The following is a 52,874-nucleotide window of genomic DNA, read 5'->3' as shown; positions in this document are numbered from 1 at the left end:
ACAACCTCAATGGGCGTGACGCTCGTGATTGTGATGCCGCAGCGCGCTCTGCCGGCGGCCGACGACCTCACTTCAGCGTTCGATCAGATCAGTTCGAACGCAGCGAGTAGAGGCACTCGTCAACATATGTTGACATAAGATAAATTATCGGCAATTTCTGACGGTGCCGGTGAGCGCTCTTTGTCCACATGTCAGACATTCAAGGGTTTCCGCCATGCGATCAGCCGTTGCTAATTTCGGTCGTCGACGCGCCGGATCTGGCTGGCGGAGCCGACATGTCCGGATACGGGGCCGACCTCCGAAAGCTTGTTGTGTTCCAGGCGAGCGATGTTGCTGCGAGCACTCCGCCGATCATTACCAGACCGAAGGATCCGAGGCCGATCATCAGGATGATCATGATGTGTAGTGCAGCGGCGAGAATAAATGCGAGGCGTTGCCATGATCGGGAGCAGAGGATCAGCACTGCGATTGCTAGCTCCGTAATCATCGTGCCCCAGGTGGCGGCGACCGCGAGCAGGGGAATCGCGGTTACCTCACGCATCAGGCTGGCAAGCGGCCCCGTCACACCGAAGTACTCCATGCGCGTTACGTAGTAGACCGCCGAGCCGTCCTGCCACGCTTCTACGGACATTTTAGAGATGCTGCTGTTGAGGTAGATGTATGCCATTTGGACGCGGAGAAGCCAATGTGCAGCCCAACTCAACCCATAAAGGCGTCCTCCAAAGCTGTCTGGTTCACGGGACCGCGACCATGCCCAGTACCTGGTGTCCGACAGGGAGATCAGCGCGATGCAAACGGTGATTGCAACCGCAGCCTGATCCCCTCCTTCCGGTAGGTCGATGGCCAGTACGATCGACAGAGCGACGTATAGGTGCACCCAGCTCGTGATGCGGGGGGCGAATCCCAGCACGATGAGGACTAACGCGCCAACGAACAGCCACCTCACCAAGTCCGGTGGAGCCCAACAGAAAGCCGACAGTGACCAAGAGGTAGCGCACCTGGCCAGTGCTGGCTGTTCTCCAACTGGTACGAACATGTTCGAAGTAGGAGTCGTGAGAAGTAGCGATAGCTGAGCAAGAGCCACCAACACTCGCCCTATATCAAAAGCTCTATTGGCTATGTCTGTACTTGTCCCCAAAGATTTGCTGACTGCAGACGTTACGGCACCGATGCGGTCGGCTAGCATGTGACTTCCAAGTGGGATACCCTCTCATCGATTCTCCATCCCGTGTATTCCGCCCGATACGTCCAAGGAACTGGCGCGGTCTCAACGAGGAGAACCTCGCCGCAGATAGTTGGGTCGGGAGAGGAATTAGCGACGGGCGTTACGGGAAGGCTTTCAAAAGCTTCTACTAGACAATCATCTGTTGCCACCAGGTCGGCGCATTCCAGCCATTCCGCATCGGAGAAACTTAGAAGAGCCATTTCCGGACCCTGGGAGCGATGGTCACGAGCGAATCCGAATAGATTCTCCGGGCGTGAGTTGGGGAACTCCGAAGCATTAGCGAGGGTTTGGTCGGCCGACTGGACTACGTAAGCAGTCAGTTCAGGAGAGTCCGGAGGCTTCGTAAAGAATGACCAACTCTGAGGCATAAGCGTTCCGAAAAAAGTACGAACCGGTCCCCCATCCCTAACGGACAGGACATTACTTGGCATCGTGAAGAAGAGCGACAACCCAAAGAGGATTCCCATCACCACTAGTGACACTAGGCCTAGTGCGGTTTGCTTCGAGCCCACGACGGACGAATATCTATCTGCCCCTTTATCGTTCTCTACTAATTTCGTTTCAATATCAGTCACTGAGGCCGGAAGCAATCGTGCTGACCATCGTGTCCTTCTCGATGGTGCTCGGGGCAGATCCCTGCATCTCGGGCAAGTACACGAGATAGATGACCGTCACAGCAACACCGGCGTGGAAACCTGCAACCGCACCGTAGACAACAGCCGCGGCTCCGGCGGCTACGACTGCGGCCGCAGCCAACCACGTGGCTGTCCAGGCCCAGTTGCTCCCGTTCGTGCTGTACACGTCCTTCGACTTCGCTGGCTTCGCGTTGTACACCTTCTGTGCATACGCATTCAGGCTTGTCGCGAACTCTTGGAGTGCCCGATCGACGTGCACGGGTGAGCCACTTTGCAGGTTAGCTGAGATTCGCGCCACGACCTGAGGATGCGCTGCATGGTAATCAGCGATTAGGGCGTTGGCAGCACTTCGATCCGCACCCTCCTCGGCCTGCTTAAAGCCTAGAGAGTCAGCAAGACCCGGGTTGTCCTCGGACACCCGTCCATCGCCGAAGACGAGGAACTGCAGTACTTCATCATCAGAATATTTCGCTACAGGCAGTTCTGTTTCCGCTGCTGTCGCCCGCGATTCGCCGCCCACGACCTGAGTTGCGCTTGCCTGCTGAGTGGCGCCGGTAGCGACGCCGCCGCCACTGATAACCAACGACGTTGTCAGTGCAGCTCCGACAAGCAACTCACGACGAGTCTCCATGTTTCCCCCATGTTCGATACTGACTAATTAATTGTGCTGATTGTAATTAATTGTGCTGATTTTTAGCAGCTTTAGAGGCTGCGATTCCTGAAGTGATGAGCATCGCAATGACCAGGGCGAAGCCCGGCAAGATGATGGTTGCATTGACGACTTGGCTGGGTTCGAAGCCGGTGATGAGTAAGGCGGTTAAGCCGGCGATGGTAGCAACAACTGCTGCAATTGACCCTGCCAACACCCAAGGGGCGCCTGCTTTCTGTCCCCGGCTCCAAGCCTCGTCAGATGACATCGTCGCTTTCGTGCGAATACCGATTGCCCCATTGCGTGAGATTCGATCCTTCCGCAACATCGACGAGAATCCGGCGAAAAGAATTCCGATTAAAATGAAGAAGACCATCGCTACGATGAGCGGAGTAGTAGCCTCGTCCATGCGTCCCCCTGCGTGGTGTTGAGTGATTCCAACGGTCTCATACGTACTCCGGAGATTGCAAGCAAGTAGTCGAAGGTTGAAACTTGCACAATCAGGGACGCACTGTTCATGCAATTGCATGTATTACTTTCCGGCGTGTCAGCAATATGCAGTACTCACCTCGTTGTATGAGTTCGTTTGTCAACGAGACGCTGACCCAGTCCGAGGTATGGGTCCAGAGTTGGCTTGCATCACCCGTATCTGAGAACGCCCAGCCTTTTGTCCTGTCGAACACGCCCTCTGGGTACCTGTCATCCACCAGGGCATCACCCAGTACATCGCGCGTGTCGCCTCCCTGCTAGTCGAAGAGCACGACCGATTCAGGAGGCTGGACAACACCAGGTCGGCCCGGCCCGCTTCGCATGGATACTGATGTCGATCCCGCCCAGGGGGAAAAAGTGGGTAGAGCTACTTGCACGGACTTACAGTCACCGAGCGAACCGGTGCACCTGAGCAACTCGACACGATCGAGATACCTGCCCGAACGTGGGCGGTGATTACTCGCGTCCAAAGTCACGAGACCTGGAGAGCCCCACCTGAGCTGGTTTGCCTCTTTGCCTCTGGGAAAGTTGCGTCTTCACTGCGGCTGAGGGTGGTGTGCCGTTGCTGAGGTCGGTGGCGAGGGCAGCGGCGACGGCTTCCCGTCCGATGGGTGTATCACCGGCCCGTTCCATGAGAGTGTCAGCAAGCTTCGCGCGGCGGTCGCCGGAGTCCCACAATTCCTGCGCATTGGCGGGTGCGTTCTGGGCGTCGACGTCGTTCTGCAAATCGCCGCTGACGACGGCCGCGGCCTGCTGTTCTGCTTCGGTGTGATCGCGCTGTGCTGCTCGATCAACTTGCTCGCCGGCCTGCTCGCCCCCCGGTGAGCCGCTCGCCTGAAGGTACTCCTCGGGTGTCAGCTTGTACTTGGTGCGGATCTCGTCGTGGATGTGTTCGCGGGACAGCCGCGCCATGTCATCGAACGGCTCCCACTGCTGCGCCAGGGCGTACTGCGCGGCGATGTCTTCGGGCTTCGCCCCTTCCCAGAACTGGGGTTGGTGAACCGCGCCGAGCTGGGTACGCATGACTGCCCGTTCGGCCTCGAAACGTTCCTCGAGCTGCTGACGTCTGGCACCCTCGGCCCTGAGCATTTCCTCGTTTCGCTCGGCCCTCTGGCGGGCGAGTATCTCGCTCAATCGTCCCGCCAAAGCCATGGCCGACTGCAGTTGCGGACGGAACATCCCGTCGGCACCGTCTGGTGAGTTGTCGTGCATGATCTATCTCCCCATTTCTCGATCGTGCTTGCCGGCCTTCAGTGCGTTTTTGTGTGCGTCGTGCGGTCATGCGTGAACGCTGGGCTTCGGTCAGTTCTGGGACCGCCTTCTGCGGTACACCGAGACCCGGCTCCGGTGCCACCTGTGGCGCTGCCAGACGCGGCTGGACAATCTCCGGCAGCGGCTCTGCCACAAGGCTCAGGTGCTTGCTTACGGTCTCGTTCAGCAGCTGCACCTCGCGCAGCTCCTTATTGCTCTGCTGCATGTTGTGAAGGGCTCTTATGGTGCGCAGCATCTGGTGCATGATCATCGCCTGGGCGACCGGTGACGGTGCGGTCGATGCGGCGAGCAGGAACGCGGCGGTGCCTGCCATCCGCAGCGGTGGGTTCACCGGTTCGCTGATGGTTACACCGGACCGGTGTGCGGATCGCGCCAGGACGCGCGAGGCGTGCGCGAGCGGTCCCGGCTCGAGCTCGGTGGCCTTCGACCAGGCTCCGAACACTCCGGATGCTTCACGCGCGACGTGCGCCCACGTTTGATGATCCCCGGGGGCAACGGACGACATTGTCTGACGGGCTTTGGCCAGGTCCAGTGCAAGCTTGCGCGCAGCGACTTCATCGACGGCCTGACCACCGATCATCGATACTCGGGCACCTCGTGTCATGTCCGGTGCGTCCCGGTGCACAATCCTCTGCTGACGCTTCGCTGCCCACCATTCCTCGGCTGCTTCCTGCGCTGTCTCCGGGGTATCAGCCCACGCAGTGCGCAATGCTGGCAGGGTCAGATCCTTCGCGAGCTTCCCGCCGCCGAACCATACCGGGTCCATGCCGGCCGGTGGCCGTTCAGCCACCGAGTAACCGGTGACAACGGAACGGCCGCCGTCAGCGAAACGAGCGCTGACGAGTAGTTCCTGGCGGCGTAGCCGGCGCACGAACTCAGCCTCGGAGACGGAAGCGACGGCACTGGGGCGAACAGTCCGCTCGAGGCGATGGCGAGCTGGTTCCTTCGCTCCTCCAACCTGGCGGCCTGCCAGCTGCTCGGCGGGCTTCAGTCCGCGTTCGGAGTGCTGCCCCAGCTCCATGAGGCCGAACTGCTTCTCGAGGTTCCGGGCCGCGCTCTGCGCCTTCGGGAAGTCCGACCAGTCGCTCCACTTCGTGCCGTCCTCGCGCACGCGGGAGGCAACGATGTGAATGTGGTCGTTGCCGGCGGTGCTCCTGCCGTGGTGTACGGCGACCCACTGGCATGCTGCCTTCCCGCTTGCCTCGGTGAACCCCATGTCGTCCATGAACTTCTCCGCCATGTCCGCCCACTCGCGGTCACTGACAGGCCGTTCATCGGCGCGCAGTGACAGGGAGCAGTGCCAGACGTGCTGGTCCATCTCGACGTCATTGATCCGCTTGTTGAGGTCAATTTCCTGTGCCGCGAGAACCGCCGACTGATCGTTGAGCTGTGCGTCCCCAAACCACGCCATGATCGTCGGGCTACCGGCCACAAGGTGCGGATCGGTGTGCTCGTTGCTCTTCCCTGGACCGACCAGGTACTTCATCAGCCCTACGGTGCGAGAGCCCTTCGTGATGTTCGGAATCACGGCTTCAGCTCGTACATCTTCGCTTCGATCTGACGCATCAGCTGGCGCGTCTCCTGCATCGCTGCAGCGGCGTAGTCCTTGACCTCGCCGGTTGCGTTCGCAAGGGACGATCGCGGTCCCTGAGCCCGGAGCGGGCTATCGAACTGTGTGAGAAGGCCGCCGCCGGCGTACCCAAGGCGGTACTGGCCCGCGAGTACGGCATCAGCCGCGAAACCGTGTACGCCTACCTCCGCGCCGGATCCGGTCAGAAGCCCGAGGCTGATCCTGACGGGGAGAACACGTTGCGTGCCCTCATTGAGAGCATGCCCGCCGATACCAGGGAACTTCCTACAGTCACCCCCTACGATAGCTTGCTCTCGGCACCGGCTACGACCCAGAACCCTCCAACTAGATAAGCCTGGCATCTTCCCCTAAATCACACTGCGGGCTGGTGCAGGCGAGTACGAGAACTCGATTCTCACACTCGCCTGCACGGAAGCCGGAATCCCGCGGCTTGCAGTGCAGAGGACTTCGAGAAACGACAGGTGCAAAAAAACTGGCTCTTAAACGGTCGGGGCTGGTCTATAGGGGTGAAGTAGTTGGCGCGCCTCCTGCCCACATGTGCACAGCACAAGCCCCCACGCTTCGCTGCTTGTCCCGCACACACCTGGACAGCAGGAACCAGCCGCCCGCCTGCACATATCCACCATCCTCACCGACACGGTTCGCTTACTTCGAGTGAACGGTGGATGTGCACAGCCTCCTACCAGCACGGTCCTGCATTGGACGAACTAACCCTGCTGGGAGTCAACAGAACCAGCGAGGGCAATGGGCACTTGGGAACGAGGACAGCTGTAGAACTGGTGTTGGTCATCCACCTGGGGGCGGGTGGAGCCCGAAGGGTGAAGCTCAAAGCCGTCCACCTGTGGGTGAGCTGCTACACCTCCTCCTACGCGAAGCCGTACCGCTGACGAAGGAGCGAGTAACCGCCCCTTCGCGATATGCGAACTTCCCGTCCTGCACAACTAGAAAACAGACACCCTGTGCCCCGCTGCCGCTTCTACGCTGGAACCAGACCAGAAAATCGAGGTACTAACAGGCAGGGATTGATGGTGGAGGGCGAGCCTCGCTTCGAGGGTCACAGCAAGAGCATTCTGCAGACACTCCAGAATCAAGGCATCGATCCGTGGGACGTGTGGGTGCGGTACATCGGTCTAACCGGTCGGCTCGACGAGATCGACGTGGAAGCCTTCTTGTATGGGCTGATGCCATTACCGAACCTGGAGCGCATGCTGCTCATGGAAGGCGTGTGCGAACTCCTCGCTGACCTTCAGTAGCGGTCTTCTCTGTCGCTGACTCACCCACAGAGGGCCCGCCCGAGACGCGCCCAAGCTCTTCCGTGTCCCGTGAGGTTCTGTGTTGCAGGACATTTCAGTGCCTATGGCAGTGCGAGGGCGATGGCGGTGATGGTACGGCGCGCGGCGGTTCGGTCGAGTTCTCTGGGCTCGAGCGGGCGGTGGATGAGGCGTCCTTCCACGAATGCGTCTATTGCTTGGGATGCTTCGGCTGAGAAATGGCGCGATAGGGTGACCCGGCTGAGGTCGAGCCACGCTGCCATTAGTTGGCGGGCCCGATCGTTGTGGTTCGAAAATACGTACAGCTCGTAGATCGCTACCAACTCGCCTTCCGATGCGAATGAGTCTCCGCACAGGAGCTCGGTCACGGCATCACAGGCGGCGGATTGATCGTCTGCCGCATCTAGCGCTGCTGCATACCGTGCCGACATTGTGGTCATCAGGGCCTCGAACGCCGAACAGACCACGTCTTCCAGGTCCGTGAAGTAGTAGGTCACCGATCCGAGGGGAACGGCTGCGGCCTCGGCGATTTTGCGGTGGGTGGTGCGGTGGACGCCGTGCGCGGTGATCACGCCGAGTGCGGCCTCCACGATCCGCTCTCGCCGGCCCGTGTCCTTCGGCACACGTTCGCTTCCCATTCGCACTCCTCAGTCGAGAAACCATGATCGCCGACTGTTGTACGTTTGTACACGTGGATCGGGAAGACGTGGTTGAGGACGCATTGCGACGTCGGTGGGCCCTGTGCGCCCTTTTCTTCGTGCCAAGGGTGAGTATCTCGTCGTGGGTGACGAGGACGCCCGACATCCGGGATCTTCTCGGAGCCTCGACGGCGGAGATCGGGCTGGTCCTGTTGGGGCTGGCGGTGGGTTCCATGGTCGGGATCCTGAGCTCAGGTCCTCTTGTCACCCGTTTCAGCACGCGCCCGGTCATGGTGGCTGGTACCGCTTTGATCTTGCTGAGCATGCCCACCATTGGCTTCGGCGCATCACTGGGCCAGAGCGGTGTCGTGACCGCGGGCCTGCTCCTGTTCGGTCTCGGCATGGGAGGCGTCGAAGTCGCCCTCAACGTCGAAGGCGCCGATGTCGAACAAGCGTTGGACAGGCCTGTTCTTCCTGCGTTGCATGGTTCGTTCAGCCTCGGCACGTTCGTTGGCGCCGTCGCCGGGATCGTCTTCACTGCCACCGCTTACCCTGTCCTGAACCATCTCCTCTTCGTTAGCGGCATCGACCTTTTGATCCTTGTCGTCGCCATCCGCCAGATCTCCCTCGGCGTTGGTAGGACAGACCGCGTGGTCGGGGCCTCAGGCGTGGCGCCCGATGGTGGACTGGGTGCGCTGTTGCGCGATGGGCGCCTTCTGATCATCGGTGCGGTGGTGCTGGCCATGGCTTTGGCCGAAGGGACCGCGAACGATTGGCTGCCCCTGGTCATGGTCGACGGACACGGCTTCGACGCTGCCCTTGGGTCGGCGATCTACGCGGTGTTCGCCGCGTCCATGACCGTCGGACGATTCAGCGGCGGCTGGTTCATCGCACGCTACGGCCGCGCCGCGGTGCTCTGCGTGAGCGCTATCGCGGGCGCCGCGGGGCTCGCAGTGGTGATCTTCGTCGACAACCAGGTCGCCGCCGGCGCCGCCGCCGTCCTGTGGGGACTCGGCGCTTCGCTCGGATTCCCGGTTGCGCTCAGCGCAGCCGGCGCCTCTGGTCCGCACAGCGCCGCGCGTGTCTCCTTCGTTGCAACACTCGGATACGTCGCGTTCCTCGTCGGACCTCCCGTCCTCGGGTTCCTCGGCGAGCACTACGGTCTGCGCAACGCGCTCATCGTGCCCCTTGCACTGGTCGTGACCGCAGCATTTTTCGCACCCCACATCGCTTCGCGTCGCAAACAACTCCAGGACTCGAGCACTCGATGAGGAGGCGCCGCATGAACCACGCGTGGGCACGGCATCACGTTAGCCTGATCACATGACGGTAAATATCCCCAGCATTCAGACCCCGTTCCGGCCGTTCCCAGAGGACCGCTGGTCGGTGGATACGGGCTCAGGCAGTATCAGTGTGTCCAGCATTCCGGGTACCGACATCTTCACCGACCCGGGCGGCGACGACGGCGGCCAGGTCACGTCGTCGACGCTGCACAACGCTGCAACCCTGCTGACCGATGCCCCAGCCGGTGACTTCCAGCTCAGCGCGCGCGTCCGCGTCCGCTTCTCAGGCACGTTCGATGCCGGCGTGCTGTTCCTGCGCCACGACCGCGAGACGTGGGCGAAGCTTTGCTTCGAGTTTTCGCCCCGTGGGGAGGGCATGATCGTCAGTGTCGTCAACAATCGTGTGTCCGACGACGCCAACGCCTTCACCGTTGACGGCGACCACGTGCACCTGCGTGTATCCCGGAAGGGGAAGGTCTTTGCCTTCCACGCGTCCGTGGACGGCGAACGGTGGCTGCTGATCCGTGCGTTCTCGCTCCCCAACGGCCACAAACCCTTGGAGATCGGATTCGAGGCCCAGTCGCCCCAGAGTGAGGGCTGCGACGTCGTCTTCGACGAACCACGCCTCGTCGAGCACACGATCTCCGACTTCCGCGACGAGTCCTAAACCACCGTTATTCCCTCTAGGTGTAGCCCGAAGGAGATCGAACTCCTCGACGACAACACCTATCGGACGACCACGGATGGAACCGACACCACCGGCCGCCACCACTAGTACACGGCCGGCCGGTGAGCTGATCGCCAAGTCGGCAATCAACGAATATAGCTAGCAAGAGGAAGGGGCGCTACATCAGCAGCGCCCCTTCCTCTTGCTGTACCGCGTGTAGGTGCACGAATCGGTATCGAACTCAGGACGGCTCGTCACAGGTCTTGGTCTATGCCAGGCCGATACTGCAGTGGAGGAAGTGTGCCTGCAGCAACGGGAGTCTTACCGAACGACGATGACGTTGCCCTTGGTGTGATGCAGGACGGCGTGGACTGTCGATCCGAGTCGGGCGCCGAGCGTGTTGCGGCCTTTTGCTCCAAGCACGACGCAGGACGCGGTGCGGGCCCGTTCGATGATTGCTCCCGGCGTCGAGGTGGCCGTCGTCGCTTCCTCGGCAACAACGAGGTTCGTGTCGGTCGGCAGCAGGTTCAAGGCTTGCTGGATGATGGGGTCGCGTTCAGCGTCGGCGGCGACGTCCGCCACGTGCCGGCGGTGGGGCAGTACGTGAAGGAGGTGAAGGGACTGATCCGAGGTCTCCGCTAACGCCGCAGCCTGAAGCACTGCGCGGTCACTTTCCGGTGATCCATCTACGGCAACCAGAACACTGTCCTGGGCGGGCTGGTCCTCGCGCACGACCACGATCGGACAGGATGCACTAGCTGCCAGGTGGAGGCTGACGGACCCCACGAGCAATCCCACGAAACCACCCAGGCCGCGAGTACCCGTGACGAGCAACGATGCCTCCGCTGAAAGTTTGGACAGTACCTCAGACGGAATTCCAGCGAGAAGGCGTTGCATGACCTCGAGGTCGGGCGCTGTCTGTGCGGCGAGCTCAACGCCTTCAGCAAGGGTCTTCTCCGCTTCGTGCTGCAGACCGCTGTCCTTGATGCCCTCTACCGGGCCGAGATTCTGGGTGAAGAGCGACCATGCCGAGCAGTGGGCGACGAGCAGAGGAAACCCGATCGCTGAGGCATGCCGGGCCGCCCAACGTACCGCCCGCTGGGATCCGTCGGACCCGTCGTAACCGACGATGACCGGCTTGGATGTGCTGTTGCTGGTGTTCATGGTGATACTCCTATGTCGGGTTGCTGCAGTGCCTTGAGTGAGCTTTCACGTGCCGCGTCCGATAACAGCCAGGTACCCCAGTGTGCGCCCTGTCCCTTCGATGCCCTAGGGCGCAGGTAGCGCGGCAAGTGGTACGACGAGTAGCGCGGTAGGAGGCGCAGCGGAAGGATGATGGCCCTTTGAACGCGCAAAAGACGCACCTAAAGCACGCAGCGAGACGGGGCAAGAATGGGCCTTCTGGTCATCAGCCGTCAACGGGTGCTCCCTCAAATCAGGAGTGCTTACCGGCGGGGTCGCCTCCATCGCTGTCGCCGGCCTGGCTCGTGACTGTCGTCAGCAGAAACACAGAATCCTCTAGTGCCTCCACGCCGTGGCGCACATGAGTCAGAGCGACGATCTCCCCGGCGCCTACCTCAGACTGGTCCTGCCCGGTGACACGCACCCGTCCCTGAAGAAGGTACATGCTCGCAGCAGGTGGTGAGTTGTGCTCGGCCAGAACCTGGCCCGCCTTGAGCCCAAGAATCGTCTGACGAAGCGGCCCGTCGTGAATGAGGATCGCAGCCGACCGGCCCTTCTCGGTGGTCATAGCTTCCTGTAAGACCTTCGCCGCAGCCCTCTCAACATTGGGCATAATGCCTCCTACACGTCGTTGTGTTCTCTCGATGCCCCTGGCAAGCGCAACATTACGGGCACGCCCATCAAGAAAAGGCACTCCGCCACCTGCCCCGTCCCGGCGTCTCAAAAACCTAAAGCTTCATGAGACATTCGTACCGAATCAGGCACGGTGCCACCGCTCCCTGATACTGCGCGCTTTTCCTTGTCTCATAAACCTGCCTCGCCGTGTCTTGCCTCAGTAATGGCTGCCTTCGGGGTTTATGAGTCAAACCGGCTGAATGAGGCGACTCCAGGCACACCAGGGCTGGCACGTCGAGCTTGGACGCCCAGCGGTGACTCAACGCCTTCGTGCCGGAACTCGATGGGGTAAGGCTGTGCCGCAACGACATCTTTTCCGGGCTAGCCTTCCGGCAGGCCCGATCAGATGTCACAAATCCGTGCAGCAGGCTCTACAGCCTCAGCATGCAGGAACGGGTCCTAGGATCACCGAATGGACGCCTTTGACGTGACGGTCGAGAATGAAGTGTTCCGGGTCCGCGAGCGACGCCAACCAGGCGGCGGCCTGTCCTACGATTTCCTGTGGGTCAACGGGCCAGCCGGCGGGACCTACGGCTTCACCATCGGACGGTCCACTACCGGCACAGCAGGAGATACTTCGGACGACGCGGCCCGCATGACGCGGGAAGAGTTGGTGGCGCAGGTACAGGGCTTCGTTGAGCACGTGTATGAACCTGGAGGACTGGGTGAGACCTGGCCGGATCATGTCCCTGCCCGCAACCGCTTCTGACCATGAGTCCGTCTCTGATCAGGAGTAGATGTTTCTGTGCTGCTACGGCAGTCTTGCGGCTTCTTCGTCGGTGAGTTCGATCGTGTCGCCGTTGTCGCCGAGCCAGTAATGCGCTCGTTCACCGGCATCTGGCCGTGGCCGCATGATGAGGGTGTAGGTCGCACCACCGTGGACTTTTGCCGCGGGGAGGCGGTCGGAGTCGCGGGCGGCGTGGCGGTCGATTGAAAAGGCTTTCGTGAGACTGCCTGCTGCTGCGCCGAGGAAGATATAACCGGCGATGATCAGCCCTCGATAGACCGGGTCTCCCACCACGTCAGCGAGAACCGTTCGTCCAGCGAAGATCAAGACTGCGACCACGACACACAGTGCGGCGACGATGAACCACGAGGAACGCCCTGTCGTCACGGAGATACCCCTACTACTTGACGTGTTGATGATCCTGGCCACAGCGGGGAGTCGCCCCCATGCTGCATACGAGCCCCAGAAGGGTGCCTTGGTGCATGGGTTCGTCCGCCATGCCACGCGTGCGGAGAAGGGCCCACTTCGTGAACGAAGAAGACCCTTCTCATGCTCTCGTCCGACTAGGGATGTCAACAAGAACACCCAACAGCGTAAGTGAAAGCACCGCGTGCGTGGTGTACGACGCGCGTCCTGTCATCGACGTCTTGAACGCTCACCTCCGAGGCGCGCCGTCTCCTCAAGGATGCCTTTGACTCATGCTCGTTCCGTAGGTCTCCGAGTTGGTGTGGGCTCGCATGTGAGGATGACGTATGGATTCCGTTGAGGTTCGCGCAGAACGTCTGTCCTTCACCCGGTACGTGATGAAGGACAGGGCCCCTATCTCAGTCCTGTTCCCTTCCGGATCCTCAGTGAGCACGTGTGGCATCTACATCCTCGAGTTTGCCACCGGGGAGAGATATGTAGGTCAGACGAAGAATCTGGTGTCGAGGTATGTCGAGCATGCACGTCATCACGGCGACATCGTCGCCCTCCAGTTCGCCGTGTGCCCTCAGGCTCATCTCGACCAGTACGAGCGTGCGATCATCCACCGTGAACAAAGCGCTCATAGTCTCCGTAACCTCATGCTCACCAATAGGCCCGGTGGTAACGGGGACTTGGAAGTAACGGTCGCGGAAGCGCTCAGTGTGAATCTCCCCTGGCTCAGAGCGGATCGAGTCACCACCCGATCCGAACCCGATGCATCGAAAAATGGACGATTTTGGTCCTTGAGCAGACACCCGCACTACCCGCAGATACGAGAACATCTCGCTCGGTACGTCCACGAGACAATTCCTGACCCCACCAGAACTGCAGGGCTTCTCTGGTCGCTGACTGCTCTTCCTTCAACTTCGAAGGCCACGGGACGCCGGCGACTCCTGACCTTAAACTGCGGATCGGTCGAGACCCTCTTCCTCACCGAGTACTCCAATCCTCAGGGTGACCAGGACGTGGTGTGGAGCATCAACCTCGGACCTGACGCTCCAGCGAAAACCCTTCGCGTCCTTCACCAGCGGTGGCCGCGCCACTTTACGCACGAAAGCAGCCAGCACTACAGAAGTGTTGGTCCGTTGACGTCGGTTGATTGTCGAGGTCAGTCAGCCGTAGGAGGGGTCCTCGCACAAGCGGATCTGCTGGATGCCGCGTACCAACTGAACCTCACGCTGATGCGGCGAGCTAGAACCATCTATACCAAACATCACAATGAAGCTTTCTCCGCTGATGTCATCCGGGAAGCTGCAGAATTAGCACGAGGCGAGTGAGCCTTGCTACCTGCTCCTCCACCAAGCCCCGGGAGGGTGCACCTAGGCCGGGGCCTTCGTAGTTCTAAGATGCTGACCTACGCGCGCATTATCTGGTGACACCAGGTGAACGCTGTCCTTGGGCCGCCTGCCAGTGGAAGCGACCTCATCGTTCAGGGCGGTTTTCGATTCCAGCTGACTCAGATTTAGATCCACCGCGGGAGCCACGCTTCCCGTCTAAGCACTTCCGATCGTCAAATACCTATACACCGTCGCCCGGCTGGCCCCGATGATCTTCCCAATATCCGCCGGTGCTACCCCTTGAGATTTCAGATCATAGGCCCGTTTGACCTTCGCATGGTCCGCGGTGACTTCCCGTCGACCAGCTTTCCTCCCATGCTCCGCAGCTGCAGCCATACCTGCCCGTGTCCGCTCAGCCAGTTGATCACGCTCTAGCTGCGCAAAAGCAGACATCACCGTCAGCATCGCCCTACCCATCGAACCGGTCGTACTGATGCCCTCAGTAACACTCCGGAAGCGCACTCCCCTGTGCTCCAAATCATCGATGAGGGCCAGCAGGTTCCGGGTGTTGCGTCCCAACCGGTCCAACTTCCACACCACCACCTCATCTCCCTCCCTCAAGTGGTCCAGCAGCTTATCCAGCTCCGGCCGGCTCGCCCTCGTCCCACTCACCCCGTGATCGGTAAAAACCCGCCCACACCCAGCCGCTTTCAAAGCCGCATGCTGCAGATCCGCGTTCTGCTCCAACGTGCTGACCCTCGCATACCCAATACTTCCCACGCTCACGCCTCCCATACTCAACAAACGCCACTTTCCCCGTTGATGAGAATATGCCTAGTGAGACACATTGCTGGGACGCCACGCCACTTCCAACTCCCCCGCGGACACTGAACACCACCGACCGACCGCCGACCCCAGCCGTAAGTCCAGTCAAACGATCCTTCGCAAGAACGGTCGTTTGTGGTGCTCGGGCGTTAAGACCGCGTAGAGATTTTGGGCTTCGCTGTGAGGAAAGCGTAAGGATCGGCTTTTCGGTCTGGTTCGGGGTGTGTACTCAAGCTCGTGCCTTCCAGGGCACCCGTTCGGCAGGAAGCCGGCGGCCCGAAGTGCACTATCCCGTCTAATGGAGTTCCTCGTGCTTGACGTCGTTTATCTCGTGGGTGTCGTTGCCCTGTTCAGTGTGGTTGCCCTGATCGCTCGGGCGGTGGAGAAGCTGTGATCGTCTTCAACCTGATTGCGCTGGTCCTAGGCATCGCGGCCCTGGGTTATCTGGTCTACGCGCTCGTGCGCCCGGAGCGTTTCTGATGACCCTCGCCGCGGCTCTTCTGCCGCTGTTGACTGTTATCGTCGTCCTCGCCCTGCTGTACCGCCCGTTGGGTGATTACATGGCGCGGACCTTCACCAGCACGAAGGATCTCTGCGTGGAGCGGGGGTTCTACCGCGTGCTAGGCGTTGAACCGGCGTCGCACCAGTCGTGGCGCTCCTACCTGACCGGGGTGCTGGCTTTCTCGGCCGTGAGCGTCCTCCTCGTGTACCTGCTGCAGCGCACGCAGGCCCTGCTGCCCTACTCGCTCGGACTGCCGGCCGTCCCGGAGGGCCTGGCGTTCAACACGGCCGTCTCGTTCGTGACCAACACCAACTGGCAGTCCTACTCGCCGGAGGTCACCATGGGCTACGCCGTGCAGATGGCGGGCCTGGCGGCGCAGAACTTCGTCTCGGCCGCCGTCGGACTCGCGGTCGCCGTCGCGTTCGTGCGCGGCTTCGTGGCTCGTCGCAGTGCGACGCTCGGGAACTTCTGGGTGGATCTCACTCGCGCTCTCCTCCGCGTCCTCCTGCCGGGCGCGGTCATTGCGGCCCTGATCCTCCTCGCCGGCGGCGTGATCCAGAACGTCAACGGCTTCACGACCGTCACCACTATCACCGGCGGCGAACAGGTCATCCCGGGCGGCCCGGTGGCCTCGCAGGAGGCCATCAAGATGCTGGGGACCAACGGTGGAGGGTTCTTCAACGCCAACTCGGCGCATCCCTTCGAGAACCCCTCACCGTGGACCAGCGTGTTCCAGGTCATCCTCATGCTGGCCATCCCGTTCAGCCTGCCGCGCACTTTCGGCACAATGATCGGACAGCGCCGGCAGGGCTACGCCATCCTCAGTGCGATGTCCGTGATCTTCCTGCTGTCACTGACCGCGGTGACCCTGGCCGAACTGGCGGGGAACGGCACCGCCCCGCAGGCCGCGGGAGCCGCCATGGAGGGCAAGGAGCAGCGCTTCGGGATCGTCGGATCCGTCCTGTTCGGTTCTGCCAGTACGCTCACCTCCACCGGCGCCGTGAACTCGATGCATGACAGCTACACCGCGATCGGCGGGATGCTCCCGATGATCAACATGATGCTCGGCGAAGTCGCACCGGGTGGGGTGGGCTCGGGCCTGTACGGCATGCTGATCCTCGCGGTCGTCACCGTGTTCATCTCCGGACTCCTCGTCGGAAGGACGCCCGAATACCTGGGCAAGAAGATCGGCGCCCGCGAGATCAAGCTCGCGAGCCTCTACATCCTCACCATGCCCACCCTGGTCCTCGCCGGGACGGCCCTGAGTTTCGCCGTCCCTGCCCTCCGCGAGGACATCGACGGCACCTCGATCCTTAACCCCGGGCTTCACGGCCTGTCCGAGGTGCTGTACGCGTTCACGTCGGCCGCCAACAATAACGGCTCGGCGTTCGCGGGCCTGACGGCGAACACACCGTGGCTGAATACCGCGCTCGGTGTGGCGATGCTGCTGGGTCGCTTCGTGCCCATGGTCTTCGTCCTCGCCCTCGCAGGCGCGTTCGCCGCCCAAGACCGGGTTCCCGCCACCGCCGGCACCCTGCCCACGGACCGCATCCAGTCCACCACCCTCCTCGTCGGCGTCACCGTCGTCGTCACCGCCCTCACCTTCTTCCCCGTGCTCGCACTGGGTCCCCTTGCCGAAGGACTGCTCTAGACCATGTCCACCACCACCAAAACACCCGCCGTCAGCGACAGCGCCACCCGTCCGCCCACATCCCCACAAAAGGCCTCTGCGTTCTCCGCCGGACAGCTTGTTCAAGCCCTGCCGGGCGCGTTCCGCAAGCTCGATCCACGGGAGATGTTCCGCACGCCAGTCATGTTCATCGTCGAGGTGGGCGCGGTCCTCATCACCGCCATCGCCATCGCCGAACCGTTCATCGGCGGACCCGAGGCCTCGGGCGGCAGCGACGTCCCGGCGTCGTTCTCCTGGCTCATCGCCATCTGGCTATGGCTGACAGTTGTGTTCGCGAACCTCGCCGAGTCCGTCGCGGAGGGCCGCGGCAAGGCTCAGGCCTCCAGCCTCCGCCAGGCACAGACGGGCACGACGGCACGCGTGGTCCGAGATTATGCGCCCGACACCGATCCCGGTGCCCACCGCGCCCTGATCGCCGACGTCCCGTCCTCGGGCCTGGTGCTCGGGGACATCGTGGTGATCGAGGCAAACGGCCTCGTGCCGGGCGACGGCGAGATCATCTGGGGCATCGCCTCGGTAGACGAGTCCGCCATCACCGGCGAATCCGCTCCCGTCGTGCGCGAGTCCGGCGGTGACCGCTCCGCGGTGACCGGCGGGACGCGTGTCCTGTCGGACCGGATCGTCGTGCGCATCACAAGCCGGCCCGGTGACACCTTCGTGGACCGTATGATCCGCCTGGTGGAGGGCGCCGAACGCCAGAAGACCCCCAACGAGGTGGCGCTGAACATCCTGCTCGCCACCCTCTCCATCGTCTTCACCGTCGTGGTACTCACCGTCAATCCGATCGCCAGCTCCTCCAACGTCGCGGTCAGCGTGCCCGTCCTCGTGGCGCTGCTCGTCTGCCTGATCCCCACGACCATCGGCGCACTGCTCTCCGCGATTGGCATCGCCGGCATGGACCGGCTAGTGCAGCGCAACGTCCTGGCCATGTCCGGCCGCGCGGTCGAAGCAGCGGGCGATGTCACCACCCTGCTGCTCGACAAGACCGGCACCATCACCTACGGGAACCGGCGGGCGAGTGAGTTCATTACCGTCGCCGGGTCCGACCGCCACGAGTTGATCGCGGCTGCCGCGCAGTCCTCGCTCAGTGACCCGACACCAGAGGGCACCTCGATCGTGGACCTCGCGGTCACCGAGGGCTTCATCCGCGAGGAAGTGGACGGAGGGGTCGTTCCGTTCTCCGCGCAGACGAAGATGAGCGGCGTCGACTTCGTGAACGGTTCGAGTGTCCGGAAGGGCGCTGGTAGCGCCGTCCGTAAGTGGGTCACCGCCGCCTCGGGAGTCGTCGCTGCGGAGCTCGACGAGGCGGTGGACCGCATCTCCCAGCTGGGAGGGACTCCGCTCGTGGTCGCCGTCCGGGATACCACCGGTAAGGCCCGCGTCCTCGGCGTTGTGTACCTCAAGGACGTCGTGAAGGAAGGACTTCCCGAGAGGTTCGCGGAGCTCCGCACCATGGGCATCCGCACCGTCATGATCACCGGCGACAACCCGCTCACCGCCAAGGCCATCGCGGAGGAGGCCGGCCTGGACGACTACCTCGCCGAGGCCACACCCGAGGACAAGATGCGCCTCATCCGCAAGGAACAGGAGGGCGGGGCGCTCGTCGCCATGACCGGCGACGGCACAAACGACGCCCCGGCCCTCGCACTCGCGGATGTCGGGGTCGCAATGAACACCGGCACCTCCGCGGCCAAGGAGGCCGGGAACATGGTGGACCTCGACTCCGACCCCACGAAGCTCATCGACATCGTCCGCATCGGCAAGCAGCTGCTCATCACGCGCGGGGCCCTGACCACCTTCTCCATCGCGAACGACGTCGCGAAGTACTTCGCGATCATCCCAGCCATGTTCATCGGGGCGTTCCCGGCCCTCGCGGCACTCAACGTCATGCAGCTGCATTCGCCGTCCTCGGCGATCCTCTCCGCCGTGATCTTCAACGCGCTGATCATCATCGCGCTGATCCCGCTCTCGCTGAAGGGTGTGAAGTACCGGGCGGCCCCGGCGTCGAGCACCCTGAACCGGAATCTGCTCATCTACGGTCTCGGTGGGATCATCGCCCCGTTCATCGGCATCAAGGCCATCGACCTCCTGTTGTCCTTCATCCCCGGTTTCTGATCGTCCACCCCTGCCCTATCACCGCAAAGGCCCGTCATGAGTTCTTCTCGTAGTACCGCCCGCCAGCTCGGCACCGCCGTCCGGGCCCTCATCGTCCTGACCCTCGTCCTCGGCATCGGCTACCCGCTCGCCATCACAGGCATCGGCCAGCTGGCACTGAACGACCGCGCCAACGGGCAGCCGCTCATCCTCGACGGCGCCGCCGTCGGGTCCGCCCTGATCGGCCAGGGGTTCACCGACGCCGACGGCGCGGCCCTTCCTGAGTGGTTCCAGTCCCGTCCGTCCGCGGCCGGGGATGGGTACGACGGCGGCGGGTCCAGCGGCAGTAACCTCGGCCCCGAGAACCCCGACCTTGTCACGGCCGTCGAGGAGCGGCGGGCCGCCGTCGCCGAGCTCGAAGGCGTGAATCCGGCCACGGTTCCCGCAGATGCGCTCACAGCATCGGCGTCGGGGCTCGACCCGCACATCAGCCCCGCGTACGCGCAGCTGCAGGTGGCGCGCGTGGCCGCTGAACGTGGACTTGACGAGGCCGACGTCGAAGCCCTCGTGGGGGAGAACACGCAGGGCCCCGACCTCGGCTATCTCGGAGAGGCCTCGGTCAACGTGGTCGAGTTGAACATGGCCCTCGCGCAGCTGGACACTTAGGCCCATGACACGAGGCCGATTGAGGGTGTTCCTGGGAGCGGCACCCGGGGTGGGCAAGACCTACACGATGCTCGAGGAAGGCCGCCGGCTCCGTGGTGAGGGACGCGACGTCGTCGTCGCCGTCGTCGAGACGCACGGGCGTCGCGCCACTGAGGCCATGGCCGACGGGCTCGAGGTGCTGCCGCGCCGGACCGTGAATCACCGCGGCGTGCACCTCACCGACCTCGACCTCGAGGGTGTCCTGGCACGTCGCCCCGAGATCGCGCTCGTCGACGAACTCGCCCATACCAACGCGCCGGGAACCGGGCATGAGAAGAGATGGCAGGACGTCGAGGCGCTGCTCGACGCCGGGATTGACGTCATGAGCACCATCAACGTCCAGCACATCGAGTCCCTCAACGACGTCGTGGAACGCATTACCGGCGTGCCCCACCGGGAGACCATTCCCGATGAGGTGCTCCGGAGGGCCGACCAAGTGGAGGTGGTGGACCTGGCACCGGAGGCTCTGCGCGGGCGGCTCTCCAGTGGCTGCATCTATCCGTCGGGGCGAATCGACGCCGCGCTGTCCAACTATTTTCGGGTCGGCAATCTCACTGCGTTACGCGAACTCGCGCTCCTGTGGCTCGCCGACGAGGTCGACAGCGCACTGCAGCGGTACCGCGCCGAACAGGGCATTGACGACAAGTGGGAGGCACGCGAGCGGGTCGTCGTCGCGCTCACCGGCGGGCCGGAGGGCCGCACGCTGCTCCGCCGCGGGGCGCGGATCGCCTCGCGGTCCGCGGGAGGCCAGCTCCTGGCCGTGCATGTGACGAACCAGGACGGCCTGCGCGACGCCGATCCGGCAGAGCTCGCCGCCCAGCGGGCCCTCGTGCAAAAGCTCGGTGGTACCTACCACGAAGTGGTGGGCGATCAGACGTCAAAGGCCCTCGTGGACTTTGCCAAGGGCGCCAACGCCAGCCAGCTCGTCATCGGCGTCAGCCGACGCTCACGTCTTGCGGCGCTGTTCACCGGGCCTGGGATCGGCGCCACGGTGATCCGGGAGTCGGGCGAGATCGACGTGCACATGGTCACTCATGCGGCGGCCGGCCGCAGGTTCGCGCTGCCGCACGCCGGCGGGGCACTGTCGTGGCGGCGTCGGGCGCTCGGTGCCCTGGTGGCTCTGGTCGGCGGTCCGCTGCTGACACTGCTGCTGACACTTCTCCAGTCTGAGGAGTCCATCACCGGGGACGTCCTCAGCTACCAGCTGCTGGTGATCGTGGTCGCCCTGATCGGCGGCATCTGGCCCGCGCTGTTCGCCGCCGTCCTATCCGGGCTGACACTGGATTTCTTCTTCATCGACCCGGTCCGAACTCTCACCATCGGCGAGCCGGCGCACTTCACTGCGCTCATTCTCTACATCGTCAACGCCGTCCTGGTCAGCTACGTCGTCGATCAGGCTGCGCGTCGCACCCGGGCAGCGTCGCGCGCCGCCGCTGAATCCGAGCTACTCGCGACCATAGCGGGAGGGGTGCTCCGCGGGCAGGACACGCTGCAGGCACTGGTCACCCGGACCCGGGAGGCCTTCGGGCTCGACACCGTACAGCTGCGGCTGGCCGACGGGACCCTGCTGAGCAAGGCCACCTCCCTGCCCCCATCGCCCGGGCAGGCCGATCCAGTAACTGTCCCCGTGGGCGAACGTGCAGTCCTGGAACTCGTTGGCCGGCCTCTGGCAGCTGCGGACAGGAGACTCCTCGCCGTCATCACAACCCAATTGGACACAGCCCTCGAGTACCGGGATCTGTCCCGGGCCGCGAGTAAAATAGGCCCCCTCGCCGAGGCCGACCGGGTACGCACGGCCCTGCTGGCCGCCGTCGGGCACGATCTCCGCCGCCCCCTCACCGCCGCAACCACTGCCGTCACAAGTCTCCGATCAGCCAACATCACCTTTTCCCCGCACGAGCAGGGCGCACTCCTGGAGACCGCCGAACAGAGCCTCGGAACCCTGTCGAACCTCGTGACCGACCTGCTCGACGCCAGCCGTATCCAGGCCGGAGTGCTCGGCATCGTGCTGGAGTCCATGCGGCCCGAAGACGTCATCCTCCCCGCACTTGAGGAGCTCGACCTCGGCCCGGGTGAAATCGAACTCGACTTACCTGCCGAGCCGCAGCTACTCCTTGCCGATGCCGTCCTGTTGCAGCGCGTGCTCGTGAACCTGCTGTCCAACGCCATCCGATACGCCAGCCACGGGGAACCACCGGTACTGTCGGTGAGCGATTTCGGCGGGCGAACAGAACTACGCATCATCGACAGCGGACCCGGCATCCCGGACAACCGGAAAGACCAGGTACTCATGCCCTTTCAACGGCTGGGAGACACCGACAATGACACCGGCCTCGGGCTTGGTATGGCCCTTTCTAAGGGCTTCGTCGAAGGCATGGGCGGTCGGCTGAGCCTCGAAGACACCCCCGGGGGCGGACTTACCTCCGTGGTATCACTGCGGCGCGCACCACAACCGGACGAGGCACTACACGCTGGGAACAGTGTCGGAGCGGCATGAAAGTCCTCATCGCCGACGACGACCCGCAGATCCTGCGGGCACTCAACATCACGTTCACGGCGTCGGACTACGACGTCGTCCCAGCCGCCGATGGGGCTGCAGCCCTGCGGCGCGCGGCCGAGCACCACCCCGACATCGTGGTGCTGGACCTCGGCATGCCCCATCTCAGCGGCATCGACGTCATTCATGGGCTGCGCGGCTGGAGCACGGTACCGATCCTCGTGATCTCCGGGCGGACGGACTCGATCGATAAGGTGCAGGCACTCGACGCCGGGGCGGATGACTACGTCACCAAACCGTTTCTCACGGACGAGCTGCTCGCCCGGGTGCGGGCCCTCACCCGGCGGCGCCTACCCGCACAGGATGAAGCAGTCATGAGCTTCGGAGACGTGCGCGTGGACCTTGCCGCCAAATCCGTGACCAGGACCACCGACGGCACCTCCATCCACCTCACGCGCACCGAATGGCGGCTGTTCGAAGCGTTGCTGCTGAATGCCGGGCGGCTTGTAGCCCAGGAGAACCTGCTGACCGAGGTATGGGGTCCGGAGCATGTCCGCGACTCCGGGTACCTCCGCCTCTACATCCGTCAACTGCGTAAAAAACTCGAGCCGGACCCGAGCACACCCCGATACCTACTGACAGAAGCGGGAATGGGATACCGGTTCATCGGGAACGGCCCCTAATCGCATGGCAACTGAGACAGTGGAGCTGCTCTTCAACAGGTAAGGACGGGATGACTCCACCAATCTCCTGCCCGAACAGCGCGAAAGCCCCCTGAATGGTGAACAGACCGCAGCGGAAGCCACTGACGGGAGTATCAAGAACGTGTGGGACGCGAGAGGGGTGCTACCCATCGGGCAGCACCCCTCTCGCCTTTCCCTGATGCGTCCGGCCCGGCACTACCTGTGAGCCTCAGAGGGTGCCGGTCAGGACGGGAGGGAGCTAGATGCGGTGTGCACCATCGGCGCCACCGCTGGTGCGGCGAGTGGTCTGAGCCTTGGCCTGCTGTGCCTTGCCCTTGAGCTGCTGACCAGCCGACGGTGCAGCGTCAGCGTGAGCCTTGATCTTGGGGGCTTCCTCCTCGGCCTTGTTCAAGTAGCCTTCCCACCGCTTGGACATGGGGCCGATGAGCCCACCTCCGACACCGACGACGATGACTCCGACGACGGCCGAAAGGACCGCGATCAGGATCGGGGTGGTGACTGTCGTTGCGATCTCGACCTGGTTCAGGGCTGCGATGATGCCGATGCCGAGGATGAAGATGCTGGCGATGTTCGCGAGGACCTTGCCGTAGGACAGGCCGCCGAGGGCGTTCTGGATCAGTGACTTCACGGCTGCGGCGATAGCGGCGGCGATGACGACGATGACGATCGCGACGATGATCTTGGGCAGGAACGCGATGATGCCGGCCAGCAGGTCACTGACGGGGTTCGGCCCGAAGACACCGAAGGCGAACTGCAGGACGAACAGGACCAGGAAGTAGTACACGATCTTGGAGACGATGTCGCTGGCGTCCAGTGAGGACTGGGCGAGGGCTTTCTTCACGCCACCGCGTTCCACGACACGGTCGAAGCCGACCTTCTCCAGGAGTTTGTCCAGGGCCTTGGAAATCACTTTCGCGATGATCAGGCCCACGATGAGGATGACGAGGAACAGGACGAGCTTGGGTACGAATTCGATCACGGTCGCCAGACCGGATCGCAGTGTTTCTTCCATGGGTGCTCCTTGAAGCGAGTGGGGAGCCGGGTTCAGGGCGCCCCCACGCGCCACCAGCAGCTATCGAGATCACAGTAGGGGGCCGATCCTTGCAAAGCAAGCAGGCTTACTATAAGACTGCTTATGGAGTTGGTAGCGTCGGCGACAGACCACTACGCGCGTTACGCAGATTCTCGCTTCCCATCGTGACCGGGCATTTGGCCCGGCTCAACCCAGAAGGAATTCCATGCTTAAGCAAAACGATATCGACAGCATCCTCTCCGGCAACGGCCACGTCCTGGACAGCAACGGCGCCAAGGTCGGCTCCGTCGTCCAGGTCTACCTGGACGACCAGACCGGCGACCCGAGTTGGGTGACGATCAAGACCGGGCTGTTCGGCACCTCGGAGTCCTTTGCACCCCTGCAGGGCGCGAACGTCAACGGCGACGACGTGACCATCGCCTACACCAAGGAGCAGGTCAAGGACGCACCCCGAGTCGAGTCCGACGGCCAGATCAGCCCCGAGGAAGAGGACCGCCTCTACCGCCACTACGAGATCTCCGGACACGTGGACCACACCGAAAACTCGGACCGCTCGGACCGGACGGATGCTGCCACCACGGGTAGAACTGACGGTGATTTCCTTGACAACGACAGGGACACCACCAACACCTCGACGACCACCACGACCGGCGATAGGACTGGCACGACTGCTGGTACGAACGGATTTGAGCCTGGCTTCCAGGACGGCGACGAGCGTCATGATCGTAAGGACACCGTTGGTCACGACACCTCCGGCCCGACCACTGATGACGCGATGACCCGCTCGGAGGAGCAGCTTCACGTCGGCACCGAGCGCCGCGAAACCGGTAAGGCTCGCCTGCGCAAGTATGTCGTTACCGAGACGGTCACCCAGACCGTCCCGGTCACCCACGAAGAGGTCCGTGTCGAGCGCGAGCCCATCACCGACGCCAACCGTGGCGACGCCTACGACGGTCCCGCGATCAGCGAGGAGGAGCACGAAGTCGTGCTCCACGCTGAGCGTCCCGTCGTGGAAAAGGAAGCCGTCGCTGTTGAGCGTGTCCGCCTCGACAAAGAGACCGTCACCGACCAGGAGACTGTCACCGATGAGGTGCGCAAGGAACAGATCGACTTCATCGACGACACAACCGATGGAACGACCACCGATGGTAACGACACCACGGGTCGCCGCCACTAATACCTCGGGGTCGATTACCTGATTGGCCGTCTGCACTGTTTGTGGAGGGATGCTGCGCATGCAGTGTCCCTCCACTTGCGTGTGAGGCCCGGTCGGAGCGTGGCATCGGCATGCCCGAGCAACGCGGATGCGACCCTTCGAAGCGCCGCCAACGCGCCCGTGGTCGTTGTCGTCGTCTGGGAGGACAATGCTAGACCCCGTAGCCGGCTGAACCTTGCCAGTCGTCATGTAATGCTGCGGGTCGAGCAGTTCCTACCGGATTCCGCTGATCGGCTGACTGGTGGGGTGTGGGCGGGGGGGTTCCCTCGATGGAGAGGATAGTGATGTCGATCGTCCCGACGAGTAGGCCGCTACGTTCGATGGTGTCGGCGGTGAGTTCCTGAAGCTTTTCGGAGAGGGCCAGTGCCGGGTGGGCGATGTCGGTCGCGATGTCGATGTGAGCGTTGACCACGGTGCCGGCGAGAGTGAGGGTTAGTCCGTCGGTGACGGAGACGGACGGATCATCAAGGTTCTTCGCGAAGGTTTGTTGGACCACTGCGACAGAGGCGAGTTTCAGTCGCTGAATGGTGCTGCGCACGGTAGGTTCCAGGCGTAGCAGGCCCGGCTGGGCGAGCAGGGCTGTTCGCAGGTTCTCTGCGATGAGGTCGAGGTCGACGATCCGGGCGTCCAGGGCCTGATCAGAGGCCTGATCAGAGGCTCGAGGGGATATGTAAGGGGAAGGCTGGGTCGAGGGCTGGTCAGACATCGTAAAGGTCCTCCACTACGAAATCGATCTGCTTCATGGTGATCGCGGTCTGGCTTCGCACGATGGCGCCGACACGTTCCCTCAGGGCCACCATCGCCTCCGGGATCTTCATCGTGGATCTGATCGCGACCTGCAGGGTGATGCGGACGTCGGTGACGTCGACGGGGTCGCTTGAGGGAGGGCGTTTCCCGTCGGGTCCGGTGGTGCTGATGGTGCAGCGGCGTGCGTGGATCCCGGGGACGGTCGAGGCCGCGAAGCGGATCAGAGCGGTCAGTGCTTGTTCGCTGATGTCGATGGCACCGTATTTGGTGGTGCGCAGCGGGGCTCTGCGGCCACGGCGTATCTCTGAACGGGCGACCATCATGATCGCTTCCCTAACACGGTTGCCTGGTTGCAGATCGGGGTCGGTGCGGTCACGCTCCAGCATGGTTTCGGTGACGGATGCGAGGTGGTGCAGGGAGGCGCGGGCGCTGCGGCAGTCCTCGCAGTGCTGTTCGTGGGCTGAGGGTGGCTCGTCGATATGCGCCCACAGGTCATCGAGGTCCCTACCGCAGCCGAGGCGTGGGCGGTCCTCCTGGGCACGATCGTCGCGGTTCTGGTCGTCGTTCATCGCCATGGTTCCATCCCTTCTGCCAACAAGCGTTTCGCGCGGGCGATCCGGCCGCGAACGGTACTTTCGGGGACCTGCACGATGGCAGCTATCTCCGCGTATGAAAACTCGTGGACTTCGCGCAGCAGCCAGCAGGCGCGCGGCCCGGGCGGCAGCGTCTGTAGGACTTCAGCCAGCGCACGCATCTGTGACTGGGTCTCATAGTCCTGGGCCGGATCCAGTGGAGCGCCTGCTCCGATGGTATTCCTTCCCCCGGACGGGCCCGCCTGGCCCTCGTCCTGATCGGAGCCGAGGTCTGCTGTCGGATCTGCGGAGCGTCGTTGTCGTCGCCGGAGTTCATCGAGACACTTGTTCGTCGCTGTGCGGTACAGCCACGGGATGAAGGCCTGCGGCACCGTCAGCTTCGGCAGGCTCCGCCAAGCGGTGATGAACGTTTCCTGCACAATGTCTTCAGCTTCGGAGCGATCATTGAGCATCCGCAGACACAACCGGAAAATTCCGCCCTGGTAGGCGGAGATCAACCAGTCGAAAGCCTCCAGATCCCCATCCTGCGCCCGGGACAAGATCGTCAGTTCGTCGAGTTCCTCGACACCCGGCACCGACCATCGCTCAGGTGAGTCGAATTCAGGTTCACCGGGTGTATCGGTGGGAGAACCTGTGACGCGAGCTCCAGCAGGCTCCACCGCAGTGACGGGCTCGCTACCTTCCGGGATGGGGCGCTCACCCGTGCCGGATGAACCGATCTGAATGTCAGAGGCCGGTTTGTCAGCGGTGTCAGATGCTGTGCTGTTCTCCACGGGACCAGGTGGTTGGTGTTCATGTCCAAAGCGTTCAGGCAGAACCGCGGGGGTCGGGTCTTTGGTTGCAGGACTGGACGCGATGAGAGCACCGGTATCCGTCGCGTCGGCAAGAACGAGGTCCTCAAGAGCAGGAACATCATCGGCCGTCACCTGATCAGAAGCCGCGTCGGTAGGGCGCTGCACCATCACGTCAGGCCCACCTCCGGGATCCGGTTGTATGTGCTCATCGGTCTCGGCGTATTTGTCGTGCTCGTCGTGCTCGTCGTGGCGCACGCAGCCCCTTTCCTTCGTCAATGAGGTCCGTGATCAGTGCGCCCCGCCCCCGACTTCTTCGCCCGATTCCTTGGATGAACTTTTCATATCAGGCTCTGTGCGAGGGACGTGGGCTACGTATAGGGAAATTGCCGTGGAGACCGTGCCCAGACTAAGCCACGTCCGACCTGCGATGGATCCACCTCGCAGAACGTCCCAGAGAGCCGGTTCGATGCTTGATCAGCACACGGTCGGTACGCAATCACTTGTCTGTATAAGTGGTGGAGTGCGGGCTCCACCCGGTCAGGGCGCTTGTCGCCCTCACGGCTGTCAACGTGTGGTCGGGGAAAGGTCCTCGACGTGGGCTTCACAACCATTCCGAAAATACTTCGCGGCTGGGCGTGACGAATCGCCGGGACGGGCGTCTTTACCTACGTACGCATCAGCTTCCCCATACTTTTCGAGGAGATTTCCCCCATGGCTAACACCACCGCGTCCGTCGTTCCCGCTACCGGCGAGGAGCAGAAGCGTCAGGCCGAGCAGCAGGCGAAGAACACCGAGCAGTCACGCAATGTCGGCCCGCTGCAGACCGACCAGGGCAACACCACCGTCGCAGACACCGTCGTACAGAAGATCGCCGGCCTCGCCGCCCGCGAAGTTCCCGGCGTCTACGCCATGGGCAGCGCCGGCCGTCGCGCCTTCAGCAGCCTCTCCGAGCGCATCCCCGGATCCCAGACCAACGTCAGCGGCGGCGTCAGCGTCGAAAAGGGAGAGCGCCAGGCAGCCATCGACCTCAGCATCGTCGTCGAGCACGGCGCATCCATCGTCGACGTCAGCGAGATGATCCGCCGCAACGTCATCGATTCCGTCGAGGGAACCACCGGCCTCGAGGTCCTTGAAGTGAACATCAACGTCACCGACGTCCACCTCCCCGAGGACGACCAGAAGGACGACAACGACTCCGCACGCACCGAACTCCAGTAGTACCCAGTAACGCCCAGCATTTCCCAGCAACTCCGGGCAGTAACTCCGCTCGTCTCATACCGCTGGGCACTGCTGGACACCGTCAGGTAAGACCGGATAAGGCCAGACAACGCTGGTCGTCCCGGGCTGCTGATGGATAGCACTGAGCAGTGCCGGCGATGTCGGGTAGCAGGGCACCGCAGGCCGTGAGCTCGACGAACAGTCCCGGAACGGGATCGTTTCGGACAGCTCACGGCCGCGGTCCCCCTGCTTTTCCCTTGCTCCACCACAGCACCCCTTTTGTACTGCAGCTTTTCACTGCAGCACCCCCCTTTTGTACTGCACCTTTTCACTGCAGCACCCACATTCTTGAGAGGCACGATTATGAGTACGACAGCTATGGGCCTGGTGGCCGGTCTTGTCCTGGGTTGGGCCGCCGCGTTCGGTGGTTTCGGCGAGTTCCTCACCGTCGCCGTGTTCGGCGCCCTGGGGCTCCTCGTTGCCCGTGTCATCGACGGCAAGATCGATCTGGGCGCCCTGACCGGACGTTCCTCCACCCGCCGATGACCGGCAACCCCGAAGCGCATACCCCTGTCCGGCAGGGTCTCTACACCGTCAGCGGCGACACCCCCCTCCGGGGCAACACACCCGGCAGTGTGAACGACAGTCGGAACGACACTGGGAACGACACTGACAGCACTGATGCCTCTGGTGGCCGGGCTGCCGCCGAGGACCGTGGGACGCTGACGATCGCCGAGAAGGTCATCGAGAAGATCGCTGGCCAGATCGCGGCAGACACCGCCGGGGTGCATGGCTCCAGCGGAGGGTTCCTCGGCATCGGATCCCATGACGACGAAGATGCCCGACCCAAAGTCACAGCTGAACTCCACGGCCGCATCGTCTCCCTTCATGTCCGCGCGGGAGTGCGGTATCCGACCCCGTTACGCTCGACCACCGAGCACCTGCGCGAACGAATCCGCTCCCAGGTCAGCGAGCAGTGCGGCGTCGACGTGCGCCAGGTCGACATCGACATCACCTCACTGGTCACCAGAACTGACCGATCCGGTCGAAGGGAACTTCAATGAGCACCCGCTCCCAATCACTGCGACGCCGCTCAGGCCGGTCGCTGCCAGCCACCCTCACCGCCGTCGTCCTTCTCGCCTTGGCCGGAGTGGGCGCATGGGTCGGCATCAGCCGGCTCCTCAGCGGCACATGGCCGAGTTTCCTGGCACTTATCCGCCAGAGCCTCTCCAGCCTCACCTGGGCCAGTCCTGCCCTCTGGGCCGCGGCGATCATCCTCGCCATCCTTGGGCTGATCCTGCTGCTCGCTGCGATCCTGCCGGGACAGCACACCACTTTGACCCTGACGAATCCCGACGGAACCGACCCGCACACCGCCGAGACCGTGATCAGCCGCCGGGGAGTCGCGAAACTCGCCAGCGAACACCTCGACCAGGCCGACGGCGTGGACTCAGCGTCCGTCACGGCGACCGCGAAAAAGATCACCGCGCTGGTGCGCACTCCCCTCCACGACGCGCCCGAACTGTCGGACAAACTCACCCGGTCCCTCAAGCGCCGTCTCGAGCAGGTCGGCGTGGACCCCTCGCCCCGGGTCGTCGTCCGCGTCAGGACCACCCCGTGACACCTCCAGCGCTCCCCCGTCACCCCGTTACCTGCTCAGCGACACCCGGAAGGACAACACCATGAGGCACACCGCGGGCGGCCTGAACCGCACCTGGCTGCTGATCATCGGACTGGTGGCACTACTGCTCGGTCTCGCCGGGATCCTGCTGGCCTCCGGCACCGCGGCGCCCCTGACCTCGGCCGTCAATCCCGGGCTGCAACCCGCTGACCCCCAGGAGCGGATCCTTCCCGAGGGATTCCAGGACATGTTCGCCTCGAACGGGGCAGCCCTCCTGGTCACCATCGCCGCAGTCATCATCGGGCTGCTGGCCCTGGCATGGTTGCTGGCACAGATCCCGAAGCGACAGCAGGCACGAACCTTCCGCCTCCACGCCGAGGACGCCACTGACGGCCGCACCCGGTGCGAACCACGTGTCATCGCTGACGCGGTCGAGACCGACGTCGAAAAAATCTACGGTGTGACCGGAGCATCCGCACTACTCCGGGGAAGCGCAACGCAGCCCGAACTGAACCTCGACGTCAAAGTCGACCCCCGCTCCGACATCCGCGACGTCATAAACCAGATCCACAGCCTCATCGCGCCGAACCTCGAGACCGCACTGGAAACCCCCTTGCGCAAAACCGCGGTACTGATCAACGTCTCCGCACCCAAGACCAACAACAAGACCGTCGTGCTCTAACCCCGCATCCGCCGGGCCCAGGTATCCACCGGGCCCGGCAATCGCTACTCCCCGGCCACCTCTACGTATCCCCGCTGGTCAGGTCTCTGCCCGTACTGCAGGCATTCCCACCATCGACGGCTGAGGGGACGTCACACCCTCTGGTGAAAACACTTCGACTCACGCATGCCCTCCTTCCATCTGACGGACACACAGACGATTCACGAAGCCATTCGTGATGCTTTGATTTGCGCCTTTGTATCGCTCAAGCGCATGGCCCTCCCGGCGGGGAGTCGGGGTGAGCAGAGGCCGTGGAAACACTCCGTGGTGATGTGTCCTGATAAGGCGTCGGATTGCCTTATGCTGATGATCTGGTCCTGCAAGCGGCCAGTCGGTTTTCCCTTTATGGAGCCACCTTGTACGACCGCCTTCTCACCCTGATCAGGGTCGACCTCGCCACCAACGAAGCAACAATCTCCGTTCGAGGCCGTTTCACCACCACGAACTATCGGGCCCTCGTGCCCCTCATCCGGCGCGCCCGCGCTTTACCGGGCAACCCGACGGTCACCGTCGATGTCTCACGGGCAGCCACCGTGGAAGCTGACGCGACCCTCCTCCTCCTGGAAGCCTGTCACTCACTTCCCCCGCACCCAAACGCACACACAGACCGAGACCTGAACCCACACTGGGTTCCGGACCCAGTGCGCGTCATTGGGACCGTCACGCCGTCTGACACCTCGCGCGTAGCTTCACCCGTCGCCGCCTGACCATCCCACGCACGTCCTCCACCGCTGGCCTGTTCACCTGGTCGCGCAACAGCTCCCGGGGGTCTCGAACACCACCTGAGCTCCCTGACCAGAGCCAGGACTGCGTACCAGAACAGAACAAACCAGCGGCCATACCGATCCCGATCGCGTTTCCGGCACCTCTTCCCTTCTCGCGTTTCCCCCCTTTTAGGAGCAGTCATGAACTCTCGCCTCTTTCCCACCGATTCTTTCCCCGAAGACCTCGCCGCTTTGGAGGACATTGAGTTACAGGTCCTGCACAGCAGGGTCCAGCGGCAGGTCGATCACGAGTACGGCCACGAGTTCGAACTGAACCCGGAAACCGAGTTCCGGGCTGCTGACGTCGCTGAGGAGTTCGGACGCCGTGAGGCACTGGCATCGTCATGGGGTTCCCTCCTGAACACGATGCTCAAGGCATGACACCCGCCGTGAGCGCTGGCGGGTCAACGGACACCCTCCCTGATTTCGAGCCTGAGGCCTTCAATGTCCTTGTCGAGGAGTCGTCCGCGGCTGCAGCGTGGGGGTTTGCGACTGATTTCATCTCGATGCTCCCGTCCCGGATCGACAGGGTCTATGCCGCATTGGCAGGGGGCGATGATCGGGAGGAGATGATCACGGCGCTGTCGAGTCTGGAGGTCAGTTCCATCATGGTCGGAGCGCTGCGTCTTTCGGCGACAGCCGGTAGGGCGCTAGCTGATCTCACCCGGGCCGCGCATCCCAGCATGCTGCTGTCGGTCCGGCTACGGCGTGAGGCACAGCAGTTCGTCTCGGCCTATGCCTCCTTCCACAAAGCGTCGACACAGGCCGCCTAAATCAGGTTCATGATGCGCCTGCGGGCCAATTCTGTCGTCTCTCTTCATAGGATGCAGGTCTGATCCTGCTAGGGGTGACGTAGCATTTCAGAGGTTCATGAGGTGGCCTAAGGTTCAGAAGCGAGCCTTCCTTCACCTCTGTTAATGCGTGGTTAAGGATTCGATGCCGGACGAGGAAGAACTGGCGCGTGAAGCTGAGCGTGACAGCGTTACAGCCCAGTTGCAGAGCATGGTGCTGGAAAGCGACGACGTCCAGGAGTTCCTGAACGGACTGGTCACGGTTGCGGCTCAGGCGTTCACCGGCCCTTATGGGGACGTGTTCTGCGGCATCACGCTCCTGCGCCCGAGGTCCATGATCACCGTCGCCAGCAGCAGCGAAAAAGCCCGGCAGGTCGACGAGGTGCAGTACGGGTTCGACGACGGACCATGCCTGCGGGCGGCTCGAGAAGGCGTCACCGTCCACATCAGGGACTTCCTCACCGACCCCCGGTTCCCCGAGTACCGCGACGCGATCGCCAGCTACGGACTCCGCTCGGCCCTGGGTATCCCGATCCGCCTCGACGACGGGGCCAGCGCCGGCCTCGACTTCTACTCCACCGAACCGAACACCTTCGACGCAAAGGGCATCCGCGTCGCGGAGGGATTCGCCCGCGATGCCTCCCAGTCCCTTCGCCTCGCCGTCCGGGTCGCCAAGCTCACCGAAGCCGGCACGAACATGCGCACGGCCATGGAATCACGCACCAGCATCGACATGGCGATCGGCGCGATCATGGCCCAGAACCGGTGCAGTCAGGACGAAGCCACCGCGATCCTCCGCAGGGCATCCTCGAACCGGAACGTGAAGCTCCGCGACCTGTCCGCCGAGATCCTGAACTCGATCGGGCAGCACAGACCCGTCGTCACCTACTTCGACAGCTGATCCCCACCACCGGTCCCACCAACCGGCCCTCCATGCTGGTCCTCGCCGTCCGGTGTAGTCCTGCGCGATGTTCCTGCGCGGCAAGCCGTGGCCACGAGCGGTGCCCGCTGATCGCAGGCGTCAGGAGTTGATTTCGTCTTCGACGAGGCGGGCGAGTTTGCGCAGGAAACGCCCGTCCTGGGGTGAGAAGCCGCGCGGCTTCTGGTCAATGACGCACAGTGTTCCTACCGTCCAGCCTCCGGGGCCACGGAGAGGGTAGCCGGCATAGAAACGGATGAAGGGCTCCCCTGTGACCAAAGGGTTCGTCCGGAAGCGGTCGTCCTCGAGGGCATCGGCGACGATCAGCGGTCCGGCGTTGCGAATCGTCGCGTTGCAGAAGGTGATTTCCCGTGGCATGTTCTGCTCGATGGGCCCGACCACCGACTTCAGGAACAACCTGTGGTCGTCGACCAGCGCCACGATCGACGAGCTGACGTTGAAGTGGTCGCGGGCCTGCTGCGTGTACCGGTCGAAACGCTCCTCGAACGGCGAATCCACGAGGTTCGTGTGCATGACAGCGTCCAGGCGTTCCTGCTCAGCCTCCTCATCCGTGAACAGGAAAGCGCCGAACGCGCCCAGCGCCCTACGGGCATCCTCCGGCGTCTCGGCGGCTTCGTCGTCCTCACTGCGGGGAATCTGGATGTTCACAGAACTACCCTCGAGGAGTTCATTCATGGCATCCGCGAGGATGGAACGCTCCGCTCCGGACAGAATCAGGAGTCCCCCGAGGTACGCCTCGACCTCGAACTCCGATACCTCCCCGCCCAGGCCGTAGTACTTCACCCACAGCTCACCGACAGTGATGTTCGCCTTCGACAACGCGAGGGTCGTGAGCCTGATCTGCGTCTGGCCGTCCATAGGATCTCCGGTCCCGCCTATCCTCGTAAAACCAAACCGCTCGACCTTCGGCAACGGCGAGCTGGGGCTGAAGCAGTGCGTGCTGTGCAGCACCAATAATCAGCTAGCTTAGTTTTACTAAGGGTAGAGCAGTACTTGGCGCAAAGGAAACGATCACCTCGTCCGCCATCGCAAAGACCCCCGACCATCGAGGTGATCATCGTTGCAAAACGCGTACTCCGTTCGATAAGAAGCTGTGCGACGACATCGGCCGACGCTTCCAGGGGCCTGATCGGCCGGCGTGGGGGTGTTCGGTTAATCAGGTGTCGGTCAGAGGTTCTGCAGGTGTGAGCTGAGGTGTCTGATGCCGTCGCGGATACGGGTCTTAGCCGTGGGTATTGGAATCCCGAGGTGCTCGGCGACCTGGACGTAGGTCAGGCCGCGGTAGTAAGCGAGGGAAATAGCTTCCCGTTGCAGGTCTGAGAGCTTGCTGAGCGATTCCCTGAGCTGGTCGGTTTCCGCGTTCTGGATGACGACCTCGGTGACCTGGTCGTGGTCGTCACCGCGGTTCTTGAGCCCCCATTTGAGGTCGCGTACACGGTGGGATTCTTCTGCCCTGACCCTGTCCACTGCGCGGCGGTGGGCGAGGGTCATGACCCACGAGATTCCGGAGCCTTTGGCAGGATCGAAGTGAACTCCACTACCGACCCACAGAGCGAGGAAGACGTCCTGGGTTGTCTCGGCGCTCAGATCCGGGTCGACGAGGACCTTCCGCACCAGCCCGTACACGCGGTGAGACGTGCGCTCATAGAGCTCCGTGAAGGCGCTGGCGTCACCCTGCTCAAGACGAAGCAGGAGAGCTCCGACCTCACACCCCCGACCAACGTTCGAACTGGCGGGTCCTGACGAACGCTGAGCAGGCTGAGCAGGCACCGCAGGAGCGTCAGACCCGAGAACTGTGAAGGGCGTGTCCGACATGAGGGCACCTCGTGAGGGAACAACGAGCGGCAACTGAACTGTGTGCATGAGAGTGAGACCTTTAAGAGAGACCATCGCGTCCAGCCGATACTCATCACGCCCCGCACGTGACCTACCCGACTGCTAAACAACCTAGGGATACCCAACCACAGATCATCAGCAGTCGTCCTGGTTGGCGGTCTTCCTTGCGCCAACCCTGCTCATAAGACCAGGAACAGCAAACGCCGCCCACCCTCGATCAGGGTGGGCGGCGCCTACTCGTGCTGCTACGGCTGAGACGTCCGAGGACATCAAGCTTTCGTATCCGAACTTCGTGCGGGCCCTGGTATCAGGCCTTGGTGTCAGGCCTTGGTATTGCTGCGGCGGACCATGTAAGCGCCGCCGGCTGCCGCGGCCAGAACAAGGCCGCTACCCAGGCCGAGAGCGGCGGTGTTCGTGCCGGTCTCCTGTGCGACACCGGTGTCGGCTCCGCCCTGGGGCATAGCGCCCATCTGGGTGGCGGTCAGCGTGCCACACAGTACCGGCGAGGTAGCGCCGAGGGGCAGATCGGGGTTCAGATCGCTCGGGGAGGAAAAGACCTCGGTCGAGACGCCAGCGGTGGCAGGGTCCAGGCCGTGGACGACGACGACAGCGGTCCCGGACTCCAGCGATGCCTTAGTGGCGGCGTCGAGGGTGATCTCGCGCTGGACACTGTAGGTGCCGCCCTGGCCGCCGAGCTCGAGGTTCAGGCCCTCGGCCGGGGTGGTCGCACCGCTGGTGGTCAGCGTGGTCTGGATGGCGCCGTAGCCGCCCGCGCCTTCGGTGACGCTGATGATGCCGTCACCGTTGGTGTCGTTGGCCGGGGTCGGGCAGACACCCGCCGCACCGCCGTGGATGTGCTGGACGTGGGGGTACGGTCCGTCCATGAAGGTTTCGGCGAGGCCTGAGACCTGCAGGTTGACCATGGCCTTGTCGCCGGTGACGTCGACGGTGATCGTGCCGGTGCCCGTGGTGCCGTTGAGCTGGCCCAGGGTCGAGGAGTAGGAGGCGTCCGCTGCCATGGCGGATCCGCCGGACAGGGCCAGGGCGCCCAGGGCGAGGGTGGGGACTGCGAGCAGTCGCATGCTGTTCTTCATCAGGTGATTCCTTTACTGTGCGAATGAGCACACCTTCCTCAGTGTGCTTACTGTGCTTCGAACCACACCCGGATCTGGATTGGCGGATTGAGCGCACATCAGACAGCGGGGGTTGAACAGCGGGTTTGGATGGAGGCATTCGACACCAGGACTGGTCAGCAGCTCGGGCGCCTCACCCCAGGGAAGGGTGAGACGCCCGAGCCACACGGAGTGACCTTACCGCCGGTATCCAAACCGGTCGTTTCGGCCAAGGCTCACCATTCAGGTCTTGGTGCCCGGCTTTTGGTGGCCCGCGAACCTGTCGGCTGCGTTCCTATTTGGCGAGGAAGGTGATCAGGGCCTGGTTCCATTCGTCGGGGTGGCTGACGTTGCACCCGTGCGGGCCACCGGCGATGACGTGGAGGTCGCTGCCGAGCAACGTTGCGTGGGTGCGCTGCCCGGAGCCCTCAAACGGAACGGTCGCATCGGCGTCGCCGTGCAGGACCAGGGCCGGAACGGTGACCTTGAGCAAATCGTCGCGGAAATCCGTGGTCCCGAACGCTTCCATGCACGCCAGCGCTGCCTTCTTATCAGCCTGCCGGCACAGCTCGAGGGCTTCCTGACGCTGTCCCTCGGTGACCTTCAGCTCCCCGTTCGCGGAGAAGAAATCGGTGGTGAACCCGTCATAGAACGACTCCTCGTCCTTGGACAGATCCTTGGTCATCCCGGCAGCAGCGTCCTTGGTGAGAGGTCCGTCAGGGTTGTCCTCTCCCTGCATCATGAACGGCGGGACCGCGGAGGCGAACACGACGCTGCGGATGCGCTCAGGGCTGTACTTGGAAAAGTAGCGGGCGACCTCTCCCCCGCCCATGGAGAACCCGACCAGGGTCACGTCCCGCAGGTCGAGTTCCTCGAGCAGGGCCTGGAGATCCTCGGTCAGCGTGTCGTACGTGTACCCGGTCATCGGCTTGTCACTGCGACCGAAACCGCGCCGGTCATAGGTGATCACCCGGTACCCGGCAGACTGCAGTGCAGGGACCTGATTCTTGAACGCCTCCCCGGACAGGGGCCACCCATGAATCAGGACTACGGGGCGACCGGTTCCGCCGGTGTCATCGACGTGGAGGTTGGTGTTCTTGAACAGACCATGATGCGCGACGATCTCCGCCATAGGGGTAACTCCTTCTAATGCTTGTGCTGTCGGTGATGCGCCATGGGCGCGTCTTTCACCCTAGATATTCGTCAGCATGCTGTCTTTCGGATGGGTGCCGGTTGCGCTGCCGCAAGACGCGTGATGCCACGCTGGGCAGCCGGGCCCCAGGGTCGGACCTGGATGCGCCGGAGATGGAGGGCCTTTCGTCTGTAGCGGTCGCGCCATGCCGGATCGTCAAACAGTGCCCCACAATCGGTGCTTGCTTGACGTCGGTGCGGCTGGTCGCGTTGACTCATCAGTAGGCTTAGCATCTGGTCAAGAAGCGGCTGGATACTGAGCAGGGCCCGCCCGGGTCCTTAAGCGATCGGGCCGATCTCCGGTAGAGGGGGTTCTCCTATGAAGGCAGTAGTTTTCAAAGCACCGTACGAACTGTCCGTCGAGACCGTCGATGACCCCACGATCCAAGGTCCACTGGACACGATCATCCGGATCACGACAGCGAACATCTACGGGTCCGACCTACACCCGCATGAGGGGCGCATCGGGTTCAACGACTGCGAAGCGTTCATTGAAGGGATCAGCATCGCCGGCGGCCAATGCCCGGTGAAAAAGTACAACCGGGAGCTACGGGACATCATCATCCGCGGACGGGCGAACCCGTCCTGGATCGTCTCCCATGAACTCTCACTCGACGACGCCGTGGACGCCTACTCCAACGTCGACAAGCGCGAGAACGGCTGGACCACAATCCTCCTCCACCCCTGATATCCACGCCTGTCAGCTGCCTGAATCACTGACTGAAGTCGGTCAACGGACGTTGACAAGTCGACCGACAGGTGGCGAGTGAGCCGCCTGCTAGCTGGGGAGGCCGAGGATCGGCGAGGGGACGCACGTGACCTTCACCGCCAATGCGGTGAAGCTCCATGGTCACCCCCACCCTCCTGACTACCAGGATCACTGAAGGGAACGCAGCCCCTCATGGCTGATCCAGCTGCTCTTGCGTTGATCTGTACGTTGACACCCTCCCCCGATCCTCGCCGCAGACATCCTGGTCCTGTCCACCCGATCTGGATTCGCCACCCCTGCAGCATCGCCCAGCAGGTCATGGAACGCCTTGACGCCTAGTTGTTCGTAACCGATGACGAGGGACGGCGCATCATGTACGGGAAAGTCGCCACCGTCGCTGTCATCGGCAACGAAGACGGCGCACACGAAACCGTCGCGGACCTCATGCAGGGACTCAACGACGTCGGGTTCACCCTCCCCGTACAGGGCGGCACCTATTGGGTTGGCGAAGCCATGCAAATAGTCGACTTCAAGGACCTCGACCAGGTCCCCGACCCCGTCGCGTCCACCGACCCCGGGCTGTTCTGCAACGCCGCCCGCCTCGCCTCCTACCTCAAAGCCACCCCGAATCCGACCGGTTGACGAGATGACAGGTCTACGGTGGGTGTAGCGCAACCTCGTGAGGAGGGACAGCGATGGGCAGACCGATGACTGCCGCTGAACAGTACACCGCCCTTTCCTCGACAGTGCACCTCCTCGGAATCAGCCTGCCTGACCTGTGGTTGGAGTACTACGCAATGGGCGGCAACCTCGAACTCTTGGACCTCGATGCCTACGTCTACGGGATAAACACCCTCCCGGCCGTTGATCGATCCATGCTCGAACAGGTTCTGCGGGAGCTGGACCCCGTGATCTTCAACCTCGCCACAGACGCTTCGGGAATTCCCTGATTAGTCCGCCCCTGGCTGCCCTCCGGTTCATGTCGGACCGTGTCAGACCGTGTTGCTATTCTTCAGGGCGAACAGAGTTGTGCAGCTAGCTCTGCGACGACCCGTGGAGAGCCATCTCCTCGTGCAGTCATTCGATGATGCCCCGAAGTCCACCCCTGGCTTCGGTGTACCTTCTCACCTGTTCCATAACTGTCCGACCGGGACCTTCCAGTACTACTTCGCGACCGACACCTTCCACTGGTCCGACGAGATGCTCATCATGCACGGGTACGAGCCCGGCGAGATCGAGCCGACCTTCGAGCTCGGCCAGTCCCACGTCCACCCCACGATGCGGGAGAGCAGCGCTGCATTCTGGGTCGAAGTGACAGACCACGCCGGCCCATTGTCGATGTATCTGACCCTTCAGGACAGAAGGGGCAAGGACTATCAGACTCTCGTAGTGGGCGGCCCACTGTTCGAGGACGGTCAGCACGTCGGGGTGTGGGGGCTGCTGATCGATCTCACGCGCTCAATTCACACCGATTCGCACCGGCTCGCCAACGAAGCCGTCGCCGCGGCCACCCTGAAGCGCAGCACCATCGACCAGGCAAAAGGCATCCTCACCGGCATGACCGGCATCAGCGCCAGCGAAGCCTTCGACGTCATCTCCCAACACAGCCAGGACACCAACCGCAAGGTCAGCCTTATCGCACAGGACATCGTCGACGCCATCGGGCACCATATCCCCCGGCAGGTCGACGGTAAGGACCGGGCACGTCAGTTCCTGCGCTCTCTGTAGCCGCACTCCCCTGGCGGGTGCGTCATGCGCATGTCTGCTGTTGACCGGGCCTCTGACCACGATCAGTCATCGGGGTGACGTTGCCGGATGGAGGGCTCAGCGCTCATCAACGGAGCTTCGAGCGACGTCGGCCGGGTCATCGCCGTGTCCCTTGCAGCACGCAACGACATAGTGCACCTTCAGGGGCGCGATGCTGCCCGCCTCGCCGAAACGGCGGAATCAACCCCTACCAGCTGATCGGCGTCGGGCCCGGTGAGGGCTGCGATGTCGCAGATGAGGAATTGAAAGGTCCAAAACGGCCTCACAAGCGGCACATCGTGCCCGCTAGCGCCGGACGTCGGAACGTCGTCGAGGTCGGCCATCTGCGACTCAGGAGCGCCGTACAGGATCGGTGTGCCCGATGCCGGCGGAGACGGTTGCCGCTGTAGTGAGTAGTTTCTTCGGTGGCGATCTCGTCACCGGTAGTCCCCCTCCGCGGGGTCCCTACCAAGACGTGCGGCTTCATCTGTATAGCAGTGGGCAGGAAGGCGTAGAGGAGCGGTAGCGATACTGCACAAAATTCGTGCCCTGTCGCCCCGTTCAACCTCCCAATCCCTCACGGGTTGGCCGTCACCAACTGTTCAGCTGATGCTGGTTGCTTCTGCGGGCTTTAGGTCTAGTGTTCGAATCACACATAGGTCTAGACACAGGCCAGGGATGTGTAGTGAGTGCGGAGACGGCCATGACCGAACTGATGAATCACCCCGCAATACCCACGAGCACCACTGCCGCTGCAGCATCGCTCACGCTCCTCACAGAATCCGATCGGTCCAAGACGACGGCAAAGCTCACCCGGGCGAATCAGTTCGGGACGATCGACACGGAGCAGCTGACTGCGTGGATGGAATCCCGGCAGGAGCCTGATGACTCCCTCACTGACGATGAACGACCGACCCCAGCTGTTCTCGCGTCACTCTCTGTCCGCCGGTTGAGGACGCTGGTCAACCAGGCGTACACGCTGATGGATACCGGCTTCCCGCCCAGCCGGACGGTGGACCGGTACGAGATGCTCGTCGACGAGCTCGAGCGCAGAGCCGAGGCAGCGAAGAAACGGCATCCGGTGAGCGCGACGCGGGAGAAGTTCCGCGATAACTCGCTGTCCTCCCGGTTCGAGCTGTTCATCGACGGACACGTGGTCGCGTACATGCAGTACCGGATGACCGGCGGGGACCTGACCCTGATCATGGGTAACGAACTGCCGGGCTTCCGGAACCAAGGCGCTGCTACAATCCTGATGCGCGACATCGTCCTCGACGCCCACAAGCGGCGGTTGAACCTCATCCCCCGTTGCCCGATGGCTCACGCGTTCCTGGCCGATCACCCTCAATATCAGCAGTACACCGGCCACCATTGACCTATCGCTGATTCGCTGGGTCCCGCTTTCGCTGTGGAGCCAGCGGCATCCGGTCGGGCAGGGCTGCGGTGGGGCGTTTTCGGCTGTCCTGTCTGAGCCGGCCGCTCCAACTGGTGCGGTCGTCAGTCGGGGGTCGTCAGTCGGGGGGGGCGTCAGTCGGGGGTAGCAAGTCGGGGGCGCTCAGCCGGATAGTCGGCTCATGGGTGGAAGTTCTCTATGGGGTGGGTGTGGTGCCGATGTTGTCGAGGATGCTTTGGGCGAGGACCAGCAGCTTCGTGTTGCGGGAGCTGGAGGCCTGACGGAGGGTGACGAAGGCTTCCTCCTGGCTGCAGAGGGTCTGGGACATGATGATTCCTCCTGCGGTGTCGATGACGTGCCGGCCCTCCATCGCGGCGCGTAGGTCAGCGCCCCTATCGGACAGGTCCGCCAGGCGCACTGCGATCCGGAGGGACTTCGATGCCTCCTGCGCGAATCTATGGGCCAGATTCGTGGACCGGGGTGTGAAGGCGCCGGGCTTCGTCGAGGTAGACCTCTCGTTCCTCGTGAGCCGCTGTTAGGCGTGGCCCGTCATCTGACCTGCACTGGACCTCGTCCATCTTCTGGGCAACGTCATTGCTGCTGGACACCGTCGCTGCGCGGCGTGGCAGCAGGAGCGTCACCCCGCAGAACACGTCCTCTCCTGGGGTTTCGAGGACATCGACCGCCGTGCTCACCAGGATCTCGAGGTGCTCCACGAGGTTCCCGCTATCGGTGACCGAGCGGTGTGCGAGCTCGGGGATCTCCCGGTCGTGCTCGGAGCCGCCCTTGGTGTCAGGGTCCGCGCCTTACGGGGCGTTGTCTTGCGCGAATGAACGGTTGTTCATCATGGTCCTCACCACAGCTGAGGCCCTTGTAGGCGAGCTCTCAGAATTCGAGCGCCTACCGGAAGTACCCGTGTCATGACATCGTCCTCGGTACGGGACGATCTGAGCGACCATACCGGTAGCGTCACCGGCCATGGCACCTCGCCCGCGTCCTGGTTTCTCCACAACGTTCCACCGCGATCTGGTATCACTCCGACCAACGCGGAAGCCCGCCGATCACGGTCCTCGATACCGCACCGGGAGGGCCCCTGGCGGGGACCGTGCTCGCACCTGATGCCGGGAACCGGTCAGCTCGTAGGTCAGGGTGAGCGGCGCCGGGCGTACTCGGCACGCAGCGTCAGGATGGAACTGACCAGCCGATACTCGTACACAGCGTCTTCGGGCGGATCCGATGTGTCCAGAACCTCGTAGAGCCGGTTCGCATGGACGCGAAGCTCCCGCAAGGGCATCCGCAGGTAATTCGGGGGCCGAGCGTCAGAAGGATTCCGCAGTGGTCTGGACGGCGACTCTACGGGCGACGTCGTTGGTGATTCGAGGCGGGGTGTTGAGCAGTGGGGGCACATCATCATCTCCAGACACGACGTTGGTCGAGCCCACTGCTGAGCCACTGGCAGGCACTCTACCCAAACACGAACCCCCCAGCCAATGAACCCGCACATCATGACGACGACAAAGCGCGGTTCATGAGCAGATGCAGATCTGCTATGTCGAGTTCCTGGAACCCCGTTGTAGGTGTCCGGCTGTTCCAGCACGATTCACGCACCGGCCGACTGCAGTGAGGGGATGCAGGACAGTCTCTCGTGGACATGCTCTCTGACCGCGTCAGCTTGCTCTTGACTCGGCCGCCACCGGGTCTCGTGCGGTGGCAGTGGGCCGGACTGCTCGCTGGTGTTGTGTTCTGGTCCATGCAGCGCACTCGCATCAAGCCCGGTGCGCGTGCTCGGGGCAGTAGTAGCGGCCGACGTCGACGGTGATCGTCCGGTACAGCCAGCCCTCGGGCAGGCGCCTTCCCTCGTCCTGGAGCTTGGTCGTCCCGCGGCAAATGCAGCACTGTGCCAGGGCTGGAATTCTCATCAGGTCATGCGTCTGTTTCGGCTAGGTGGGGAGCGCTCTCACCCAGTAGAACTGTCGGTGAGGGCCCCGGTCGTCTGTGTGTTGATCCCCCATCCACGCAGCCTCCCCGGGGCCTTCGTCATTGTTCCTCGAACGAACCGGTGGGCGGAGACTTGGGCTCGCCGGCAAGCTTGTCGAGCTCGCCCTTCTTGTAGATCCTGATGACGTCCTGCCGGCCCTCGGGCATCCGCGGCCGGTGCAGCGGGCAGAATGTCAGTCCCGCATCCGCGATGTACGCCCAATCCTTCGGCGTTCCATCACCGGTGAGCGTCAGCGGGGCGGTCCTGCCGCATTCCGCGCATTCGGCCACCTGGTCGTTGTCGGGGCGGGTCGCAGGCATCCAATCAGTCTGTCAGCCTCCACCAACTGCTGCCCGGGGATGGTGTCAGAGTAGTGTTCTACGCTCTGTAGTGGAGTCCTGTCCGGGGTGTCCGTCGTACTCGACCTACCGTGCACCCTGGTCAGAACGTCCCACTCTCATGGAGCACTTCCCTCGAGTACTGCCTGACTGGATGCCAGTGTGCAGCGCAGCAGCTCAGATGACAGTGCCCTGAGGCCAGTCGTAGAGCCGGCGAGACGGACAGTGGACGTCGGTGTGCCGTCCTCGGTGGACTCGAACCTTGACTGTTCATGGCTTCCGCCGGCGTGCGCGACCGCGGCGAGGACGAGTGACAGCACGTCACGGTCCAGGCCCGGGATGACGTCGCCGAGGTCGACCAGCGCTCCCCCGTCGCCAAGCGACGCAACCAGCAGCATGAATCGGCGTTCGTCACCGGAGAGTCGTTCGAGGTTGTCCTCGATCACTTCGAAGTCGACGAAGGGCCAACGGCTGCCCCTACCGATCCACGACTGTCCGATCTGGCAAAGAGACGTCCTCGAACCGGTGAGACGTCCGTTCAGAAGGTCGCTTGTCGACCCATTGCCGCAGGGAGGCCGTCTGACCGTTCCTGCGGCTTCTTCTCTCTATGCTCGCCATGCACTTCACGGGGCGGTCCGAGCGGCCACGGGTCGCGGATGGGCGCACTCACGTGGTCGGCGAAAGCCGCCGCGTGGTCGAGGGCACAAAAAAACCCCGGCGAACCGGGGTTTTCTTGGTGCGCGGAGGGGGACTTGAACCCCCACCCTCAATAAGAGGACTAGCACCTCAAGCTAGCGCGTCTGCCATTCCGCCACCCGCGCGGGTGGTTTTTCGCCGTATAAACCGGCGAAAGCAACGAGAAAGACTCTACCACGAGAACCGCTCAGGAGTTGAATCGGCGGCCTGCCCTCGGGCCGCCGACGACAACCGGCACAATACGGAGCACGGAGCACGGAGGACCCCCTACCGTGGCGCCCGCGACCGCGGCAACCACCCCCTGCCCGACCCGTCGCACACGTCGCGCGGCATATGCTGGCCAGACCACGGGCCGGCATGTGCCGTGGTGACGAGGAAATTCAAGGCAACAGGGAATGGATGCGGTGGACGAGACGAATCCCGGCCAGGAGCAGTTCGCCCTGACGTTCGACGCCATGAAACGGACCAACATCTCCACGGGGGAACTCTGGCTCCACTACTTCAGCATGGGCGGAGGCGTCGACGAGTACGAGGTGAACGCCTACCTGCACGGTTTGATCGACCTGCCGGAACATGAGCGCGACTGCATCTCGCAGGCTGTCAACGAGCTGTACGACGACCTCTGCCGGCAGCGTGGCGCCCCCTACAGCTCCGGGCGTACGAGGATCTGCGACGACTGACGAGGGGCCCTGCGGTCAGGGCGCGACGGCCATGAGCGCCAGCGGGCCGGACGCGAGTGCCAGCGACCCGCCGATGACGACGGCGAAGCCACCGAGCCACAGCGCCGACGGGATGCCGGTGGCGGCCTTCAGCAGGTAGGCGTCGGACGACCCCAGGTCCCGCCGTCGGGCATGGACCCGCACCACCTTGATCCAGTCACGGCAGGCACCCACGAGCAGGGCGATCCCGAGGACCAGGCAGGCGTATCCCGCGGGCTCCCCTCCCCCGAACCACACGAGCGCGAGGGCGACGGCGGCGCTGCCGCCCAGGATCAGGATGCCCTGTGCGTTCCGCACGAGGACGAGGGCTGCCACCAGGAGCAGCGCCCCGATTGAGAGCGCAGCCCCCGCCCACCCGTGCGCGGCACTCCACAGGAGCCCGAGCCCGACGATGGCAGGCGCGGGGTAGCCCCAGAACGTGGTGAAGGCCGCGCGCCGGCCGCCGCGCCCGAGACTGGTGGTGGTGCCCGAGTGGTCGAGGCGGAGAGTGATCCCCGTGACGCGCTGCAGGGTGAGCAGGGCGGCCCCCACGTGGCCCAGTTCGTGGACCACGGTGACGAAGAGTCCGAAGATGCGCCAGGAACGCCGCGGGACGCACAGCACGGCGGCAGCGACCGCGATCACCAGGATGCCGGTGAGCCCCACCGACGGCGGAGTGGCTTGCGCGAATCCGCCGACGATGCGGTCCCGGAACTCGGCCGCCGGCGTGCTCATGTGCCGTCCCGTCCCACCCCGGCCTGCACGGCCGTCCTACCGATCGGCGTCGGCCGCCCGGTCGAGGCGCTCGGCGATGGCACCGATCGCGACGGCGACCTCCGCGAAGGAGGTCGACAGGGGCGACAGTCCGAGCCTGATGCCGTTCGGATTGCGGTAGTCGGGAATGATGCCGTCCGCCCACAGATCGGGCACCATGGCGGCGAACGCGGGATGATCGATGGTGATGTGACCGCCACGCCGGGCGGGATCGCGCGGTGAGGCGACAACGACGCCGTGCGGCGCGAGCACGGCCTCCACGGCCTCGACGGCAAACGCCGTGAGCCGCTCGGACTTCGCCCGGACGGCGGGCATGCCCACAACCTCGAGCAGGTCCAGCATGTCGCGCATGGCGATCATGCCGACGATGGGCGGGGTTCCCGAGACGAGCCTGCGGATCCCGTCTGCCGGCCGGTACGCAGCACCCATCGCGAAGGGGTCTGCGCTGCCGAGCCAGCCGGGGATCGGCTGGTCGAGCGTCGCCAGGTGCCGCTGCGCGACGTACGCCCACGCGGGAGCGCCCGGTCCACCGTTGAGGTACTTGTAGCTGCACCCGGCCGCGAAGTCCACGTCCCAGGCGTCCAGCTCGGCCGGGACGGACCCGACCGAATGGCTGAGGTCCCACAGGACCAGCGCCCCGGCGTCGTGGACCACCCGCGTGATGCCCTCGACGTCGGCGACGTGGCCGGACCTGTAGGCCACGTGGCTGAGCAGCACCAGGGCGGTCTGTGGCCCGACGGCGCCCGCGACGTCCACCGTCGTCGCCCCGCCGTCATAGGCGACGTCGATCCAGCGCACCGTCAGGTTCCGCTCGCGGGCGATGCCCTCCACGATGAAGCGGTCCGTCGGGAAGTTGTCGCGGTCCACGACGATCTCGGTCCGCTCCGGCCGCGCTGCAACGGCCGCGCGCGCCAGCTTGTAGAGGAGGACGCTCGTGGAATCGGCGACGATGCACTGTCCCTCGGCGGCACCGAGGGCCACCCGCCCGATCCTGTCGCCCACCTGCTGCGGCAGCTCCAGCCAGCCCTCGTCCCAGCCCCGGATGAGGCGGCCGCCCCACTGCTCCCCGACGAACGCCGTGAGGCTGTCCGGCGTCACGGCGAGGGGACGACCGAGGGAGTTGCCGTCGAGGTACGAGCGGACGGATCCATCCGCGGTCCCCAGGAAGAGTGCGCGGTGACGGGCGAGGGGGTCGGCGGCGTCGAGCTCGGCCGCCCTGTCGGCGAGGGTGGAGCTGGTCATCGCTCCAGTCTAGGTGGCGGGCCCTGCCGTTCCGGCGGCCGCGGAGGTCCAGGAGGGCGGCTCCCTGGGGAACCGCCCTCCTGGATACTGCACGGGTACTGCGTGGGTACTGCGCGCGGGACGACTACCGGCTGGATGCCGTGCTGTAGGCCGCCTGGATGGAACTGCCGAAGTACGGGCCGTACATGACGTTCTTCTGGGTGCTGTAGCCGAAGCTGTTGACGGAGTTCTGCGTGCCGCCGGATCCGGAGCCGACGAACCACGGACCGCCCGAGGAGCCGCCGGTCATGTCGCAGGGGATGCCCTGCGACTGCGTGCCGCCGATGCGATCGGCCGTTGCGGTCCCCGTGCAGCTGTAGAGGCGCTCACCGTTGAAGGGCGAGGCGGCAGGGTAGCCGTACGCGGTGTAGTTCAGCCCGCGGGCCATGTTGAAGCCGATGCTCGATGCGCCGACCGTCGCCGAGAGGGTCCGGCCGTTGAGGGTGTTCATGACGGCGAAGGCGCCGTCGTAGTTGATGTCGTTGCGGGAGACCCACTCGCTCGCTGCGACCAGCGAACGCGCGGTGAACTTGCCGTAGGGCGCCGCACCGTTGTTGTAGGCGGGCACGAAGACGAAGTTCGTGACGAATCCCGTGGCGAGGTCGTGCGTGCAGTGGCCGGCGGTGGCGACGACACTCTGGTTGCCGCTCTGCACGGAGTTGCCCGAGCACACGTAGTTCTGGCCGCCCTGGGTGAAGAACACCTTGCCGATGCGCGGTACGGCCGTCTGGGCGACGGCGCGGGGTTCGACGACGGGCTGCTTCGGCGCCTTGGCCACCGACTCCTGGCCTGCCTTCGGCATGATGGACCGGCCCTCGGCCGCCCATCCGGAGTTGATCGCGGTCGCCGGCTTGGCGTTCTTCATCCTGTCCGCGGTCCAGTAGGCGTCCAGCGACGCCTGGCTCTCGTTCTGGGCGTGGGACACGACGCCGGCAACGCTTGTGTCGGTGGCGGGCGACGGCGCTGCCTGGACCGGACCTGCTGCCATCAGCGCTGATGCCATCAGGGCCGACGCGGCGATCATGCCGGCTTTGAGACCTCTAGAGTTCACGAAACTCCTCTTTCCATCCAGTGGGGCGGCCTTCGGGGGCCGGTCCCTGGAGTCTGCCCCGCGCCCACGTGCCCTGCCCAGCCGATTCGGTGACTTCGGAAGAATCACCCGTGAAAACCACCGGCTCTCTGGACAGGGCCTGCCCGGCATGGAACTATTCCGCGCGGACCCACCCCGTGAAGTGCGGCCGGCGGCGCTTCGCATCCCAGCCCACGACGTCGATCCGGGAGCCGGCTGCAGCGACTTCGCCGGTCGGCGAGGCGAAGGAGAGCGCCACCCTGCCGGGCAGCGGCACGGGCGTGGCGAAGTCGACACGCCACGAGAGCGCACCCGACGGAGCAGGCACGGCTTCGTCGACCATCCGTGCCGCGAGGTACATGCCGTGGGCGATGGCGCCCTTCATGCCCAGCAGCCGCGCGGAGGGACCGCTCAGGTGGAGGGGGTTCCAGTCTCCCGACACGGCCGCGTACCGCCTCCCCAGGTCGGCGTCGAGACGCCAGAGTCCCGTCGGGACGGGCGGGACGAAGGCGGGCCGCTCCACGGATGAGCGTTCCGGTGCGCCCTCCGACCGGATGCCGCGGGCGAGGTAGACGGAGCGTCCCGACCACACGCGCTCCCCGTCGACGGCGATCTCCGTCACGAGGTCGACCTGCGTGCCGGCGGGGTGGGGCCTGAGGGCCTCGCTCCACGCGACGACGTCGAGCGTCTCCGACACGCCGACCTGCCGCTCCTGCCGCACCTCGTTGCTGAGGTGCACCATGCCGAGGAGCGGGAGGGGGAAGTCCGGCCGCGCGAGCACGCTCATGGCCACCGGGAACGCGACGGTGTGCAGGTAGGCGGAGGGCAGCTGGTCCCGGGCCGCGGACCCGAGCAGATGCTGGAAGCGCGTGACTGCGGGCAGCTCCACGCGCACGCCGCCGACGCGGTGCCGCACGGCGGGCAGGTCCGACGGCGCACCCTTCCGTGCCACCCTGCGGGCGGCCGTCGTCAGCAGCGCCCGGCGGTACAGCCCGGCGAGGGCGGGGACGGCCTCCAGCTGCACGAGATCGGTCGCACCGTTCTCCTGGCTCACGCGCCCACCAGGTTCTGCCCGCACACACGGAGCACCTGGCCGTTGATGCCAGCCGCCGCATCGGAGGAGAGGAACGCGACGGTCTCCGCGACGTCGACGGGCAGGCCGCCCTGCTGCAGGCTACTGAGGCGCCGGGCGACCTGGCGCGTGAGCGGCGGGATCTTCGCCGTCATGTCGGTCTCGATGAAGCCCGGGGCGACGGCGTTGATGCTGCGGCCCGCGCCCCCGAACTCGGCCGCCTGCGCCCGGACCATGCCGATCACACCCGCCTTGGACGCAGCGTAGTTGCTCTGCCCGCGGTTTCCGGCGATGCCGCTCGTCGAGGCCAGGCTGACGATCCGTCCAGTCTCCGAGAAGACCGGGGAGGCGATGAACTGCTCGTTCATCCGCAGCTGCGAGGCGATGTTGACCGCGATGACGGACTCCCAGCGGGACGCATCCATGTTGGCCAGGAGCTTGTCCCGCGTGATCCCGGCGTTGTGCACCACGATGTCGAGCGTCCCGAAGCGCCGGCGCACGTGGTCGAGGATCCGCACGGCGGCGTCCGCCGCGGTGATGTCGAGCTGCAGCGCCGTCCCGCCGACGCTGTTCGCCACGGCGGCGAGCTGCTCCCCCGCGGCCGGGACGTCGACGGCGACGACACGCGCTCCGTCCCGCACCAGGACCTCGGCGATCTTCGCACCGATGCCGCGGGCAGCGCCCGTGACCACGGCGGTCTTCCCGGCGAGGGGCTGGTCCGCGACGCCCTCGCCCGAGGCAGCGGTCGCGGCGGCGAGGTCGGTGATGCTCCCCGACGGAGTGGAAGCCACCTCGACGAACTGGCCGTCGACATAGGCGCTGCGACCCGAGAGGAAGAAGCGCAGGGCGCCGAGCGTCGTCGGATCCGTCGTGGTGGCGTCGCCGCGCAGGATGATGCCGTTCGCCGTCGCCCCGCCCCGCAGTTCGTGCGCGACCGAGCGGAGGGCGCCGTCGATCCCCTGGCGGGCAGCCGCCTGCGCGGGTCCGGAGGCGTCCGCGGCCGAGCGTAGGACGCCGATCACGCGTCCGCCCGGTACCAGCAGCCTGACGGCGTGCCCGAGTTCGAGCATCGGGGCGGCGAGGTCGGCGGGCTCGGTCGCTGCCTCCAGGACGACGACGGCGGCGCTCAGCTTCTCGCCGGGCAGGACGTGGCGCCGCACCTCGATGTCCCAGCCGAGCAGCACGTCGGCGAGCGCGTCCGCCCCCGCACCGGCGCCGGCGACCAGGACGGGGTGCGGCGCGAGCACCTCACCGGGCGTCCAGCGCCGCAGTACCGAGGGGCGGGGAAGACCGAGCGCCTTGGCGATCCTCGCGGGCAGGGGCGTGTTGACGAGTTCCAGGTACGCGTCGGCCATCAGTTCCTCGCCTCGAGGATCGCGACGACGCCCTGGCCACCCGCGGCGCAGACGGAGATGAGTCCTCGTCCGCCCTGCTCGGAGAGCGTCTTGGCGAGGGACGCGACGATGCGCCCGCCCGTCGCGGCGAACGGGTGCCCGGCAGCGAGCGAGGACCCGTTGACGTTGAGCTTCGAACGGTCGATGCTGCCGAGCGCGCCGTCCAGGCCGAGCACTCGCCTGCAGTACTCCTCGTCCTCCCAGGCCGCGAGCGAGCTGAGGACCGTCCCGGCGAACGCCTCGTGGATCTCGAAGAAATCGAAGTCCGCGAAGGTGAGGCCGTTGCGCTTCAGCAGGCGGGGCAGCGCGTGGACCGGCGCCATCAGCAGGCCCTCGTCGCCCTGCACGAAGTCCACCGCGGCCGCCTCGGCGTCGACGACGTTCGCGAGCATGGGCAGGTTGTTGGCACGCGCGTAGTCCTCGCTGCCGAGCAGCACGACGGCGGCTCCGTCGGTCAGCGGCGTGGAGTTGCCGGCCGTCATGGTCGCCGGGCTGTCGAGGCCCTTGCCGAAGACGGGCTTGAGCGTTGCGAGTTTCTCCGGCGAGGTGTCGGCGCGGAGGTTCGCGTCACGCAGCAGTCCACGGTAGGGCGTCAGGAGATCGGCGAAGAAGCCCCGGTCGTAGGCTGCCGCGAGGTTCTGGTGGCTACGGTAGGCGAGCTCGTCCTGGGCCTCGCGGGTGATCTGCCAGGCGGCGGTGGTGATGGCCTGGTGCTCCCCCATGGACAGCCCGGTCCGGGGTTCGCCCGTGCCCGGCGCGTTGGGCGAGAGGTCCTTCGGCCGGAGCGTGCTGAGGATGCGGATCTTCTGCTGGGTCGTCCTGGCGCGCGAGAGGTCCAGCAGGACGCGGCGCAGCCCCTCGCTGACGGCGATCGGGGCGTCGGACGCCGAGTCGACGCCACCGGCGATCCCCGACTCGATCTGGCCGAGCTTGATCTTGTTGGACAGCCCCACCACGGTCTCGAGTCCGGTGGCGCAGGCCTGCTGCAGGTCGTAGGCGGGAGTCTCCGGCGAGAGTGCCGATCCGAGTACTGCCTCGCGGGTCAGGTTGAAGTCGCGGGAGTGCTTCAGGACGGCGCCCGCTGCGACCTCCCCGATGCGCTCGCCCTGCAGGCCGAAGCGGGCCACGAGCCCGTCGAGCGCGGCGATGAGCATGTCGCGGTTGGACGAGTAGGCGTAGGCACCGCCGGCGCGGGCGAAGGGGATGCGGTTGCCGCCGATGACGACTGCCTTGCGGGGTGACTGGGCAGCGTTCTGCGCGCCGGCCTGATCTGCCATGGAAGGACTCCTGGTACGAGGGGGTGGATTACCGATACCTAGCGTACCTGATACGCTGAGTATCATGAAGCTCGCCGCTGCCCGGAAGGGTGCCTCCCGCCAGGCGTCCGTCGATGCGCCGACCGCCCCGGACGGACGGTCGAGCCGCTGGGAGGAACACCGCGCGGCACGGCGACGCGAACTCATCAAGACGGCCCGGCGGGCCATCGACTCACTCGGTCCCGGAGCCTCCATGGAGGACATCGCCGCTGCGGCGGACACGTCGAAGTCCGTGTACTACCGCTACTTCGGCGACAAGACCGGCCTTCAGCGGGCCGTCGCGGAAGTGGTCATCGGGCAGATGCAGCAGAAGGTCATCGACGCGGCGCGGGCCGCCGCGACCCCACGCGAAGGACTCCACTCCATGGTCCTCGCCTACCTCCAGATGGCGAGGACCTCTCCCAACGTCTACGCGTTCGTGACGAGGGTCGGGATCGCGGAATCAGGAGCGCACGACGACGGCGCCCAGGATACCCTCGCCCACTTCCTCGCAGCCGTCACCGACATGGTGTCCCGCCCCATGCGCGCCTACCTGGTCTCCCCCGACCGGCCGAGCGGTCCCGACGATTCCGCACCCGAGTACTGGCCGGCGGCAGCCATCGGCATGGTGCGCGCAGCAGGTGAGCACTGGCTCGCCACCCCGGACGGTCCGGACAGACCGACCGAGGAGCAGATGGCCCACCACATCACCGGCTGGCTCTTCGACGGCATCACCCGGTACGAAGCCCTCGCGCAGGCGGCTTCCCCCGGCCGTCGCGTCCCGCCCCGCC

At 64.3% G+C, this 52,874-nt stretch carries 57 protein-coding genes and 1 tRNA gene; 27 read left to right on the top strand and 31 right to left on the bottom strand.

The features are described 5' to 3' along the window. Window positions 1–220 precede the first annotated feature (220 nt). From ACTIMO_RS16430 to ACTIMO_RS16405, 6 genes are all read right to left on the bottom strand, one after another. Complete coding sequence (locus ACTIMO_RS16430) at window positions 221–1,186, bottom strand: sporulation-delaying protein SdpB family protein (protein ID WP_448183091.1); 966 nt, start codon at window positions 1,184–1,186, stop codon at window positions 221–223. Further along, on the bottom strand, window positions 1,180–1,656 hold the full coding sequence (locus ACTIMO_RS16425) for an SdpA family antimicrobial peptide system protein (protein ID WP_448183094.1): 477 nt from the start codon (window positions 1,654–1,656) through the stop codon (window positions 1,180–1,182). The genes ACTIMO_RS16430 and ACTIMO_RS16425 overlap by 7 nt, the downstream gene beginning before the upstream one ends. Before the next feature lie 136 nt (window positions 1,657–1,792). Then, a complete protein-coding gene (locus ACTIMO_RS16420) occupies window positions 1,793–2,491 on the bottom strand; it encodes a hypothetical protein (RefSeq protein WP_448183090.1) in 699 nt (232 codons plus the stop codon). A gap of 46 nt (window positions 2,492–2,537) precedes the next feature. Next, the gene (locus ACTIMO_RS16415; RefSeq protein WP_448183089.1) at window positions 2,538–2,918 is read right to left on the bottom strand and encodes an SdpI family protein; all 381 of its coding nucleotides are present in this window, start codon (window positions 2,916–2,918) and stop codon (window positions 2,538–2,540) included. Between the two features lie 536 nt (window positions 2,919–3,454). Next, complete coding sequence (locus ACTIMO_RS16410) at window positions 3,455–4,021, bottom strand: hypothetical protein (protein WP_448183088.1); 567 nt, start codon at window positions 4,019–4,021, stop codon at window positions 3,455–3,457. Beyond that, window positions 3,912–5,756, bottom strand: coding sequence for a relaxase/mobilization nuclease domain-containing protein (locus ACTIMO_RS16405; RefSeq protein ID WP_448183087.1), 1,845 nt, complete (start codon window positions 5,754–5,756; stop codon window positions 3,912–3,914). The genes ACTIMO_RS16410 and ACTIMO_RS16405 overlap by 110 nt, the downstream gene beginning before the upstream one ends. A gap of 71 nt (window positions 5,757–5,827) precedes the next feature. Here ACTIMO_RS16405 and ACTIMO_RS16400 point away from each other — a divergent pair, with 71 nt between their 5' ends. Continuing rightward, window positions 5,828–6,193: a helix-turn-helix domain-containing protein gene (locus ACTIMO_RS16400; RefSeq protein WP_448183093.1), complete on the top strand. Its 366-nt coding sequence runs from the start codon at window positions 5,828–5,830 to the stop codon at window positions 6,191–6,193. A gap of 693 nt (window positions 6,194–6,886) precedes the next feature. Then, window positions 6,887–7,114, top strand: coding sequence for a hypothetical protein (locus tag ACTIMO_RS16395; protein ID WP_448183086.1), 228 nt, complete (start codon window positions 6,887–6,889; stop codon window positions 7,112–7,114). Between the two features lie 101 nt (window positions 7,115–7,215). Here the strand turns inward: ACTIMO_RS16395 and ACTIMO_RS16390 are convergent, their stop codons facing one another. Continuing rightward, window positions 7,216–7,770 (bottom strand): TetR/AcrR family transcriptional regulator, encoded by a 555-nt coding sequence (locus tag ACTIMO_RS16390; protein ID WP_448183085.1) that lies wholly within the window; start codon window positions 7,768–7,770, stop codon window positions 7,216–7,218. Between the two features lie 53 nt (window positions 7,771–7,823). Between ACTIMO_RS16390 and ACTIMO_RS16385 the strand changes: the two genes are divergently transcribed. Both ACTIMO_RS16385 and ACTIMO_RS16380 read left to right on the top strand, forming a co-directional pair. After that, window positions 7,824–9,041, top strand: coding sequence for an MFS transporter (locus tag ACTIMO_RS16385; protein WP_448183084.1), 1,218 nt, complete (start codon window positions 7,824–7,826; stop codon window positions 9,039–9,041). Between the two features lie 52 nt (window positions 9,042–9,093). After that, window positions 9,094–9,720, top strand: a complete 627-nt coding sequence (locus ACTIMO_RS16380) for a DUF1349 domain-containing protein (protein ID WP_448183083.1) — start codon at window positions 9,094–9,096, stop codon at window positions 9,718–9,720. Window positions 9,721–10,041: 321 nt separating this feature from the next. On the opposite strand, the gene ACTIMO_RS16375 is transcribed toward ACTIMO_RS16380, so the two are convergent. Beyond that, entirely contained in the window at window positions 10,042–10,884 is an 843-nt protein-coding gene (locus tag ACTIMO_RS16375; RefSeq protein WP_448183082.1) for a universal stress protein, read from the bottom strand. Between the two features lie 271 nt (window positions 10,885–11,155). Continuing rightward, complete coding sequence (locus ACTIMO_RS16370; RefSeq protein ID WP_448183081.1) at window positions 11,156–11,515, bottom strand: cupin; 360 nt, start codon at window positions 11,513–11,515, stop codon at window positions 11,156–11,158. 474 nt (window positions 11,516–11,989) lie between these two features. On the opposite strand from ACTIMO_RS16370, the gene ACTIMO_RS16365 reads away from it, so the two are divergent. After that, a complete protein-coding gene (locus tag ACTIMO_RS16365; RefSeq protein ID WP_448183080.1) occupies window positions 11,990–12,286 on the top strand; it encodes a hypothetical protein in 297 nt (98 codons plus the stop codon). Between the two features lie 42 nt (window positions 12,287–12,328). Here the strand turns inward: ACTIMO_RS16365 and ACTIMO_RS16360 are convergent, their stop codons facing one another. The 3 genes from ACTIMO_RS16360 to ACTIMO_RS16350 all read right to left on the bottom strand — a co-directional run bounded on the left by ACTIMO_RS16360 (window position 12,329) and on the right by ACTIMO_RS16350 (window position 14,826). Continuing rightward, window positions 12,329–12,733, bottom strand: coding sequence for a hypothetical protein (locus ACTIMO_RS16360; RefSeq protein WP_448183079.1), 405 nt, complete (start codon window positions 12,731–12,733; stop codon window positions 12,329–12,331). A gap of 419 nt (window positions 12,734–13,152) precedes the next feature. After that, entirely contained in the window at window positions 13,153–13,569 is a 417-nt protein-coding gene (locus tag ACTIMO_RS16355) for a hypothetical protein (protein ID WP_448183078.1), read from the bottom strand. A 693-nt stretch (window positions 13,570–14,262) separates the two neighbouring features. Next, the gene (locus tag ACTIMO_RS16350; protein WP_448183092.1) at window positions 14,263–14,826 is read right to left on the bottom strand and encodes a recombinase family protein; all 564 of its coding nucleotides are present in this window, start codon (window positions 14,824–14,826) and stop codon (window positions 14,263–14,265) included. Window positions 14,827–15,261: 435 nt separating this feature from the next. On the opposite strand from ACTIMO_RS16350, the gene kdpF reads away from it, so the two are divergent. Genes kdpF through ACTIMO_RS16320 form a run of 6 tightly spaced genes read left to right on the top strand, consistent with a single transcriptional unit; the run spans window position 15,262 to window position 23,042 of the window. Next, window positions 15,262–15,351 carry a K(+)-transporting ATPase subunit F gene (gene kdpF, locus ACTIMO_RS16345; protein ID WP_055770995.1) on the top strand — a complete coding sequence of 30 codons (90 nt, stop codon included), beginning with the start codon at window positions 15,262–15,264 and terminating at the stop codon, window positions 15,349–15,351. Further along, window positions 15,351–17,024 (top strand): potassium-transporting ATPase subunit KdpA, encoded by a 1,674-nt coding sequence (gene kdpA / locus ACTIMO_RS16340; protein ID WP_448183077.1) that lies wholly within the window; start codon window positions 15,351–15,353, stop codon window positions 17,022–17,024. Before kdpF ends, kdpA begins: the two co-directional genes overlap by 1 nt. 3 nt (window positions 17,025–17,027) lie before the next feature. After that, window positions 17,028–19,178 (top strand): potassium-transporting ATPase subunit KdpB, encoded by a 2,151-nt coding sequence (gene kdpB, locus ACTIMO_RS16335; protein WP_448183076.1) that lies wholly within the window; start codon window positions 17,028–17,030, stop codon window positions 19,176–19,178. A gap of 36 nt (window positions 19,179–19,214) precedes the next feature. Next, entirely contained in the window at window positions 19,215–19,823 is a 609-nt protein-coding gene (gene kdpC / locus ACTIMO_RS16330) for a potassium-transporting ATPase subunit KdpC (protein WP_448183075.1), read from the top strand. 4 nt (window positions 19,824–19,827) lie between these two features. Beyond that, window positions 19,828–22,359, top strand: coding sequence for a DUF4118 domain-containing protein (locus ACTIMO_RS16325; protein ID WP_448183074.1), 2,532 nt, complete (start codon window positions 19,828–19,830; stop codon window positions 22,357–22,359). Continuing rightward, complete coding sequence (locus ACTIMO_RS16320) at window positions 22,356–23,042, top strand: response regulator (RefSeq protein WP_448183073.1); 687 nt, start codon at window positions 22,356–22,358, stop codon at window positions 23,040–23,042. The genes ACTIMO_RS16325 and ACTIMO_RS16320 overlap by 4 nt, the downstream gene beginning before the upstream one ends. Before the next feature lie 259 nt (window positions 23,043–23,301). On the opposite strand, the gene ACTIMO_RS16315 is transcribed toward ACTIMO_RS16320, so the two are convergent. After that, complete coding sequence (locus ACTIMO_RS16315; protein WP_448183072.1) at window positions 23,302–24,075, bottom strand: membrane protein; 774 nt, start codon at window positions 24,073–24,075, stop codon at window positions 23,302–23,304. A 226-nt stretch (window positions 24,076–24,301) separates the two neighbouring features. Here ACTIMO_RS16315 and ACTIMO_RS16310 point away from each other — a divergent pair, with 226 nt between their 5' ends. After that, complete coding sequence (locus ACTIMO_RS16310; RefSeq protein WP_448183071.1) at window positions 24,302–25,273, top strand: DUF2382 domain-containing protein; 972 nt, start codon at window positions 24,302–24,304, stop codon at window positions 25,271–25,273. Between the two features lie 190 nt (window positions 25,274–25,463). Here ACTIMO_RS16310 and ACTIMO_RS16305 read toward each other — a convergent pair whose 3' ends face one another. Genes ACTIMO_RS16305 through ACTIMO_RS16295 form a run of 3 tightly spaced genes read right to left on the bottom strand, consistent with a single transcriptional unit; the run spans window position 25,464 to window position 27,701 of the window. After that, window positions 25,464–26,018 carry a hypothetical protein gene (locus ACTIMO_RS16305; protein ID WP_448183070.1) on the bottom strand — a complete coding sequence of 185 codons (555 nt, stop codon included), beginning with the start codon at window positions 26,016–26,018 and terminating at the stop codon, window positions 25,464–25,466. Further along, the gene (locus ACTIMO_RS16300; protein WP_448183069.1) at window positions 26,011–26,634 is read right to left on the bottom strand and encodes a hypothetical protein; all 624 of its coding nucleotides are present in this window, start codon (window positions 26,632–26,634) and stop codon (window positions 26,011–26,013) included. The genes ACTIMO_RS16305 and ACTIMO_RS16300 overlap by 8 nt, the downstream gene beginning before the upstream one ends. After that, window positions 26,625–27,701 (bottom strand): RNA polymerase sigma factor, encoded by a 1,077-nt coding sequence (locus ACTIMO_RS16295; protein WP_448183068.1) that lies wholly within the window; start codon window positions 27,699–27,701, stop codon window positions 26,625–26,627. Before ACTIMO_RS16295 ends, ACTIMO_RS16300 begins: the two co-directional genes overlap by 10 nt. Before the next feature lie 456 nt (window positions 27,702–28,157). On the opposite strand from ACTIMO_RS16295, the gene ACTIMO_RS16290 reads away from it, so the two are divergent. The 8 genes from ACTIMO_RS16290 to ACTIMO_RS16255 all read left to right on the top strand — a co-directional run bounded on the left by ACTIMO_RS16290 (window position 28,158) and on the right by ACTIMO_RS16255 (window position 33,462). Further along, window positions 28,158–28,664, top strand: a complete 507-nt coding sequence (locus tag ACTIMO_RS16290; protein ID WP_448183067.1) for an Asp23/Gls24 family envelope stress response protein — start codon at window positions 28,158–28,160, stop codon at window positions 28,662–28,664. A 363-nt stretch (window positions 28,665–29,027) separates the two neighbouring features. Next, window positions 29,028–29,210, top strand: coding sequence for a hypothetical protein (locus ACTIMO_RS16285; RefSeq protein ID WP_448183066.1), 183 nt, complete (start codon window positions 29,028–29,030; stop codon window positions 29,208–29,210). Next, window positions 29,207–29,728, top strand: a complete 522-nt coding sequence (locus ACTIMO_RS16280) for an Asp23/Gls24 family envelope stress response protein (RefSeq protein WP_448183065.1) — start codon at window positions 29,207–29,209, stop codon at window positions 29,726–29,728. The genes ACTIMO_RS16285 and ACTIMO_RS16280 overlap by 4 nt, the downstream gene beginning before the upstream one ends. Further along, window positions 29,725–30,285 (top strand): DUF6286 domain-containing protein, encoded by a 561-nt coding sequence (locus ACTIMO_RS16275; protein ID WP_448183064.1) that lies wholly within the window; start codon window positions 29,725–29,727, stop codon window positions 30,283–30,285. The genes ACTIMO_RS16280 and ACTIMO_RS16275 overlap by 4 nt, the downstream gene beginning before the upstream one ends. 61 nt (window positions 30,286–30,346) lie before the next feature. Beyond that, window positions 30,347–30,967 (top strand): hypothetical protein, encoded by a 621-nt coding sequence (locus ACTIMO_RS16270; protein WP_448183063.1) that lies wholly within the window; start codon window positions 30,347–30,349, stop codon window positions 30,965–30,967. A 944-nt stretch (window positions 30,968–31,911) separates the two neighbouring features. Continuing rightward, the gene (locus tag ACTIMO_RS16265) at window positions 31,912–32,151 is read left to right on the top strand and encodes a hypothetical protein (protein WP_448183062.1); all 240 of its coding nucleotides are present in this window, start codon (window positions 31,912–31,914) and stop codon (window positions 32,149–32,151) included. Beyond that, window positions 32,148–32,543 carry a hypothetical protein gene (locus tag ACTIMO_RS16260; protein ID WP_157365796.1) on the top strand — a complete coding sequence of 132 codons (396 nt, stop codon included), beginning with the start codon at window positions 32,148–32,150 and terminating at the stop codon, window positions 32,541–32,543. The genes ACTIMO_RS16265 and ACTIMO_RS16260 overlap by 4 nt, the downstream gene beginning before the upstream one ends. 163 nt (window positions 32,544–32,706) lie before the next feature. Continuing rightward, entirely contained in the window at window positions 32,707–33,462 is a 756-nt protein-coding gene (locus ACTIMO_RS16255) for an ANTAR domain-containing protein (RefSeq protein ID WP_448183061.1), read from the top strand. 120 nt (window positions 33,463–33,582) lie between these two features. Here the strand turns inward: ACTIMO_RS16255 and ACTIMO_RS16250 are convergent, their stop codons facing one another. From ACTIMO_RS16250 to ACTIMO_RS16235, 4 genes are all read right to left on the bottom strand, one after another. After that, complete coding sequence (locus tag ACTIMO_RS16250; protein ID WP_448182573.1) at window positions 33,583–34,359, bottom strand: GAF domain-containing protein; 777 nt, start codon at window positions 34,357–34,359, stop codon at window positions 33,583–33,585. 309 nt (window positions 34,360–34,668) lie between these two features. After that, on the bottom strand, window positions 34,669–35,316 hold the full coding sequence (gene sigK / locus ACTIMO_RS16245; RefSeq protein ID WP_448183060.1) for an ECF RNA polymerase sigma factor SigK: 648 nt from the start codon (window positions 35,314–35,316) through the stop codon (window positions 34,669–34,671). 341 nt (window positions 35,317–35,657) lie between these two features. After that, window positions 35,658–36,431, bottom strand: coding sequence for a hypothetical protein (locus tag ACTIMO_RS16240; RefSeq protein WP_448183059.1), 774 nt, complete (start codon window positions 36,429–36,431; stop codon window positions 35,658–35,660). 313 nt (window positions 36,432–36,744) lie between these two features. After that, window positions 36,745–37,581 (bottom strand): alpha/beta fold hydrolase, encoded by an 837-nt coding sequence (locus tag ACTIMO_RS16235; protein WP_448183058.1) that lies wholly within the window; start codon window positions 37,579–37,581, stop codon window positions 36,745–36,747. Window positions 37,582–37,959: 378 nt separating this feature from the next. Between ACTIMO_RS16235 and ACTIMO_RS16230 the strand changes: the two genes are divergently transcribed. From ACTIMO_RS16230 to ACTIMO_RS16210, 5 genes are all read left to right on the top strand, one after another. After that, window positions 37,960–38,328: a hypothetical protein gene (locus tag ACTIMO_RS16230; protein ID WP_422391862.1), complete on the top strand. Its 369-nt coding sequence runs from the start codon at window positions 37,960–37,962 to the stop codon at window positions 38,326–38,328. A gap of 393 nt (window positions 38,329–38,721) precedes the next feature. Beyond that, on the top strand, window positions 38,722–38,991 hold the full coding sequence (locus ACTIMO_RS16225) for a hypothetical protein (protein ID WP_448183057.1): 270 nt from the start codon (window positions 38,722–38,724) through the stop codon (window positions 38,989–38,991). Window positions 38,992–39,056: 65 nt separating this feature from the next. Next, window positions 39,057–39,299 carry a hypothetical protein gene (locus ACTIMO_RS16220; RefSeq protein WP_157365952.1) on the top strand — a complete coding sequence of 81 codons (243 nt, stop codon included), beginning with the start codon at window positions 39,057–39,059 and terminating at the stop codon, window positions 39,297–39,299. 103 nt (window positions 39,300–39,402) lie between these two features. Then, window positions 39,403–40,077, top strand: a complete 675-nt coding sequence (locus ACTIMO_RS16215; RefSeq protein WP_448183056.1) for an ANTAR domain-containing protein — start codon at window positions 39,403–39,405, stop codon at window positions 40,075–40,077. Window positions 40,078–40,780: 703 nt separating this feature from the next. Further along, window positions 40,781–41,470 (top strand): GNAT family N-acetyltransferase, encoded by a 690-nt coding sequence (locus tag ACTIMO_RS16210; protein ID WP_448183055.1) that lies wholly within the window; start codon window positions 40,781–40,783, stop codon window positions 41,468–41,470. 214 nt (window positions 41,471–41,684) lie between these two features. Here ACTIMO_RS16210 and ACTIMO_RS16205 read toward each other — a convergent pair whose 3' ends face one another. From ACTIMO_RS16205 to ACTIMO_RS16185, 5 genes are all read right to left on the bottom strand, one after another. Beyond that, window positions 41,685–41,906: an ANTAR domain-containing protein gene (locus ACTIMO_RS16205; RefSeq protein ID WP_448183054.1), complete on the bottom strand. Its 222-nt coding sequence runs from the start codon at window positions 41,904–41,906 to the stop codon at window positions 41,685–41,687. 1,348 nt (window positions 41,907–43,254) lie between these two features. Beyond that, window positions 43,255–43,407, bottom strand: a complete 153-nt coding sequence (locus ACTIMO_RS16200; protein WP_448183053.1) for a hypothetical protein — start codon at window positions 43,405–43,407, stop codon at window positions 43,255–43,257. 118 nt (window positions 43,408–43,525) lie between these two features. Continuing rightward, a complete protein-coding gene (locus ACTIMO_RS16195; protein ID WP_422391855.1) occupies window positions 43,526–43,786 on the bottom strand; it encodes a hypothetical protein in 261 nt (86 codons plus the stop codon). Window positions 43,787–43,923: 137 nt separating this feature from the next. After that, window positions 43,924–44,250, bottom strand: a complete 327-nt coding sequence (locus tag ACTIMO_RS16190; RefSeq protein WP_448183052.1) for a hypothetical protein — start codon at window positions 44,248–44,250, stop codon at window positions 43,924–43,926. A 288-nt stretch (window positions 44,251–44,538) separates the two neighbouring features. Then, window positions 44,539–44,625: transfer RNA gene (locus tag ACTIMO_RS16185), tRNA-Leu, on the bottom strand. Between the two features lie 279 nt (window positions 44,626–44,904). Here ACTIMO_RS16185 and ACTIMO_RS16180 point away from each other — a divergent pair. Next, a complete protein-coding gene (locus tag ACTIMO_RS16180; protein WP_422391853.1) occupies window positions 44,905–45,180 on the top strand; it encodes a hypothetical protein in 276 nt (91 codons plus the stop codon). A 15-nt stretch (window positions 45,181–45,195) separates the two neighbouring features. Here the strand turns inward: ACTIMO_RS16180 and ACTIMO_RS16175 are convergent, their stop codons facing one another. From ACTIMO_RS16175 to ACTIMO_RS16150, 6 genes are all read right to left on the bottom strand, one after another. Beyond that, window positions 45,196–45,933: a M50 family metallopeptidase gene (locus ACTIMO_RS16175; protein ID WP_448183051.1), complete on the bottom strand. Its 738-nt coding sequence runs from the start codon at window positions 45,931–45,933 to the stop codon at window positions 45,196–45,198. A 36-nt stretch (window positions 45,934–45,969) separates the two neighbouring features. Continuing rightward, window positions 45,970–47,214, bottom strand: a complete 1,245-nt coding sequence (locus tag ACTIMO_RS16170) for a kynureninase (protein ID WP_448183050.1) — start codon at window positions 47,212–47,214, stop codon at window positions 45,970–45,972. 124 nt (window positions 47,215–47,338) lie between these two features. Continuing rightward, on the bottom strand, window positions 47,339–48,304 hold the full coding sequence (locus ACTIMO_RS16165) for a trypsin-like serine peptidase (RefSeq protein ID WP_448183049.1): 966 nt from the start codon (window positions 48,302–48,304) through the stop codon (window positions 47,339–47,341). A 154-nt stretch (window positions 48,305–48,458) separates the two neighbouring features. Beyond that, a complete protein-coding gene (locus ACTIMO_RS16160; protein ID WP_448183048.1) occupies window positions 48,459–49,376 on the bottom strand; it encodes a MaoC/PaaZ C-terminal domain-containing protein in 918 nt (305 codons plus the stop codon). Then, a complete protein-coding gene (locus ACTIMO_RS16155; protein WP_448183047.1) occupies window positions 49,373–50,749 on the bottom strand; it encodes a 3-oxoacyl-ACP reductase in 1,377 nt (458 codons plus the stop codon). Before ACTIMO_RS16155 ends, ACTIMO_RS16160 begins: the two co-directional genes overlap by 4 nt. Beyond that, the gene (locus ACTIMO_RS16150) at window positions 50,749–52,065 is read right to left on the bottom strand and encodes an acetyl-CoA C-acetyltransferase (RefSeq protein ID WP_422391847.1); all 1,317 of its coding nucleotides are present in this window, start codon (window positions 52,063–52,065) and stop codon (window positions 50,749–50,751) included. The genes ACTIMO_RS16155 and ACTIMO_RS16150 overlap by 1 nt, the downstream gene beginning before the upstream one ends. A gap of 64 nt (window positions 52,066–52,129) precedes the next feature. Here ACTIMO_RS16150 and ACTIMO_RS16145 point away from each other — a divergent pair. Then, window positions 52,130–52,874: TetR/AcrR family transcriptional regulator (locus tag ACTIMO_RS16145; RefSeq protein WP_448183046.1), on the top strand; the 745-nt coding region annotated here is incomplete at its 3' end.

It is taken from the genome of Arthrobacter sp. CP30 (assembly GCF_053470025.1).
Note: the sequence above shows the minus strand (reverse complement) of the source record. Positions and strands in the feature narration are given on the sequence as shown.

Excerpts from the sequence above, each read along its gene's own strand:
- ACTIMO_RS16430 (WP_448183091.1), bottom strand. The coding sequence starts at position 1,186 with ATGCTAGCCGACCGCATCGGTGCCGTAACGTCTGCAGTCAGCAAATCT.
- ACTIMO_RS16425 (WP_448183094.1), bottom strand. The coding sequence starts at position 1,656 with ATGCCAAGTAATGTCCTGTCCGTTAGGGATGGGGGACCGGTTCGTACT.
- ACTIMO_RS16420 (WP_448183090.1), bottom strand. The coding sequence starts at position 2,491 with ATGGAGACTCGTCGTGAGTTGCTTGTCGGAGCTGCACTGACAACGTCG.
- ACTIMO_RS16415 (WP_448183089.1), bottom strand. The coding sequence starts at position 2,918 with ATGGACGAGGCTACTACTCCGCTCATCGTAGCGATGGTCTTCTTCATT.
- ACTIMO_RS16410 (WP_448183088.1), bottom strand. The coding sequence starts at position 4,021 with ATGCGTACCCAGCTCGGCGCGGTTCACCAACCCCAGTTCTGGGAAGGG.
- ACTIMO_RS16405 (WP_448183087.1), bottom strand. The coding sequence starts at position 5,756 with ATGAAGTACCTGGTCGGTCCAGGGAAGAGCAACGAGCACACCGATCCG.
- ACTIMO_RS16395 (WP_448183086.1), top strand. The coding sequence starts at position 6,887 with ATGGTGGAGGGCGAGCCTCGCTTCGAGGGTCACAGCAAGAGCATTCTG.
- ACTIMO_RS16390 (WP_448183085.1), bottom strand. The coding sequence starts at position 7,770 with ATGGGAAGCGAACGTGTGCCGAAGGACACGGGCCGGCGAGAGCGGATC.
- ACTIMO_RS16380 (WP_448183083.1), top strand. The coding sequence starts at position 9,094 with ATGACGGTAAATATCCCCAGCATTCAGACCCCGTTCCGGCCGTTCCCA.
- ACTIMO_RS16375 (WP_448183082.1), bottom strand. The coding sequence starts at position 10,884 with ATGAACACCAGCAACAGCACATCCAAGCCGGTCATCGTCGGTTACGAC.
- ACTIMO_RS16370 (WP_448183081.1), bottom strand. The coding sequence starts at position 11,515 with ATGCCCAATGTTGAGAGGGCTGCGGCGAAGGTCTTACAGGAAGCTATG.
- ACTIMO_RS16365 (WP_448183080.1), top strand. The coding sequence starts at position 11,990 with ATGGACGCCTTTGACGTGACGGTCGAGAATGAAGTGTTCCGGGTCCGC.
- kdpA (WP_448183077.1), top strand. The coding sequence starts at position 15,351 with ATGACCCTCGCCGCGGCTCTTCTGCCGCTGTTGACTGTTATCGTCGTC.
- kdpB (WP_448183076.1), top strand. The coding sequence starts at position 17,028 with ATGTCCACCACCACCAAAACACCCGCCGTCAGCGACAGCGCCACCCGT.
- kdpC (WP_448183075.1), top strand. The coding sequence starts at position 19,215 with ATGAGTTCTTCTCGTAGTACCGCCCGCCAGCTCGGCACCGCCGTCCGG.
- ACTIMO_RS16325 (WP_448183074.1), top strand. The coding sequence starts at position 19,828 with ATGACACGAGGCCGATTGAGGGTGTTCCTGGGAGCGGCACCCGGGGTG.
- ACTIMO_RS16320 (WP_448183073.1), top strand. The coding sequence starts at position 22,356 with ATGAAAGTCCTCATCGCCGACGACGACCCGCAGATCCTGCGGGCACTC.
- ACTIMO_RS16315 (WP_448183072.1), bottom strand. The coding sequence starts at position 24,075 with ATGGAAGAAACACTGCGATCCGGTCTGGCGACCGTGATCGAATTCGTA.
- ACTIMO_RS16310 (WP_448183071.1), top strand. The coding sequence starts at position 24,302 with ATGCTTAAGCAAAACGATATCGACAGCATCCTCTCCGGCAACGGCCAC.
- ACTIMO_RS16305 (WP_448183070.1), bottom strand. The coding sequence starts at position 26,018 with ATGTCTGACCAGCCCTCGACCCAGCCTTCCCCTTACATATCCCCTCGA.
- ACTIMO_RS16300 (WP_448183069.1), bottom strand. The coding sequence starts at position 26,634 with ATGGCGATGAACGACGACCAGAACCGCGACGATCGTGCCCAGGAGGAC.
- ACTIMO_RS16290 (WP_448183067.1), top strand. The coding sequence starts at position 28,158 with ATGGCTAACACCACCGCGTCCGTCGTTCCCGCTACCGGCGAGGAGCAG.
- ACTIMO_RS16285 (WP_448183066.1), top strand. The coding sequence starts at position 29,028 with ATGAGTACGACAGCTATGGGCCTGGTGGCCGGTCTTGTCCTGGGTTGG.
- ACTIMO_RS16280 (WP_448183065.1), top strand. The coding sequence starts at position 29,207 with ATGACCGGCAACCCCGAAGCGCATACCCCTGTCCGGCAGGGTCTCTAC.
- ACTIMO_RS16275 (WP_448183064.1), top strand. The coding sequence starts at position 29,725 with ATGAGCACCCGCTCCCAATCACTGCGACGCCGCTCAGGCCGGTCGCTG.
- ACTIMO_RS16270 (WP_448183063.1), top strand. The coding sequence starts at position 30,347 with ATGAGGCACACCGCGGGCGGCCTGAACCGCACCTGGCTGCTGATCATC.
- ACTIMO_RS16265 (WP_448183062.1), top strand. The coding sequence starts at position 31,912 with ATGAACTCTCGCCTCTTTCCCACCGATTCTTTCCCCGAAGACCTCGCC.
- ACTIMO_RS16260 (WP_157365796.1), top strand. The coding sequence starts at position 32,148 with ATGACACCCGCCGTGAGCGCTGGCGGGTCAACGGACACCCTCCCTGAT.
- ACTIMO_RS16255 (WP_448183061.1), top strand. The coding sequence starts at position 32,707 with ATGCCGGACGAGGAAGAACTGGCGCGTGAAGCTGAGCGTGACAGCGTT.
- ACTIMO_RS16250 (WP_448182573.1), bottom strand. The coding sequence starts at position 34,359 with ATGGACGGCCAGACGCAGATCAGGCTCACGACCCTCGCGTTGTCGAAG.
- sigK (WP_448183060.1), bottom strand. The coding sequence starts at position 35,316 with ATGTCGGACACGCCCTTCACAGTTCTCGGGTCTGACGCTCCTGCGGTG.
- ACTIMO_RS16240 (WP_448183059.1), bottom strand. The coding sequence starts at position 36,431 with ATGAAGAACAGCATGCGACTGCTCGCAGTCCCCACCCTCGCCCTGGGC.
- ACTIMO_RS16235 (WP_448183058.1), bottom strand. The coding sequence starts at position 37,581 with ATGGCGGAGATCGTCGCGCATCATGGTCTGTTCAAGAACACCAACCTC.
- ACTIMO_RS16230 (WP_422391862.1), top strand. The coding sequence starts at position 37,960 with ATGAAGGCAGTAGTTTTCAAAGCACCGTACGAACTGTCCGTCGAGACC.
- ACTIMO_RS16225 (WP_448183057.1), top strand. The coding sequence starts at position 38,722 with ATGTACGGGAAAGTCGCCACCGTCGCTGTCATCGGCAACGAAGACGGC.
- ACTIMO_RS16220 (WP_157365952.1), top strand. The coding sequence starts at position 39,057 with ATGACTGCCGCTGAACAGTACACCGCCCTTTCCTCGACAGTGCACCTC.
- ACTIMO_RS16200 (WP_448183053.1), bottom strand. The coding sequence starts at position 43,407 with ATGAGAATTCCAGCCCTGGCACAGTGCTGCATTTGCCGCGGGACGACC.
- ACTIMO_RS16195 (WP_422391855.1), bottom strand. The coding sequence starts at position 43,786 with ATGCCTGCGACCCGCCCCGACAACGACCAGGTGGCCGAATGCGCGGAA.
- ACTIMO_RS16175 (WP_448183051.1), bottom strand. The coding sequence starts at position 45,933 with ATGAGCACGCCGGCGGCCGAGTTCCGGGACCGCATCGTCGGCGGATTC.
- ACTIMO_RS16170 (WP_448183050.1), bottom strand. The coding sequence starts at position 47,214 with ATGACCAGCTCCACCCTCGCCGACAGGGCGGCCGAGCTCGACGCCGCC.
- ACTIMO_RS16155 (WP_448183047.1), bottom strand. The coding sequence starts at position 50,749 with ATGGCCGACGCGTACCTGGAACTCGTCAACACGCCCCTGCCCGCGAGG.
- ACTIMO_RS16150 (WP_422391847.1), bottom strand. The coding sequence starts at position 52,065 with ATGGCAGATCAGGCCGGCGCGCAGAACGCTGCCCAGTCACCCCGCAAG.